This is a genomic window from Pseudomonas shahriarae (assembly GCF_014268455.2).
Lineage (GTDB): Bacteria > Pseudomonadota > Gammaproteobacteria > Pseudomonadales > Pseudomonadaceae > Aquipseudomonas > Aquipseudomonas shahriarae.
The window spans coordinates 2,392,672-2,450,342 of sequence record NZ_CP077085.1 but is presented as its reverse complement, the minus strand read 5'-3'; the positions used below and the strand labels follow the sequence as shown (position 1 = coordinate 2,450,342).

General features: G+C 60.8%; 16 protein-coding genes and 2 pseudogenes (2 of these 18 only partly in view). 9 read left to right on the top strand and 9 right to left on the bottom strand.

Annotated elements, in window-relative coordinates:
- Positions 1-407 carry the 5' end (the start) of a pyoverdine maturation tyrosinase PvdP gene (pvdP, locus tag HU773_RS10965; protein WP_186625875.1) on the bottom strand. It extends 1,222 nt beyond the left edge of the window, so only the first 407 of its 1,629 coding nucleotides appear in the window; the start codon lies at positions 405-407; its stop codon lies off the left edge, out of view.
- A 263-nt stretch (positions 408-670) separates the two neighbouring features.
- Between pvdP and pvdM the strand changes: the two genes are divergently transcribed.
- The 9 genes and pseudogenes from pvdM (at position 671) to HU773_RS10925 (ending at position 26,952) form a co-directional block, all read left to right on the top strand.
- Entirely contained in the window at positions 671-2,032 is a 1,362-nt protein-coding gene (gene pvdM / locus HU773_RS10960; protein ID WP_115127934.1) for a pyoverdine-tailoring dipeptidase-like protein PvdM, read from the top strand.
- Positions 2,029-3,300: a pyoverdine-tailoring periplasmic protein PvdN gene (pvdN, locus tag HU773_RS10955; RefSeq protein WP_057439089.1), complete on the top strand. Its 1,272-nt coding sequence runs from the start codon at positions 2,029-2,031 to the stop codon at positions 3,298-3,300. Before pvdM ends, pvdN begins: the two co-directional genes overlap by 4 nt.
- 30 nt (positions 3,301-3,330) lie before the next feature.
- On the top strand, positions 3,331-4,209 hold the full coding sequence (pvdO, locus tag HU773_RS10950) for a dihydropyoverdine dehydrogenase (RefSeq protein ID WP_169990027.1): 879 nt from the start codon (positions 3,331-3,333) through the stop codon (positions 4,207-4,209).
- A 138-nt stretch (positions 4,210-4,347) separates the two neighbouring features.
- Complete coding sequence (locus HU773_RS10945; protein WP_057959172.1) at positions 4,348-5,997, top strand: cyclic peptide export ABC transporter; 1,650 nt, start codon at positions 4,348-4,350, stop codon at positions 5,995-5,997.
- 130 nt (positions 5,998-6,127) lie between these two features.
- Positions 6,128-12,085: pseudogene (locus HU773_RS10940) on the top strand (amino acid adenylation domain-containing protein); the annotation flags it as partial.
- A pseudogene (locus tag HU773_RS27785) lies at positions 12,086-13,930 on the top strand (amino acid adenylation domain-containing protein); the annotation flags it as partial. It abuts the pseudogene before it with no gap.
- Between the two features lie 75 nt (positions 13,931-14,005).
- Positions 14,006-17,341 (top strand): non-ribosomal peptide synthetase, encoded by a 3,336-nt coding sequence (locus tag HU773_RS10935; RefSeq protein WP_217883922.1) that lies wholly within the window; start codon positions 14,006-14,008, stop codon positions 17,339-17,341.
- Positions 17,338-25,926 carry a non-ribosomal peptide synthetase gene (locus tag HU773_RS10930; protein WP_437181147.1) on the top strand — a complete coding sequence of 2,863 codons (8,589 nt, stop codon included), beginning with the start codon at positions 17,338-17,340 and terminating at the stop codon, positions 25,924-25,926. Before HU773_RS10935 ends, HU773_RS10930 begins: the two co-directional genes overlap by 4 nt.
- A 69-nt stretch (positions 25,927-25,995) precedes the next feature.
- Positions 25,996-26,952, top strand: a complete 957-nt coding sequence (locus HU773_RS10925; protein WP_120732499.1) for an alpha/beta hydrolase — start codon at positions 25,996-25,998, stop codon at positions 26,950-26,952.
- A gap of 67 nt (positions 26,953-27,019) precedes the next feature.
- On the opposite strand, the gene HU773_RS10920 is transcribed toward HU773_RS10925, so the two are convergent.
- The 8 genes from HU773_RS10920 to HU773_RS10885 all read right to left on the bottom strand — a co-directional run.
- On the bottom strand, positions 27,020-29,563 hold the full coding sequence (locus tag HU773_RS10920) for a TonB-dependent siderophore receptor (RefSeq protein WP_120732497.1): 2,544 nt from the start codon (positions 29,561-29,563) through the stop codon (positions 27,020-27,022).
- A 246-nt stretch (positions 29,564-29,809) separates the two neighbouring features.
- Positions 29,810-32,338 (bottom strand): TonB-dependent siderophore receptor, encoded by a 2,529-nt coding sequence (locus tag HU773_RS10915; protein ID WP_186626273.1) that lies wholly within the window; start codon positions 32,336-32,338, stop codon positions 29,810-29,812.
- A 198-nt stretch (positions 32,339-32,536) separates the two neighbouring features.
- On the bottom strand, positions 32,537-35,176 hold the full coding sequence (locus HU773_RS10910) for a TonB-dependent siderophore receptor (RefSeq protein WP_225923852.1): 2,640 nt from the start codon (positions 35,174-35,176) through the stop codon (positions 32,537-32,539).
- Positions 35,134-36,078: a FecR family protein gene (locus tag HU773_RS10905; RefSeq protein WP_120732493.1), complete on the bottom strand. Its 945-nt coding sequence runs from the start codon at positions 36,076-36,078 to the stop codon at positions 35,134-35,136. Before HU773_RS10905 ends, HU773_RS10910 begins: the two co-directional genes overlap by 43 nt.
- The gene (locus tag HU773_RS10900; RefSeq protein ID WP_225923851.1) at positions 36,075-36,581 is read right to left on the bottom strand and encodes an RNA polymerase sigma factor; all 507 of its coding nucleotides are present in this window, start codon (positions 36,579-36,581) and stop codon (positions 36,075-36,077) included. The genes HU773_RS10905 and HU773_RS10900 overlap by 4 nt, the downstream gene beginning before the upstream one ends.
- Positions 36,582-36,706: 125 nt before the next feature.
- The gene (locus HU773_RS10895; protein WP_186626275.1) at positions 36,707-39,877 is read right to left on the bottom strand and encodes a non-ribosomal peptide synthetase; all 3,171 of its coding nucleotides are present in this window, start codon (positions 39,875-39,877) and stop codon (positions 36,707-36,709) included.
- Positions 39,874-45,624 (bottom strand): non-ribosomal peptide synthetase, encoded by a 5,751-nt coding sequence (locus tag HU773_RS10890; RefSeq protein ID WP_225923850.1) that lies wholly within the window; start codon positions 45,622-45,624, stop codon positions 39,874-39,876. Before HU773_RS10890 ends, HU773_RS10895 begins: the two co-directional genes overlap by 4 nt.
- A protein-coding gene (locus HU773_RS10885; RefSeq protein ID WP_186626265.1) for a non-ribosomal peptide synthase/polyketide synthase crosses the window boundary here: on the bottom strand, positions 45,617-57,671 show its 3' portion. It continues 239 nt past the right edge of the window; 12,055 of the gene's 12,294 nt are visible here — the last part of the coding sequence; the start codon falls outside the window, past its right edge — the gene reads right to left on this strand; it ends in the stop codon at positions 45,617-45,619. The genes HU773_RS10890 and HU773_RS10885 overlap by 8 nt, the downstream gene beginning before the upstream one ends.

Here is a 57,671-nt window from a genome sequence, read left to right as displayed (position 1 = left end):
TCTGGCGAGTCGCGGTCAATCAGGCGCCAGTACAGCAGCGCCGCATTGCCTGGCGCCAGGTCGCCGAGCACCTGATAGCGCGGCTCACCCTCTGCGCGCAGTTGCCCGGCCGTATCCAGGTAGCCACGCAGGCCTCGGCCACGCGGCGCAATATCAAGAAACAGTTCCAGGCCGTCGAGGGGCAAGCCTTGCAGCCCGGCATCAGCCCCTTCCAGGCGCAGGCTCCAGACACCCCGCAGGCTGTCCGCCAATTGCTGGACGGCGGTGTCCGCCAGGTCCACCGTGGCCTCTTCAGGCGTGATGGGGAATTCCTCACGCGTCAACTCACGATGGGCATAAAAGGCCGCAGGTACGGCGGCGCCGGTCAGCGCCAGGCCTGCGATAAACCCTCGTCGAGAAATCGTCATGTTCCTACCTGTGTCAGCCTTGGAGCAGGCTTTATCCAAGCTAGAACGTTTAGCCGGGTGGCAAATTTACTGTAGGCGCCGGCTGCCCGGCGATGGCGGTCTTCCTGTCGATGCATCACTGCCCGACCCACCGCTATCGCCGGCAAGCCGGCTCCTGCAGGTGATCGTTGGCGCGCTTAAATTTCCCTGCCCATCACTCGTTCTTCCCAGATAGCAAAGGCCCCTTGCGCCTGCACCTCAAAGGCGAACCGACTGAGATGGCAATGACAAAACCACGTTCGAAAAAGGCTCTATACATCGGCCTGCCCTTGGCCCTGGCCATTGCTGCCGGCGCAGGCTTTGCCTGGGATCACTGGTTTCGCGGCAATGCCGGCTACCCGCTGGAAGTGATCAAGCAAGCCAATGAACTGCAAGATCGGTTGATCTCGTTCGACAGCCATATCACCGTGCCCCTGGACTTCGGCACCGCAGGCCATGAAGCGGACAAGGACGGCAGCGGCCAGTTCGACCTGGCCAAGGCCAGTCGCGGGCGCCTGTCGGGGGCGGCGCTGACGATTTTCGGCTGGCCCGAACTGTGGAACGGCGCCAACGCGCCCCACAAACCGACTGCAGGCTTTGTCGACGAGGCCCGGCATCAGCAAGAGGTGCGCTACAAGATCATCGCCGGTATGGTCCGCGACTTTCCCAACCAGGTCGGCATTGCCTATACCCCCGCCGATTTTCGCCGCCTGCATGGCGAAGGCAAGTTTGCGATTTTTATCAGCATGCTCAACGCCTACCCGCTGGGCAATGACCTGAACCTGCTGGACATGTGGACCGCACGCGGCATGCGCATGTTCGGCTTCAGCTACATCGGCAACAACAGCTGGTCGGACTCTTCGCGCCCACTGCCGTTTTTCAACGATTCACCGGACGCCCTCGGCGGCCTTTCGGATATCGGCAAGCAAGCCGTACAGCGCCTGAACGACCTGGGCGTGATCATCGACGTATCGCAAATGTCGACCACCGCCCTCGAGCAAGTCGCCCAGCTTAGCCGCACCCCCATGGTCGCTTCCCACTCTGCGCCCCGCGCATCGGTGGATATCCCACGCAACCTCAGCGACAAAGAACTGCAACTGATCAAAAACAGCGGCGGCGTGGTGCAAGTGGTGGCCTTCGGCGGTTACCTGCGACCGTTGAGCCAGCCGATCCAGGACAAGCTCAACGCACTGCGCGCGCGTTTCGACCTACCGCCACTGCCCAACCTGGCGATGGCATTGATGCCGGGGGATCCGATCATCGCCGCCTGGCCAGAACAGAAGTTCGGTGAATACGCCAGCGAGCTCTACGCCATTCTCGAAGAGGAACCCAAGGCCAGCCTCAAGGACCTGGGGGATGCCATCGACTACACCGTGCGCAAAATCGGCATCGACCACGTCGGCATTGCCTCGGACTTCAACGAAGGCGGCGGCGTCAAGGGCTGGAACGATGTCAGCGAAGTACGCAACGTGACCGCCGAACTGATCACCCGCGGTTACTCCGAAGCCGATATCGCCAAGCTGTGGGGCGGCAATTTCCTGCGGGTGTGGGAGCAGACGCAAAAATCCGCCAAACCTGGCGTCTTGCCAAGCGAGCCGACGCCATGACCGACCGCCGTACCTTTCTCAAGCAGGCCGGCATCCTCGCCGCCAGCCTGCCGTTGGGGGCCGGCCTTGAGGCCCAGGCAGCCCCCATCCAGGCACCCGCAGACAAATGGACGGGCCTGCGCCACCTGTTCGACCAGGACCCAAGCTACATCCACTTCTCCAACTTCCTGATCACCTCACACCCAAGGCCCGTGCGCGAGGCCATCGAACGGCACCGCGCCGCCATTGACCGCAACCCCGGCCTGACCATGGACTGGGACCTGCAGGAACCCTGGAAACGCGAACGCCAGGTGCGCGAATGGGCAGGTCGTTACCTGCAAGCCAAACCCGGCCAGATCGCCCTCACCGGCAGCACCACCGAGGGCTTGGCGATGATCTACGGCGGTATCCATGTGCGGCCCGACCAGGAGATCCTCACCACCGAGCACGAGCATTTTTCCACCGACAGCATCCTGGGGTTCCGCACCCGGCGCGACGGCACTCAGGTGCGCAAGATCAAGCTGTTCGCCAACGCCAATCAAGTGTCGATCGATGAAGTGCTGGCGGCCATCGAGCGCAATATCCGCCCCAACACTCGGGTGCTGGGTATGACCTGGGTGCAATCGGGCAGCGGCGTGAAGCTGCCGATCGGCGAAATCGGCCAACTGGTCAAACGCCATAACCAGGGGCGCGAAGAAAAAGACCGCATTCTCTACGTGGTCGATGGCGTGCATGGCTTTGGCGTCGAAGACCTGGCCTTCCCCGACATGCACTGCGATTTCTTTATCGCCGGCACCCATAAATGGATGTTCGGCCCACGCGGCACCGGCCTGGTATGCGCCGCGTCAGAGCAGGTGACCACCCTCACCCCCTGCGTGCCGACCTTCTCCGAAGACAGTGATTTCGCCACCTCGTTCTCCCCCGGTGGCTATCACGCCTATGAACACCGCTGGGCGCTGGACGAGGCCTTCAAGCTGCACCTGCAACTGGGCAAGGCCCAGGTTCAGCAGCGTATCCACAGCCTCAACACCTACCTCAAGGACCGCCTGCAAGCGCGACCGAACATCGAGCTGGTCACCCCGTCCAACCCGCAGCTCTCAGCCGGCTTCAGCTTCTTTCGGGTCAAGGGCCAGGACAGTGACAAGGTGGCCGCCTACCTGATGCGCAACCGTGTGGTCAGCGACGCAGTGAACCGCGACGTCGGCCCGGTGGTGCGCACCGCACCCGGCTTGCTCAATACCGAAGATGAAGTCGACCGCTTCCTGGTCCTGCTCGACAAAGCCCTCTGACACCCTTTTTTCTTGCCCACGAGACGACTCATGAACGATGAACCGCTCACCCCGACGCTCCTCAAATCCCTGGCCCTGACGGCATTGATGGCCTGCCTGTTGCCATCCGCCCAAGCCGCGACGCCGCCCAAGCCCGGCACCGTGTTCAAGGACTGCAAAAACTGCCCGGAAATGGTGGTGCTGCCTACCGGCACGTTCAAAATGGGCACCCCGGATGATGAAGTCGGTCGCCAGCCCGATGAAGGGCCGATGCATGACGTGACCTTCGCCAAACCCGTGGCCATCAGCCGCTTCCAGGTGCTGGCCGGCGAATGGGACCGTTACGTACAAGAAACCGGCTACAAGATGCCCGACGGCGACGACCGTCCAGGGCGCAAATGCACGGCCGGCAAACCCACCTACAAGACAAGCCCCAAACATCCGGCAGTGTGCATGGACTTTGCAGAAGCCAATGCCTATGTCGCCTGGCTGTCGAAGAAAACCGGCAAGCAGTACCGCATGGTCAGCGAGTCCCTGCGTGAATACGCCGCCCGTGGCGGCACCTCCGGCCCGTTCCCATTTCCATTCGATGAAGGCAAGGAATACAGCATCGCCCAGCACGCCAATACCTACGGGCCGGCGGATGGCTACAGCTATACCGCACCGGCCGGCAGTTATGCGCCCAATGCGTTCGGCGTGTATGACATGCATGGCAACGTCTACGAATGGGTCGAAGACTGTGAAAATGACAGCTATGTCGGTGCGCCCAGCGATGGCAGCGCCTGGCTGACCGGGCAGTGCGAAGTGCGGCAGATTCGCGGCAACGACTGGGGCGAAGCGCCGGTGTTTTCCCGCTCCGGCAACCGCAACAGCCTCAACTCCAACGTGCGCGGCGACTGGCTGGGCTTTCGCGTGGCACGGGATCTCTGAGCCTGCGCACCTCCGGACGCGGCTAAATCGCGCCTCGCCCGACTCGTCCTCCTACTATCGGCCTGCCAACGGTAAACCTCCGCGCGCAGGCCTTCACTTGCCCACAGCACGTAGCCACGTCGCGATCGAGGTAGTTTCATGACCGCAGCACCGCGCAGCGCCATTCGAGAACTCTTGAGCCTGCTCAAGCCCTATCGGCGGATTGTTATTTCTTCCATCACGCTGGGCATCATCGGCGGCCTTAGCGTCACGGCGTTGCTGGCCACGGTCAACCGCGGCCTGCACAGCGCCGACGGCATGGGCACCGGCGTGGTGCTGGCCTTCGCCGGGCTGTGCCTACTGGCCCTGCTCAGCAGTATCGGCGCCGACATCGGCACCAATTTCGTCGGTCAGAAGGTGATTGCCAAACTGCGCAAGGACCTCGGCGCCAAAGTGCTCGCCGCCCCCATCGAACAGATCGAGCGCTACCGCACTCACCGCCTGATCCCGGTGTTGACCCACGACGTGGACACCATCAGCGACTTCGCCTTCGCCTTCGCCCCGCTGGCGATTTCCACCACGGTGATCCTGGGCTGCCTGGGCTACCTGGCGGTGCTGTCCTGGCCGATCTTCCTGATGACCCTGCTGGCCATCGGCATTGGTTCGGCGGTGCAGTACGTGGCTCAAAGCAAAGGCATCAAAGGGTTCTACGCGGCACGCGACGCCGAAGACAACCTGCAAAAACACTATTCGGCGATTGCCGAGGGTGCCAAGGAACTGCGCATCCACCGCCCACGTCGGCATGCCATGCACACCCGTAATATCCAGGGCACCGCCGACAAAATCTGCGACACCCACATCCGCTCGATCAATATCTTCGTGATTGCCAAGAGCCTGGGCTCGATGCTGTTTTTCGTGGTTATCGGTCTGGCCCTGACCCTGCAACAATTCTGGCCCAGTTCGGACCCGGCGGTGATGAGCGGCTTTGTCCTGGTGCTGCTGTACATGAAAGGTCCGCTGGAAAACCTGATCGGCAACCTGCCGATCATCAGCCGCGCGCAAATTGCCTTCCGCCGCATTGCCGACCTGTCGGAGCGTTTCTCCTCGCCGGAACCGCACCTGCTGCTCGATGACGCCGACAAAACCGTGCCCGTGATGAAGCACTTGGAACTGCGCAACGTGCAGTACGCCTTCCCAACGGTCGAAGGCAGCGAGCCGTTCAAGCTCGGGCCGGTCAACCTGAGCATCGAGCCTGGGGAAATTCTGTTTATCGTCGGTGAAAACGGTTGCGGCAAGACCACCCTGATCAAGCTGCTACTGGGCCTGTACACCCCGCAGCAAGGTGAAATCCGTCTCAACGGCCTGCCCGTGGACGCCCTGGGGCTGGACGACTACCGACAGATGTTCACCACGATTTTTGCCGACTACTTCCTGTTCGACGACCTGGTGCAGAACGACAAGGCCTTGCCCGACGACGCCACTCAATACCTGGAGCGCCTGGAAATCGCCCACAAGGTCAGCGTGCGCGACGGCGCGTTCACCACCACCGACCTGTCCACCGGGCAACGCAAGCGTCTGGCCCTGGTCAACGCCTGGCTCGACGAGCGCCCGGTGCTGGTGTTCGACGAGTGGGCGGCGGACCAGGACCCGACCTTCCGGCGGATTTTCTACACCGAGCTGCTGCCGGACCTCAAGCGCCTGGGCAAGACCATCATCGTCATCTCCCACGACGACCGTTACTTCGACGTAGCCGACCAACTGGTACGCATGCAGGCCGGCCGAGTCATCACTGAAAAAGCCTGCGCCTGACCTCCCCTGTAGCAGCCGGCTTGCCGGCTACTACAACGCTCCCCGCCTGCTATTGCACCTAAATCTCATTGATCGAACTTCGTCTTCCTGACACAGCTTATTTCCTCTGCCGACGGCGACGAGATCGATCATGAACCAATTGAACCAACTTCCCGATGACGACCTGCTGGCCTTGTTGCTGGCCGATGAAGCCGGCGCCGGGCAGTCCATCCAGAGCCTCGCCGGGCGTGATCCGGTGCCGCTGTCGTTCGCCCAGCAGCGTCTATGGTTCCTGCAACAGTTCGATCCGCAAAGCCATGCCTATAACCTGCCACGGGCGATTGCCATCAAGGGACCGGTGGACGCGTGCGCCCTGGAAGCGGCCCTGAACCAGGTGATCAATCGCCACGATATCCTGCGTACCGCCTTTCGCAACACCGACGGCACACCCCTACAAGTCATCGACCAGGGCGCACAGTTGAACCTGCTCGAAGAGGACCTGAGCGCCCTGGACAGCGTCCAGCGCGAACAGCAAGTGCAAGATCGCATCCGCCAGCACGCCACCCAGCCCTTCGACCTGAGCCAGGCGCCGCTGATTCGTAGCACCCTGCTCAAGCGCGCCACGCAGGATTATGTGCTGCTGCTCAATATGCATCACATCGTCTCGGACGCCTGGTCCAACCCGATCCTGATGCACGACCTGGCAAGCGCCCTTGGCCAACCAGGCCGGGCCCTGCCGCGCCCGTCCATCCAGTACGCCGACTACGCCCAGTGGCAACGCCAAGACTACCCGCTGACGCCGCAACACGCCGCAGCCGCCCAGTATTGGAAGTCCATCCTTGGCAATGATATCCCGGCCCTGACATTGCCTCGCGAGCGCCTGGAAAACCACGCAGGTGCCGGCCATCATGCCCACACCCTGCCTGCACACTTGAACGAGCAGCTCCAGAGCTTTTGCCAGCAACAAGGCCTGACCCCGTTCGTAGTGCTGCTCGGCACCTGGCAATTGCTGCTGGGACGCTACAGCGGCCAGACCGACTTCACCGTCGGCGTGCCCAACGCCACACGCAACCAGGCACAGATCCAGGACCTGGTGGGTTTTTTCGTCAGCAGCCAGGTGTATCGCGCGCGACTGGCACCCGAGCAATCGTGCAGCGCGTTCCTCCAGGCCCTGCGCCAGCAATCCCTGGCCGCCCTGGAACATGCCGACTACCCCATCGAGCTGATCCTCGAAGACCTCCACCTGCAACGCAGCCCCCAGGCCAACCCGCTGTTCCAGACCCTGTTCAACTGGCGCGCCGGCGCCGCGCAGGACGCGCCCCTGCACCTGGGCCCGTTGCAACTGACGTTTATGGACAGCCACCCGTTGCAGGCCAAGTTCGACCTGTCGCTGGACGTGGAGTACAGCCAGCAGCAGATCACCGCGCATTTCGACTATGACGCCGGGTGCTTCACCCCGGCGACCATCGCCACTCTGGCCGGGCACTGGCAGAACCTGTTGCAAGCCATGGTTGAGCAACCGCAGGCACTGATCGGCGAGCTTGCGATGCTCAGTGATGAGGAGCGTGAGCGGCAGTTGGGGCAGTGGAATACCACGGCCGTCCACTACCCGAACGCAGCCCCTGTGCATGTGTTGGTCGCGGAGCAAGCCGAACGCCTGCCACATGCCGTCGCTGTGGTGCTCGGCGAGCAGCAATTGACCCTGGATCAGCTCAACCGTCGCGCCAACCAACTGGCTCACAAGCTGCTGGAGCTGGGCGTTGGCCCCAACGTCTGCGTGGGCCTGGGCCTTGAGCGCAGCCTGGAAATGGTCATCGCCCTGCTGGCCGTGCTCAAGGCAGGCGGTGCCTATGTACCGCTGGACCCGGCCTACCCCGCTGACCGCCTGGCCTACATGATCAACGACAGCGGCATCGGCCTGCTGCTGACCCAAAGCAGCCTGGCATTGCCCGCCTCGGACAGCCTGCCGTCCCTGTGCCTGGACCAGGACAGCGACTGGCTGGAAGGCTATGACAGCGCCAACCCGCAGCTAACAGTCAGCGCCGATAACCTGGCCTACATGATCTACACCTCCGGTTCCACCGGGCAGCCCAAGGGCGTGCAGGTGCGCCACGGCGCTCTGACCAATCATATGCTGTGGATGCAGGGCGAATTGGGCCTGAACGCTGCGGACCGGGTCTTGCAAAAAACCGCCTTCAGCTTCGACGCCTCGGTGTGGGAGTTCTGGTTGCCCTTGCTCCACGGTGCGCAGTTGGTCCTCGCCTCCCGCGAGTTGTCCGACGATTTGTCAGTGCTGTGGTCGGAAGTAGCCGCCCAGCGCATCAGCGTGCTGCAAATGGCCCCTTCCCTGCTGCAAGCCTTGCTCGTCGACGAACAGGGCGCGCAGATGCAATCCCTGCGCTTGCTGCTGCTGGGCGGCGAAGCCTTGGGTACTCCGCTGGTCGCACAATTGCGCGAACGCTGGAACGGCCGCCTGTGCAACCTTTATGGCCCAACCGAAGCCACTATCGACACCACCTTCTTTGATGTCGCCAGCCTGCCCGAAGGCGCCATCGCCCCTATCGGCCGCCCCCTCGCCAACGTGCGTACCTACCTGCTCGACCACGACCTGCAGCTGTGCCCGGTGGGCACCAGCGCCGAACTGCTGATCGGCGGCGACTCCCTGGCACAGGGCTACCACCAGCGCCCGGGGCTGACCGCCGAACGCTTTATTCCCGATCCGTTTGCAGGCAACGGCGCACGCCTGTATCGCAGCGGCGACCTGACGCGCTACCGTGCCGATGGGGTCATCGACTACATCGGGCGCATCGACCATCAGGTAAAAATCCGCGGCCTGCGTATCGAACTGGGAGAGATTGAAGCGCAACTGCTGCAACACAAGGCGGTGCGCGAAGCCGTGGTCATCGCCCACCCAACCCCGGGCGGCGCGCAGTTAGTGGGTTATGTGGTGCCGACGGAACCGGCAACAGACATTAACCGCCAGGACGCCTTGCGCGAGGTCTTAAAAGCCTGGCTCGGCGAACAGCTGCCGGACTATATGGTCCCAGGTCATTTGCTGATCCTGGCGCAACTGCCCCTGACCCCCAACGGCAAACTCGACCGCAAGGCCCTGCCCGCCCCCGACGCGAGCCAGGCCCTGCACGCCTACGTGGCCCCGCAAAACGATCTGCAACAACGCATCGCAGCCATCTGGCAAGACGTGCTCAAACTTGCAAAAATCGGCCTGAACGACAACTTCTTCGAACTGGGCGGCGACTCGATCATCTCCATCCAGGTGGTCAGCCGCGCCCGCCAGGCCGGCATCCACTTCACCCCCAAGGACCTGTTCCAGCACCAGACCATCCAGGGCCTGGCCAGCGTGGCGAAAACCCACGGCCAGGGCCTCGCGATCGATCAAGGTCCGGTCACCGGCACCGCACCGCTGCTGCCGATCCAACACCTGTTCTTCGATACCGAGATCCCCGAGCGCCACCACTGGAATCAATCGGTACTGCTCAAGCCCGCCACGGCCCTGGACCCGCACCTGCTGGAACAGGCCCTCAACGCCCTCATCCAACACCACGACGCCCTGCGCCTGAGCTTCACTCAGGCTGATTCTGGCTGGAACGCCGAATACCGCCCGGCCACGACGTCGGTGTTGTGGCAGACCCGGATTGACGACGCAACGCAACTGCAATCTTTGGGCGACGAAGCCCAACGCAGCCTCAACCTGCAAGACGGGCCGCTGCTGCGCGCGGTGCTGGTCAGCCTGGGTGACGGTAGCCAGCGCTTGCTGCTGGCGATTCATCACTTGGTGGTGGATGGCGTGTCGTGGCGGATTTTGTTTGATGATTTGCAAACCGTGTACCGGCAAGTGCAGGCGGGCCAGGCGATTGAATTGCCGGAGAAGACCAGTGCGTATAAGACATGGGGCGAAAGGTTGCGGGGCTATGGGCAGAGTGCCGAGTTGCAACAGGAACTGATGTACTGGGAACAGCAACTGGACGCCGCCAGCCACGACCTGCCGCAATCCAATCCTGACGGCAGCCAGCAGCATAGCCGGTCAACGACTGTCGATATCCTGTTGAGCAAAACCCTGACCCAACAACTGTTGCAAGTCGCGCCCGCGGCCTATCGCACACAAATCAATGATCTGCTGCTGACGGCCCTAACCCGTGCAGTCAGCCAATGGACCACGCGCGACAACGTGCTGATCCAACTGGAAAGCCATGGCCGCGAACCCCTGTTCGATGACATTGACCTAACCCGCACCATCGGCTGGTTCACCAGCCTGTACCCGGTCAAGTTGAGCGCCCATCCGGATTTGGGCGAAGCAATCAAACAGGTCAAGGAACAACTGCGGGCCATTCCTGACAAAGGCATTGGATTTGGCGTTCTACGCTATCTGGGTGACGCTCAGACTCGGGAACGCCTGAGCGCATTGCCCGTGCCACGTATTACCTTCAACTACCTGGGCCAGTTCGACGGTAGCTTCGACAGTGCCGAAGGCGCGCTGTTTGTGCCTACTGGCGAGGAGCGTGGTGCCGAAAAAAGCAGCGAAACGCCTTTGGGCAACTGGCTGACCATCAATAGCCAGGTCTATGGCAGCCAGTTGAGCATGAGCTGGACGTTCAGCGACGACGTCTTCCCTGTTGAAGTCATCCAGAACCTCGCCAACAACTGCCTGCATGCGCTCGAGCAACTGATCGGCTATTGCTGCGATACCGATCACCAAGGTGCAACACCCTCTGACTTCCCATTGGCTGGGTTGAGCCAGGCACAACTGGACACACTGAGCATCCCGGTCCAGCAGATCGAAGACATTTACCCGTTGTCGCCGATGCAGGAAGGCTTGCTGGTGCACACGTTACTGGAAAAAAACTCCGGCATTTACTTCATGCAAGAGTGCTACACCATCAAGGAAACGCTGGACTATCCGCGCTTCGAGGCGGCCTGGCAGCAGGTGGTAAAACGCTATGAAGCGATTCGGGCGTCATTCCTGTGGAATACCGGCGGCACGCTGCTGCAAGTCATCCACAAAAACAGCAACGTGCAGGTCGAACGGCTGGACTTGAGCCATGTGCCGATGGACCGGGTACAAGCACAGATCGAACACTTGCTCAAGGTAGAGCGGGAAGCCGGCTTCGATCTAGCCTTGCAGCCTCCGATCCGCTTCAAGCTGATCCTGCTGGCCGACCACTCCCACCGGTTTGTCATGAGCAACCACCATATCCTGCTAGATGCCTGGTGCCGCTCGTTGCTGATGTCGGACTTCTTCGAGATCTACCACGCCATGTTGGCGGGTAAACCCTGTGAGCTCGCCACGCCCTACCGCTTCCGCGACTTTATCCAGTGGTTGCAACAACAGGATCGCACCGCCGCCACGACGTTCTGGCAAGATCAACTGGAAGGCCTGGAGCACACCACGTCACTCCCGGTGGATCATCCGCAAGTGCCTGCGCACTCGGTGTCGGTGATTGGCGACAACTACACCTGGCTCAGCCAGCAAGACAGCACCGCACTGCAAGAGGCCGCGACGCGCCACCACCTCACGCTCAACACCTTCGTCCAGGCTGCCTGGGCCTTGACCCTGCATAACCACAGTCGCTCGCGGGACGTAGTGTTCGGTGTAACGGTTTCCGGTCGCCCAGCGCATATTCCCGAGATGCAAAATACCGTAGGGCTGTTTATCAACAGCGTACCGTTGCGGGTCGCTATCCCCACCCCGGACAGTCAACTCAGCACCCTCGCCTGGCTGCAAACCATCCTGCACAAGAACGTGTCACTGCGTGAATATGACTATCTGCCCCTGGTCAACATTCAGGAGTGTAGCCAGATCCTCAAAGGCCAGCCGCTGTTCAACAGCCTCTTCGTCTACGAAAACGCGCCGATGGAAGACTCCGTCGGCCAGGACGCTCAGGACATGGGCGTAATCTCCGACTCTTCGCGGACCCACACTAATTATCCGGTGACCGTGGTGGTCTACCCGAGCGACAAGGTTGGCCTGCATCTGTCATACGACACCCGCTTTTTCGAGCAGTCGACCATGGACAGCTTGCTCGAAGAGTTCAAGCAATGGCTGATCGCCCTGCGTCATCACCTGCACCAACCGTTGGCCCAGATCACTCTGGTGGCTCCGGAACGTCTAAGTGAGTGGGCCCTTGAACACAATCAATCGCAGGTGCCCCACGATCTGCAGCGCTCATTTGTCGAGCAGTTCGAACAGCACGTCGATGCCAGCCCGCAACGCGTGGCAGCGGTTTGCCAGGACCGTGCCTGGACCTACGAGCAACTCGACCATGAGGCGAACATCCTCGGCCATCGCTTGATCGAGCGCGGCGTGGGCCTGGACCAACCCGTGGCCCTGCTGGCCGACCGCGACCTGGAGCTGCTGGCAATGATTGTCGGCACCTTCAAGGCCGGCGCAGGATATCTTCCGTTGGACCCAAGCCATCCTGGCGAACGGATCAAGAGCGTCCTGCGCCTTAGCAAGACGCCACTATTGGTCTGCACGGCCAAGTACCGCGAGCAGGCCCAGATGCTGCTTGGCGAACTGGCCATCAGCGCCCCCGAACATAGCGTGGGCCTGCTGGTCTGGGAAGATCTGCCGCCTGATTTGGCCAACCGGCAACGTCCAGGACGCTACAGCGGCCCGAACAACCTGGCTTATGTGATTTTCACTTCAGGCTCCACCGGGCAGCCCAAGGGGGTCATGGTGGAACAGGCCGGCATGCTCAACAATCAGTTGAGCAAAGTGCCTTACCTGCAACTGACCGAGCAGGACATCATCGCGCAGACCGCTTCCCAGTCGTTCGATATTTCTGTCTGGCAGTTCCTCACCGCACTGCTGTGCGGCGCCAAGGTATGTATTTTTGCCGACGACATTTCGAAGAACCCTCAGGCTCTGCTCAAGCACGTTGAAGAACAACGTATTACCGTGCTGGAAATTGTCCCGGCGCTGATCCAGGCGCTGCTAATCGAACAACACAGCGACCTTCCCGACCTGCGCTGGCTACTACCAACGGGCGAAGCGCTGCCGGCAGAAACTGCCGCCGACTGGCTGGCACGCTACCCGGCCATCAAGCTGGTCAACGCCTACGGGCCGGCTGAGTGTTCTGATGATGTGGCGTTCTACAACATCGACCCGGCCTCGACTCAACGCACCTACATCCCGATCGGTTACCCAACCGATAATAATCGTCTGTATGTGCTGGACGACGACCTGTCGCCGATCCCCACCGGGGCAACGGGTGAAATCTGCATTGCCGGCGTCGGCGTAGGGCGCGGCTACTGTGGTGACCCGGCGCGCACCGCCGCCAGCTTTGTGCCCAACCCCTTTGCCCTGATACCGGGCGAGCGGTTGTACAAGAGCGGTGACCTGGCGCGCCGACGCAAGGAAGACGGCGCCCTGGAGTACCTGGGGCGTGTGGACCAGCAGGTAAAAATCCACGGATTCCGTATAGAGCTGGGCGAGATCGAGGCGCAAATCGCGCTGTTCCCCAGGGTTCGCGAAGCGGCCGTACTGGTCGGCGAGAACCCGCTGGGCAAGCAGTTGATTGCCTATCTGACCCTGGAAGAAAGTGACACTCACTCAGGCATCGATGCGCTGCGGGCCTTCCTCAAGGCCCGCCTGCCGGCCTACATGATTCCTGCCCAGGTGCATGTGCTGGAGCAGATGCCACGCAACCCCAACGGCAAGCTCGACCGCAAGGCTCTGGCCTGCGTAGACATGCAAAGCGAAGCCCAGGAACACCGTGAACCGCAAAGCGGGTTGCAGAGCGACATTGCCGATATCTGGCGAGCAGTGCTGAAAACCCAGCGTATTGGCCTGGATGACAACTTCTTCGCCCTTGGTGGCAATTCGCTGCTGGCCACGCAGGTGACGTCCCGCGTGCACCTGCACCTGGGTATTGAGGTACCACTGGCCACGATTTTCGAAAGTGCCTCGCTGCAAGACTATGCATCCCGTATCGAGCCCGCTGGCGAACAAGCCCCTGATGACTCATTGAATGATCTGTTTGATCTGCTCGATGTGCTGGAGACCCAATAAATGCAAGCCAACGCCCTGAATGACTTGATAGACCGCTTTATCAAGTTGCCAGTTACCCAGCGCAAAACCCTCTATGAGCAAATGAGCGCCAAGGGCATGAGCTTGTCGCGCTTGCCGATCCCACAAATCCGGCATTTCTTTGCGCAAATACCCTTGTCGTTTGCCCAGGAGCGCCAGTGGTTTCTGTGGTTGCTCGATCCTGCCAGCGCCGCCTATAACCTGCCAACCGCACTGCGGTTGCGGGGACCACTGGACGTCGATGCATTGCAACGCAGCTTCGATACCCTGATCGAACGCCACCAAAGCTTGCGCACCCGATTTGTCGAAGAACCTCAAGGCGTGATGCAGGTGATCGCCCCCCTGAGCGGCCTGTTCCTCGACGTCATTAGCAAGAACGGCGCCACAGATAGTTTTATCAAGGACTTCGTTGAACAGCAGAGCCGTCAACCCTTCGACCTGCGCCGTGATCAGTTACTGCGGGTGAAGTTACTACGCATTTCTGAAGAGGATCATGTCCTGCTGCTGGTCCAGCATCATATTGTCTCCGATGACTGGTCAATGCACATGATGGTCCAGGAACTGGTTCAACTGTATGGTGGCTATTCCCAGGGCCTATCCGTCGAGCTGCAAGCACTGCCGATTCAATACACCGATTATTCGATCTGGCAGCGCCGCTGGATGGAGGCAGGGGAAAGTGAACGCCAGCTGGCTTACTGGAAGGGCCAACTGGGCGGCGAACAGCCGGTCCTGGAGTTGCCCACAGATCGTTCGCGACTTGCCGTGCAGAGCTATCGTGGGGCGAACATCACGGTCACGGTTCCCCCGGCGCTGGCACAAAAACTCAAGCAGCTTGCCCAGCAGAGCAATGTGACACTGTTCATGCTGCTGCTCGCCTCGTTCCAGGCACTTTTGCACCATTACAGCCGTCAGGCCGACATTCGTGTCGGCGTGCCTGTGGCCAATCGCAACCGGGTAGAAACCGAGCGTTTGCTGGGCTTTTTTGTTAACACCCAAGTGCTCAGGGCACGCTTCGATGAACCGCTGTCCTTCAGCGAACTGTTGGCACAGGTCAAGCAAACTGCGCTGCAAGCCCAAGCCCACCAGGACCTGCCCTTCGAGCAACTGGTCGAAGCCCTGCAGCCGGAACGTAACCTGAGCCTCAACCCTTTGTTCCAGGTGATGTTCAACCACCTCAGCGAACACCAGGGCGCCTCAGCCGGCCAGCCGTCATCACCTTCCGCCTTGCACGTCGAGAGTCTGAGCAGAGAACACCATACCGCTCAATTCGACCTGACCCTCAACACCTTTGAATCAGCACAGGGTCTGTCTGCAACGCTGAACTATGCCACCGACCTGTTTGACGCCAGCACCATTGAGCGCTTTGGGAAACATTGGCTGAACTTGCTGGAACACTGCATTGCAGCGCCACAGCAGCCAATCAACAGTATGTCGCTGCTCAGTGATATGGAAAGACAGCAGATCCTACGAGGTTGGAACGCCAGCACTGCCGACTACCCTCGCGACAGCGCCATCCACCACCTGATCGAAGCCCAGGCCGCCCGCACCCCGGATGCCGTGGCGTTGGTCTTCCACACCCAGTCATTGACCTTTGCCCGACTCAACCAGCAGGCCAACCGCCTGGCCCATCGCCTGATCGCGGCCGGTGTCGGCCCGGATGTACTGGTGGGAATTGCGGTGCGACGCAGCGTTGACCTGGTGGTCGGGCTGCTGGCGATTCTCAAGGCCGGTGGCGCCTATGTGCCGCTGGACCCGGCGTACCCCGAGGAACGCCTGGCCTACATGATGCAAGACAGCGGCCTGGCACTGCTGCTGACCCAGGCACCGTTGCTGGCGCGCTTGCCGATCCCGGCCGGGGTCAGTGCCCTGGCCCTGGACCAACCGGATGCGTGGCTCGATGGCTACAGCTGCGAAAACCCGCTGCCGCGCACCACGGCCGAACACCTGGCCTACGTGATCTACACCTCCGGCTCCACCGGCAAGCCCAAAGGCGTGATGGTGCGCCATGGCGCCCTGACCAACTTTGTGTGCAGCATGGCCCGCCAGCCGGGCCTGGATGCCAATGACCGGCTGCTGTCGCTGACCACCTTTTCGTTCGATATTTTCGGCCTGGAAATCTATGGGCCACTGTTGGCTGGCGCAACCCTGGTGCTGACCGGACAGGACATCAACCTCGACCCGCAAGCCTTGCTTGCCCTGGTCAAACAGCAGCGCATCAGCGTGTTGCAGGCCACGCCCTCGACCTGGCGCATGCTGCTCGATCACCCGCAGGCCGATGAGCTCAAGGGCTGCAAACTGCTGTGCGGCGGTGAGGCGCTGCCCCTGGAACTGGCGACCCGCCTTTTGGCGCTTTCGCCCCAGGTGTGGAACCTCTACGGGCCGACCGAGACCACCATCTGGTCGGCGCAGTACCCGCTCACGCCAACCCAGCCTCAGCCGTGGCTGGGCGGGCCGATTGCCAATACCAGCCTGTATATCCTCGACGATAACCTGGCGCCGGTGCCGGTCGGGGTGACGGGTGAATTGTTGATTGGCGGCGATGGCCTGGCGCGGGGTTATTTCCAGCGCCCGGCACTCACCGCCGAACGCTTCCTGCCTGACCCATTTGGTGCGCCCGGTACGCGCCTGTACCGCACCGGCGACCTGGCGCGCTACCGCGCGGACGGGGTGATCGAGTACATCGGTCGGGTGGATCACCAGGTAAAAATCCGTGGATTGCGGATCGAACTGGGGGAAATCGAGGCGCGGCTGTTGGAGCAACCGCAAGTGCGCGAAGCCGCCGTGGTGGTGCGGGACGTCGCTGGCCATTCGCAGTTGGTGGCGTACGTGGTTGCCGTGCAAGCGGTCAGCGATGAACAGGCGCTGCGTGAGGCGTGCAAGCGTCAGCTCAAGGGCGACCTGCCGGAGTACATGGTGCCCATCCATTGGGTCTTCCTCGCCAGCCTGCCGCTGACCCCCAATGGCAAGCTCGATCGCAAGGTGTTGCCGGCGCCGGATGCCAGTCTGGCGCAAAAAACCTATGTAGCGCCCTGTAGTCCTTTGCAACAGCAGGTCGCAGCGATTTGGCAAGACGTATTGAAAGTCGAGCCTATCGGCCTGGAGGACCATTTCTTTGAACTGGGTGGGCACTCACTACTGGTCGTGAGCGTGGTCTCGCGCCTACAACTTGAGCTGGGTATGCAGTTGACGCCGCAGTTGATGTTCCAACACCCGACTCTGGGCGCGTTTACCGCCCAGCTTGAGCAGCAGGCAGGACCTGTCACCGCGCAGAAACTCGACAAACTTGAAGCCCTGCTCGATGAAATGGAGGAGTTCTGATGGATAAGACTGTCGCCGCCCGTATTGCCCGGCGTTTCATCACCCTGCCCCTGGAAAAGCGCAAGCTGTACCTGGAAAAAATGCTGGCTGAAGGGGTTTCACCCACCAACCTGCCAATCCCTGAAGTGCAGTCAGCCTTCGAATCCATCCCACTTTCTTTCGCTCAAGAACGGCAGTGGGTGCTCTGGCAACTAGACCCCGACAGCGCAGCCTACAACATTCCAACTGCCCTGCGACTCAAGGGTAAACTGGACGTCGTGGCGCTGGAGCAAAGCTTCAACGCCTTAATCGCCCGTCACCAGACGCTGCGCACCACGTTTGCACATGGCGAAGATCGACCATTGCAAATTATTCACCTCGACATGCCGATGCAGATCCAGCAAAGCAGCGTTTCGGGGCTCGACGACGCAGGAATCAAGGCATTTATCCAAGCCCAGGCTTACCAGCCATTTGATTTGCAACAAGGCCCACTGCTGCGTGTAGCATTGCTACAGCTGGGCCAGGATGACCATGTACTGGTGCTGACCCAGCACCACATCGTCTCGGATGACTGGTCGATGCAGGTGATGGTCGACGAACTGGTTGCACTGTACTCGGATTATCAGCAAGGCCAACCAAACGTCTTGCCAGAGCTGACAATCCAGTACGCCGACTATGCCATCTGGCAACGTCATTGGATGGAAGCCGGTGAAAGCGAACGCCAACTGGCTTATTGGCAAGCCCAATTGGGTGGTGAACAACCCGTATTGGAGTTACCCACCGATCACCCACGGCCAGCTGTCCAGAGCTATCGAGGGGCGAACATTGCAGTCACGGTTCCAGCCTCCCTGGAACACAACCTCAAGCAGCTTGCCCAGCAACACAATGTGACTCTGTTTATGTTGCTGCTCGCCTCGTTCCAGGCGCTGTTGCACCATTACAGCCGCCAGTCCGACATTCGGGTGGGCGTACCCGTGGCCAACCGTAACCGGGTTGAAACCGAGCGCTTGCTGGGTTTTTTCGTCAATACTCAAGTACTCAGGGCGCGCTTCGATGAATCGCTGTCTTTCAGCGAACTACTGGCCCAGGTCAAGCAAACGGCACTGGATGCCCAGGCGCATCAGGACCTGCCTTTCGAACAACTGGTCGAGGCCTTGCAGCCGGAACGGAACCTGAGCATCAGCCCATTATTCCAGGTGATGTATAACCATCTTAAAGAGCATCAGGACTCCACAACAGTACAACTTGCGCCTGCATCCTCGCTGGACGTCGAGGGCATCAGATGGGGCAGTCGCACCGCACAGTTTGACCTGACTTTCAGCACCTTCGAATCAACGCAGGGTTTGTCAGCAACTCTGAACTACGCCACCGACCTGTTTGAAGCCAGCACCATTGAACGCCTCGGACAACACTGGCTAAACCTGCTCGATCGCTGCATCGCAGCACCACAGCAAGCAATTGCCAGTTTGTCGTTACTCAGCAACGCACAACAACAGCAGATCCTGTACGACTGGAACGACACCACTATCACGTATCCGCTTGAGCGTTGCACCCACCAGTGGATCGAGCAGCAAGTAGAAAGCACCCCTGACGCCGTAGCGCTCATTTTTGGTGAGAGCCAGTTGACCTATAACCAACTCAATCAGAAAGCCAACTCATTGGCCCATCGCCTGATTGAACGCGGCGTCGGCCACGATGTACTGGTGGGTATTGCCATCGAACGCAGCCTGGATATGGTGATCGGCCTGCTGGCCATCCTCAAGGCTGGCGGCGCCTATGTTCCGCTAGACCCTGAATACCCGAGTGATCGGCTTGCGTACATGATGCAGGACAGTGGCATCACCTTGTTGCTTAGCCAACAGACGTTACTCGACAAGCTGCCGGTTCCCGCCGGTGTGGAAACGCTGTGTCTGGACGAGCCAGTTATCAGCGCCTGGCCCAGCAGCAACCCCGGTATTACTTTGGATCCGGAAAACCTGGCCTACGTGATTTACACCTCCGGCTCTACCGGCAAGCCAAAAGGTGCAGCCAACCGGCATTGCGCACTGGTCAACCGTTTGTGCTGGATGCAGCAGGCCTACAACCTCACGACAGCCGACACGGTGCTGCAAAAAACCCCGTTCAGCTTTGACGTCTCAGTCTGGGAGTTTTTCTGGCCGTTGATGACCGGTGCACGCCTGGCGATTGCCGGTCCTGGAGACCATCGCGATCCAGCCCGCTTGGTCGAACTGATCAACCAGCACGATATAACTACCCTGCACTTCGTACCGTCGATGCTCCAGGTGTTCCTCGCCGATGAGCAAGTATCCCGCTGCAATGGCTTAAAGCGCATCGTGTGCAGCGGTGAAGCACTGTCGGCCGATGCCCAGCAACAAGTATTTGCCAAGTTGCCAAACGCAGCGCTCTACAACCTCTACGGCCCAACTGAAGCCGCCATTGATGTGACCCACTGGACCTGTCGCGAGGAAAGCCGCAGCAGCGTGCCAATCGGCCAGCCTATCGCTAACCTGACCACCTGGGTCCTCAATTCAGACCTGGCACCTGTACCAACCGGGGTGATCGGCGAGCTGTACCTAGGCGGCGAAGGCCTGGCCCGCGGTTATCACCAGCGCCCAGCCCTGACCGCAGAGCGCTTCGTTGCCAGCCCCTACGCTCAAGGTGAACGCCTGTACCGCACCGGCGACCTGGCGCGCCAACGTCCTGACGGGGTCATCGAATACGTCGGGCGCATTGACCATCAAGTGAAAATTCGCGGTTTGCGCATCGAACTGGGTGAGATCGAAGCGCGGTTGCTGGAGCAAGACGAAGTACACGAGGTGGCCGTACTGGCAGTCGATACTGCCACTGGCTTGCAGTTGGTCGGGTACGTCGTACCGCGTAAAGACATCGACACTACACACTTGCGCGACAGACTCAAGATCCGTCTCAAGGAACACCTGCCGGACTATATGGTCCCGGTGTACTGGTTGTTTCTCGACCAATTACCCTTGAGCCCGAACGGAAAGCTTGAACGTAAGGCACTGCCAAAACCCGATGCCAGCCAAGTGCAAAAAACCTATGTTGCCCCCAAGGGAGCACTGGAGACCACCATTGTAGGTATCTGGCAAACAGTGCTCAAACTGGAAAAAGTCGGTGTCACCGACAACTTCTTCGAACTGGGCGGCGACTCGATCATCTCGATCCAGGTAGTGAGTCGCGCCCGTCAGGCCGGCATCCACTTCACCCCCAAGGACCTGTTCCAGCACCAGACCATCCAGGGCTTGGCCAATGTGGCGAAAACCCACGGCCAGGGCCTCGTGATCGATCAAGGCCCAGTCATCGGCAGCGCCCCGCTGTTGCCGATCCAGCAACTGTTCTTAGACACTAACATCCCCGAGCGCAATCACTGGAACCGATCAGTGCTGCTCAAGCCTGCCATGGCCCTGGAGCCGCAACTGCTGGAGCAGGCCCTCAACGCCCTGATCCAACACCACGATGCACTGCGTCTGAGTTTCACTCAAACTGACTCTGGCTGGAGCGCTGAATACCGTCCGGCGACTACGTCGGTGCTGTGGCAAACGTACATTGATGGCGTCACGCAATTGCAATCCTTGGGCGACGAAGCCCAGCGCAGCCTCAACTTACAACACGGACCGCTGTTGCGGGCAGTGCTGGTCAGTCTGAACGATGGCAGCCAGCGCCTGTTGCTGGCGATCCATCACTTGGTGGCGGATGACGTGTCTTGGGGCATCCTGTTTGATGATTTGCAAACGGCCTACCACCAACTGCAAATGGGTCAGGCGCTGGCCTTGCCGGAGAAAACCAGCGCCTACAAAACCTGGGGCGAGAAGTTGCAAGACTACGGTCGCAGCGACGCCCTGCAACAAGAACTGGCGTACTGGGTCCAGCAACTGGACGCTTCAAGCCACGACCTGCCCCAGGCCAACCCTGAGGGCTGCCAACGGCACGGCCAAGCGACGACTGTCGATATCAAGCTCAGCAAAACCCTGACCCAGCAACTGATGCAAGTCGCGCCCGCGGCCTATCGCACGCAAATTATCGATCTGCTCCTGACTGCCCTGACCCGTACAGTCAGCCAATGGACCTCGTGCGAAAACGTTTTGGTCCAACTGGAAAGCCATGGCCGCGAAGCCCTGTTCGATGATATCGACCTGACCCGCACCGTGGGCCGGTTCACCAGCCTGTACCCGGTCAAGTTGACCGCCCATAAGGACTGGGGCGAAGCGATCAAGCAGGTCAAGGAACAACTGCGGGCCATTCCCGATAAAGGCATTGGGTTTGGTGTCTTGCGCTACCTGGGTGACACACAGGTCCAGGCAAGCCTGGACGCGCTACCAATGCCGCGCATCGCCTTCAACTACCGAGATCAAACCGACAGCGCCGCAGGTGCCCTGTTTGTCCCGGTGAGAGAAAAATATGGCGTAGAGAAAAACAGCAATCCAGCGCTGTGCAACCGACTAACCATTCATAGCCAGATCGATGACGGCCAGCTGAGCATGGCCTGGATCTTCAGCCAGGAAGTAATCCCTGCCGAGGTCATCCAGAAGCTCTCCAATAACTACCTACAAGCACTTGAGCAGTTGGTCGCCTACTGCTGCGATACCAACCATCAAGGTGCAACACCCTCTGACTTTCCGTTGGCTGGCTTGAGCCAGGCGCAACTGGACACACTGAGCCTCCCTATTCAGCAGATTGAAGACCTCTATCCCTTGTCCCCCATGCAACAAGGGATGATGTTCCACACCCTTGAGGCGTCCGAGGCCGCAGCTTACATCAACCAAACCGCAGTACCCGTCAGCGGCCTGGACATCGCGCGGTTTACCGACGCCTGGAATACTGCCGTCGAACGCCATGAAATCCTGCGTACGGGTTTCTGGACCGCCAGCCACCTGGCTGAACCGCTGCAAATGGTGTTCAAAAAAACTGACCTCCCCCTGCGTATTCTTGATTGGCAGAACCGTGAGTCCTGCGCAAACGACCTGCAAGATCTGATCGAAGCAGATAACCGCGAAGGCTTCGACCTACTGGCGGCACCATTGATGCGCCTGACCCTGATCAAACTGCCGGCCGAACAGCTCTACCTGATCTGGACCCACCATCATATTTTACTAGATGGCTGGAGCAGCTCACGGCTGCTCGCCGAAGTGTTCGAGGTGTACAACGGCAAGACTCCCGAGCCAAAACGTGGTAAGTACCGAGACTACATCGCCTGGTTGAAAACCCAGTCACAGTCCTCCCTGGAAACTTTCTGGAAACAGAAGCTGCAAGGGCTGAACGGGCCAACCGTTCTCGCCAATAGCCTATCGCCACGACCTGATCCTGGTTGCGACGGGCATGAGGCGCTTTACCTCAACTGGGACGCGCAACAAACCCAACACCTAATAGATCAGGCGCAACGGTTGCGCGTCACACCCAACACATTTATCCAAGCAACCTGGCTACTGCTGTTGCAGCGCTATACGGGACAGGACAGCGTGTGCTTTGGCAGTACCGTCGCAGGACGGCCACTGAGCCTTGAGGCATCCGATGAAATGCTGGGATTGTTTATCAACACCTTGCCGATCATTCAGACCCCACAGCCACAGCAGACCGTGACCGATTGGTTGCGAAAACTGCAAACCTACAACCTGGAAGTACGCGATCACGAACATGCATCGCTGGCCGACGTACAACGCTGGTCGGGACAAGGCGGCCAAGCGCTGTTCGACAGCATCATCGTGTTCGAGAACTACCCGGTGGATGAGCGCCTGCAAGAAGCCGAGCAGGATCACCTCAAATTCGGTGAAACCAGGACTCAGGGTGTTACCAACTTCGCCATGGACCTTGCGGTTAACCTGGGCGATCGCCTCACCGTTGAGTTCATGTACCTGCGCAACTGTTTCACCGCCGAGGCCACCGCGCAACTGCGCCGTAGCTTCGAAACTCTGCTGCTGGCCATGCTCGAAAATCCGAAAGCCACCCTCGGTAGCCTATCCACGCTCAATGCCGGTGAGCAACGGGCCTTGCAGCAGGATAACGAACTGGTAGCCGAGGTTTATGACCTGCCCTTGCTCGTGACACAGATCCGCAACCATGCCGTGACCAACGCGGATGCCGTGGCAGTGATCTGTGACCAGGAGCAACTGACCTATGGCCAACTGGAGCAGCGCGCCAACCGCCTGGCCCACTACCTGATCGCACAGGGCGTTGGGCCAGAGATCTTCGTTGGTGTCGCCCTGGAACGCTCAGTGGATGTGGTCGTCGCCTTCTACGCCGTGATGAAGACGGGCGGCGCTTACGTCCCGCTGGATATTGACTACCCGCAAGACCGAGTGAAGTGGATCGTCGAAGACTCGGCGATGGCAGTACTGCTCACCCAGGGCTCGTTGCGCGAGCGTTTCAGCCAGCCATGGGCGCCTGCACTGATCGAACTGGACACTCTGCCCCTGACTGCTCTGTCCGATCGCCACCCGCAATCGCTGATGGATGCGGACAACCTCGCCTACCTGATTTACACCTCCGGCTCCACGGGCAAACCCAAGGGCGTGGCGGTCAGCCACGGGCAGATCCGCATGCACTGCCAGGCGATCGGCCAGCGCTATGAAATGGACAACAGCACCCGCGAACTGTTGTTCATGTCGTTTGCTTTCGATGGGGCCCAAGAGCGCTGGCTGAGTACCTTGGCCCACGGAGGCCAGTTGGTGGTGCGCGAGAACCGCCTGTGGACCCCCGAGGAAACCTGGCACGCCTTGCATGCCCACCGGATCAGCATCGCCTGCTTCCCACCGGCTTATCTGCAACAGTTGGCAGAGTACGCCCGAGACTGCGGCAAGGCACCGCCTGCTGTGCGCATTTACTGCTTTGGTGGGGATGCGGTGGCCGAGGCCAACTTTGAGCTGGTCAAGCACACACTCAAACCTGTTTATTTGACCAATGGCTACGGCCCGACCGAAACCGTGGTCACGCCACTGCTGTGGAAAGTCCCCGTCAGTGAAACCTGCGGCGCAGTATACGCACCGATTGGTACGCGGGTTGGCGAGCGCACGCTGTATGTTCTCGACGAACACCTCAACCCGTTACCCGAGGGTGTGGCCGGCGAGTTGTACATTGGCGGTGAAGGTGTGGCTCGGGGTTATCATCAGCGTCCGGGGCTGACGGCCGAACGGTTTGTGCTCGACCCATTTGCCGCCAACGGCTCGCGCCTGTACCGCACGGGCGATCTGGTACGCCAACGTCCCAATGGCGTAATCGATTACCTGGGACGCCTGGATAACCAGGTAAAGATTCGCGGATTCCGCATAGAGCTTGGTGAAATCGAATCCAGGTTGCGAGATATTCCGGGGGTACAGGATGCAGTGGTGGTCGCTCGTGAGGCGGGCGTCAGCAAACAGCTGATCGGCTATGTCGTCACCCCAACTGATGATGCGCCAGGAGAACGCTTGCGCGCCTTGCTCCAGGCTGACTTGCCTGACTATATGGTGCCCACGCAGATCATTCGCCTGGCCGCATTGCCGCTTAATCCCAACGGTAAGATCGACCGCAAGGCACTACCTGATCCCGACTTCAAGGGCCGTGAATTCGTAGCCCCTCGCAATGCTGTGGAACAAGCCCTGGCAATCATTTGGCAACAGGTTTTGGAGCTGGAAAGCGTGGGTGTGACCGACAATTTCTTCGAGTTGGGCGGCGATTCGCTGCGCATCCTCAAAGTGCTGTCCAAGGTCCGTAACCAGCCTGAGCTGGGGTTGGAACTGAAACTGCGGGACATGATCGGCAAACCGACCATTGCCGAACTGTCGGGCTTCGCCCCTGCCACCGACCTGGACCCTTTGCTGTTGCTCAATAGCCGCGTGCCCCATGTGCCGCCGCTGTTCTGCCTGCATGCCGGCTTTGGCACGGTGTTCGACTACGACACCCTCGCACGTCGCCTGGAAGGCCAGCGCAGCGTCTATGGCCTGCAATGTCGCATGCTGCTCGACCGCGACTGGCAGGACGAATCTCTGGCGTCCATGGCTATCGACTATGCCCAGTACATTCGCCAGAAACAGGCCCAGGGACCTTATCAACTAGTTGGTTGGTCGTTGGGGGGCACCCTCGCAGTACTGGTCGCTCAGGAACTGGAAAAGCAGGGCCAGGAAGTAGAGTTCCTGGGATTGGTAGACAGCTTTATCCCGTCCACCGTACCCGCTGCTCGCGATCTGGATTGGGGCGATGACTTGCGCGGTTTCCTTGCCGTGATCTTCGCTCAAGCCTGCGAGCACCTACCGGTAGTGGAACTCCCAGCCGACAGCCCCCAAGCGATGCTGGAACGGTCGATCACGGATATCCGCCAACAAGTCGCCGGCACTTCAGCGTTCAGCAACATCAGTGTCGAAGAGCTAGCCCATACGTTCATGGTCGCGATGAAACTCAAGGGCCTGTCCCTGGATCTGAAAACACTGCCGCAGACACGAGCGTCTGCCTGCTGCTGGTGGGCCTGCGACGCCAATTCACCGGACTTCACCAATCCGGTGGCGGGCAGCATTCTGGACGAGCGAATCGTCGCCGGGCATTACCAGATGCTTAACAACAGCCAGCTTCTGCACAGCCTGCTCCAGCAATTACCGCAGCGCGAAGCGGTCACCCGTTAATCCTGCCATCACCCCAGGCCTGTGGCCTGGGGCATTTTTGTTGGGCAACCACCTGATAAGGAACACGCAATGCCTCTGGACCCTGACCTCGAAGGTTTTCTGGAACTGGCCGAGATGGGCCGCCTAAGCGGCAAAAGCCAGCCGATGCACCAACTCACACCACAAGCCGCACGAGCCGAGTTCGACCTGACGTCGCAGATTCTCGACCCGAGCCCACCCGGCGCGATCAATGTCAGCGCATTACAGGTCCCCACTCGCGACGGTCAGCTACTGGCTGCCCGTCTCTACCGCAAGATCGGTACAGAGCAAAGCGTGCTGCCGGTGATCCTGTATTTCCATGGCGGCGGTTATGTCCTCGGCAGTCTCGACTCCCACGACTCGATCTGCCGGCGCCTGGCCGCCAGCGGGCGCCATGCGGTGCTGGCACCGGCGTATCGCCTGGCGCCCGAGCATCCATTTCCCGCGGCTGTGAATGATGCCGTGGACAGTGCGAATTGGCTCGCCCGTGAGGGTGCCGTGCTTCAACTGGACCCGCTCAAAGTGACGCTCGCCGGTGACAGCGCAGGCGCAACCCTGGCGACTGTTCTGGCTATCAGTGCCGTGCAACACCCTGAGGAGATGGTGCTTAAACCTCAGGCTCAGTTGCTGTTCTACCCGATCGCTGATACCCAGCGTACTCGCCCTTCCCACCAGCGGTATGCCGAAGGTTTCCTACTGGAGAGCAAGACACTGCAATGGTTTTATCGACACTACACGCCTGACGCTGAGCAACGTGGCGACTGGCGTACCTCGCCATTGCTGACCCAGGGACTGACCGCCTTGGCACCGGCCTATATAAGCCTGGCCGAATATGACCCGCTTTATGACGAGGGCCTGGAATACGCCGATCTGCTAAAGAACACCGGAACCAGCGTGACCTTGCTCACCCAGAACGGCCTGACCCATGATTTCCTGCGCATGTCAGGAATTACTGGGGATATCGTAAATATTTACAGCGCCGTGGACAGTTGGTTAGCCCTGCATTGATCCAGATATAAGCGGTGCAAAAAAAAACCACCTCATATCGAGGTGGTTTTTTGTGCATCACGAAGCTCTAGAACGTGCCACGCACCGTCAGCATGTAGTTACGCGGTTCACCGTAGTAGTTGCCGTACTCAGAAGTTCTCAGCGTTTCGAAGTACTTGCGATCAAACAAGTTTTTGCCGCTAAGGGCAACAGTCCAGTTTTCATCGACCTTGTATTCAACCATGGCATCCCATACGGCGTAGCCGCCCTGAACCATATCAAAAGGCCGTTCATCGTAGACATCGTAGTAATTTTCCGTCGGGTTCTTTCTAACCCGATAGGCCGTCCCACTGGCATAGCTGGCACTCTGCACATTGACACCCCCGCCAATTTTCCAGTCAGATAGTCGATCTGGCAGCGTGTAGACAGTCCATAGCTTTGCCAGGTGCTTGGGCGTAACCGTGGTGAGGAAAGTGTCTTTAGTGCCATTGTCTATGATGTTTAGGGTGTACCCCCCCATCACCATCCATCCTGGCGTAATCTCACCACTGGCTTCAAGTTCGATACCTTTGCTGATGATCTCGCCTTGGGCAAGGAAGCAGCAACTGCCGCCATACAGGACTGACTCACGTGTATATCGGGGATCTTGGATCGCCTCTTTCTCCCGCTTGGTGTAGAACACTGCGGCCGACACATTCAGCGTCCCGTCATACAGTTCCCCTTTGATACCGGTCTCATAAGTCTTGCCAACCATGGGTTCCAGCCCCTTGCCGGAACTGCTTGGACCTTCCAGTTGCTGCGCCTGGGGCTTGAAGATTTCCGAATAACTGGCGTATACAGACCATTCGTCATCAAGGGCGTACACCAGGCCACCAAAGGGCACCACCTTGGTCGGCTCACGACGATCAGTGTCGGATTCAACTTTCCACACACCCTTCGCGTCATCATCAGTTGTGTAGACCTGTTCAAACTTATAACGCTGGGCCCTGGCACCAATGATCAGCTTGAGCGGATCAGTCAGTTGTAAACGCAAGGTGGAGTACAAACCATACTGCTTGCGGGTATTGGGGCTGTAATCACGTACAAGCCTATTGCCAATACTGTCAGCAGGCAGAGGCGTTGCGTCCGGGTTGTAGATATCAATGGGGTAGAACGCGGTCATGCCCTTCGTCGAGCGCCAACGGCTGGTCACTTTTTGGGCGTCGGCACCAATCAGTAGTTCATGCTCGCGATCAAATGCGGTGAATTTTCCAGACACGTTGGCATCGAACAGTGTCTGCTCACTGCGACTTTTAATGTAGCTGCCGCCCCAGGTAGCGCCCTCAAGGGTTACCGGGTCAGGAGAGCCATAAAGAAACGCACCCTTCGTTTCGGATTTATCGAAGGTGCTGGTCAAGGAGACGTTGAGCTTCCAGTCGTCAGCTAACTCCTGATCGTACTTGGCGAAGACTTCCTGGGAGCTGTTATCGCTGTAGGCCCAGTTCGGCGAGTACCAAGTGCTGCGCTTGAGCTTCAAGTCCTGCCCCGTGCTATAACGCGGCAAACCGTCACCAGTCCCATTTTCATGAATTTTTTCGTAGCGCCCCCCGACGGTAATCCGGGCCGTGTCACTCACGTCGGCCTCCAGCACGCCATAGATAAAGGGCGTCTGGGTGCTGCGGTTATCCATGAAGTACTGACGGTCGGTATTGGCTACTACTACGCGCCCGCGCAGCTTGCCGTCAAAGGCCATCGGCCCCGTCACGTCGACTTCAGTACGGTAGTTATCCCAGGACCCTGCCGAAGTGTTGAACTTGAGTTGGAAGTAATCCAGCGGACGTTTACGCACGGCGTTGATGATACCGCCCGGGTCACCGGTGCCTCCGAACAAGCCGGACGCCCCTTTCAACACTTCGATATGGTCGAACTCGGCCAAGTCATAAGTTTTGTTGGCATAGAAGGTACCGATACCAGAACCGATGTCCATCGGCGAGGCGCCATCAATCTGGATGTTGTCGATACGAAAACCACGAGAGATGAACTGTGGCAGACGGTAGTTGGCGCTTTTAACGGTAATGCCCGGCGTGCGTCTCATCGCATCGGACAGGTCAACCATGCGCTGATCTTCAATAAGTTGTTGGGTGATAACAGAAACGGACTGTGGCGTGTCCTTCAGGCTGGTAGGGGTTTTTGAACCCGCACTGACCAGGCCGGTGGTATAGGAGCCGGAGTTTTCCGTCATCTGTCCCATACCCTGGCCCTGGATGGTGGTGGCGCCCAACTCCAGGGCTGAGCTCGCGCCACTTTCAGGGCTGAGGATAACCGTATTGTTTTCAATCCGAAAACTCAGGCCTGCACCTTTGAGCAGCGCCTCAAGCGCAATTGCAGGTTCGAGGCTGCCATTGACGGCGGTGGACTTCTTGCCCGCGACCATATCCGGCCCGAAAAGCACTTGCAGGCCGGTCTGCTTGCCCAGTTCGGTCAGCGCCTTGTCCAGCGACTGGGCTGGTACATTCACCTGTATGGGTTGGGCAAACGCCCCGCCGCAGACACTGAGAGTCAACCCCAGGACCGCCATCGACACGCAACTGCGGCAGGAAGAGAGGGGAGCATTGAAGAGTTTTTGCCTGAACCTTTTACTCTCGCGTTTCATTGTTTGGTTTAGCCCCAGATATGTCATTAATGTCGAAGGCCTTCCACTCTTGGGGCGGAATGGCCTGAATATAGTTAAACCGTCCGGACTCCACTCCCTGTTGCAGAGGGACGGTTTTGACTTGAATCGGTATCGAGCCATTAATGAACGTTCGGGATAAAAATAATTTAGACGGATTCTCAATCACTTTGTAACAGAAACAAAAAAAGGACATCTCACGATGTCCCTTTTCATTTAAAGCCGTGCTTACCAGAAGGTACCGCGCAGGGTCAACATGTGGTTGCGAGGGTCGCCGTACCAGTTACCGGAGTAGGAAGACCCCACAGCCGTGTAATAGGTTTTGTCGAATACGTTATTGAGGTTGTAGGCCAGCGTCCAGTTCTCGTCCAGGCGATACTCGGCCATCGCGTTCCAGACTGCATAGCCTGACTGCTTGTAATCAAAGGGAATGGATAGGTCTTTATCATCGGCATCCTTGACCGGATTCCCCATTTTATCCAGGACACCAGCAGATCCGCTGACGTAAGTGGCGCTTTGCAGATTGACCCCGCCTCCCAGCTTCACATCATTGAAAGCACCTGGCAGGCGGTAAGTGGACCAAAACTTGACCATATGCTTGGGGGTGATAGCGCTGAATGCAGCATTTTTCGTTCGGTCTTGATTGTTGTTATAGGTATAGCCGGCAATCAGCATCCAGTCAGGCATCACTTCACCCGACACCTCAATGTCGAGGCCTTTACTGACTACTTTGCCTTCTGCTAGATAACAGCAGTTGCCGCCGAACTGGACATCGGTCGATGGGTAACGGGAGTCACGTACCGCTTCGTTTTCCCGCTCGGTGTAGTAAATGGAGAAATTGGTGTTCACCGCCCCGCCAAGCAGTTCGCTCTTCAACCCAGCTTCATAGGCGCGGCCTTTCATTGCCTCAAGTGGCGAACCTGGTGCGGGGCCCTGTAATTTCAACTGCTGAGGCCTGTACTGCTCGGAATAGCTTGCGTAAGTCGACCACTCATCATTCAGGTCGTAGACCAGACCGCCATAGGGTGTGAGCTTGGTAGGCTCACGGGACGACACGTCGGATTCCGGCTTAAACCCGCTCCCATCCCAATCAGCCATATAGGTCTGGTTGTACTTAACACGTTGGACACGGGCACCAACAATCAGATGCAGAGGTTCGGCGAGTTGCAAACGCAAGGTTGAATACAACCCGTACTGAACTTGGTCATTGGGGTTGTAATCACGGAAAAAGTCCTTACGGGTTGCCGGCTGAGGCCAAGGTGTGGAGTCTGGATCAAACACATTCAGGTCACCACCTGCCCCTTCGCTTTGTCCCGTTCCGCGCCACCGACTGGTGATTCTCTGATGATCCATACCGAGCAAAAATTCATGCCGTAAACCGAACGCATCAAACTTCCCGGCAAGGTTGATATCTGCCGATCCCTGTTCGCTGCGATACGCAGTGGTATTACCGCCCCAATGAGTACCTTTGAACGTGATCGGATTGAGTCCATTGCTGGCAAAAGCGCTTTTCGAAAGCCCGGACTCCAGAGTCCTGGTGTAGGTCGCGTTTACTTTCCAATCGTTGTTGAACTCATGGTCGATCTTGGCAAACAGCTCTTGTGACCGGCCGTCCTGATAGGCCCAACCCTGTGTAAGACTCGTACGCCTGGATAAACCCAGGTCATCGCCGGTGATGTACCGCGGTAAACCAATGCCGGAGCCATTCACATGGATTCGCTCGGAGCGGCCGCCAAAAGTCACCCGGGTATCTGGCTGAATGTCAGCTTCCAGCACCCCATACACCGTTGGTTTCTCGTCGCTTATATGATCCTGGAAAGATCCATTGTTGCTGTAGGCCGCCACCAACCTGCCACGCAACTTACCGTCAAAGCCCATAGGCCCGGTTACGTCGAACTGGGTACGATAGTTGTCCCAGGAGCCTGCCGAAGTGTCGATCTTCAACTGGTAGGCATCCAATGGACGCTTGCGCACCAGGTTGATCATACCCCCCGGATCCCCCGTGCCGCCGAACAACCCTGACGCTCCGCGCAGCACCTCTACGTGGTCGAACTCCACCAGGTCGTAATTTTTGTTGGAGTAAAAACTTCCCGCCGAATTACCCAAGGCCATGGGCGCGGCGCCGTCAATCTGGATGTTCTGGATCATGAAGCCGCGAGAGTAAAAATCAGTGGTGCGAACACTGGTTTTTTTCAAGGTAATCCCAGGCGTCAGCTTCAACGCGTCGGTCAGGTCCACCCCCCTGCTATCCTGAATCGCCTGCGCTGTCACCACCGACACCGACTGCGGCGTCTGCCGTAACCGGGTCGGAGTCTTCGAACCGATACTGGTCAACCCCGTGGTATAGGACCCCGAATTCTCCGTCATCTCCCCCATCCCCTGCCCCTGAATGGTGGTAGCCCCCAACTCCAACGCCCCACCCTGTACCGGTGCCTTCTCAATCAAAATCACATCATCACTCAATCGGGCGACCAAGCCGCTGTTCAGCAACAACCGATCAAGCCCCTGCTGCACCGGGTAGTTCCCCCTCAACCCGTCCGACTGCTGACCGGCCACCAATTCGCTGACAACCATCAACCGCAACCCGGACTGCTCGGCAAAGCGCGTCAATACCTGGTCAAGTTGACCGGCCTCGATAGCGTAGGTCCGGCTGTCGCTCTTCTGCTGCTGCGACGCCTTTGCCGGCAGGCTCATACCCACGGCACTGGCCGTGGCAAGTGCCAGGCTCAAGGCAGTGTGCCTGATCAGATGCTGCATAACGCTCCCCTTGCTGAAATCAGCCAAATAAAAATCAATCTCAACAGGAAAGACGCCAGCCCTCTGAACACCGACAGTGGCTATATGCATTTATTTTTGCCATAAATCGCTTTCACGGCGAATCGTCACATTCAGCCAAGACAACATCCGCACATATAAAAAGCCCGCAATCACGCGGGCTTATTTTTTATCTGCGACTTACCAGAAAGTACCGCGTAGGGTCAGCATGTGGTTGCGCTCATCGCCGTACCAGTTGCCCGAGGAAGGCGTCCCAAGTTTGCTGTAGTAGTGCTTGTCGAACAGGTTATTGACGTTGTAGAGCACACTCCAGTTCTCATCCAATTGATACTCGGCCATGGCGTCCCAAACCGCGTATCCGGACTGGCTGTATTTAAAATCGTAATACCGCTGATGAGGGTCAAACCAGGTCGTCCCACTGACATCAGTAGCACTTTGTAGATTCACGCCGCCGCCCACCTTCAGGTCATTGAACAGACCTGGCAGACGGTAGGTAGACCAGAGTTTGACCTGATGCTTGGGTGTCACACTGCTGAACACTTTGGCTTGAGTGCGATTGCGGTTGTGGTTATAGGTGTAACCGGCCAGTACGTTCCAGTCCGGCAATACTTCGCCGGTGAACTCCATATCAACACCTTTGCTGGTCACTTCCCCTTGAGGCAGATAGCAGCAACTGCCACCGTGCAACACACTCATCTGTTCATAGCGTGGATCCAGGACCGCCTCGTTTTTGCGGGCGGTGTAGTAAAGCGCAAGCGATGTATTGACGGCCCCTCCCCACAACTCGCCCTTGAGCCCGGTCTCGTAGGTCTTGCCGGTCATGGGTTCGATTGAGCTGCCGGGATACGGACCCTGCAGTTTGGTTTGCTGCGGTTTGAAAATCTCGGAGTAACTGACGTAGCTCGACCATTCATCCGTGAGGTCATAGACGATACCGCCGTAAGGAACAACCTTGGTGGCTTCACGAACCGATATATCCGAGTCGGTTCCCCAGACGCCCTGCTTATCGCGGGACCGATAGAGCTGATCAAATTTATAACGTTGTGCCCGAGCGCCAACGATCAAGTGCAGCGGCTCGGCCAGTTGCAGACGCAGCGTCGAATACAGGCCGTACTGCACCTGGGTATTGGGACTGAATCGGTGGAAAAAATCTTTGTTGGTGTCGGGCTGTAGCCAGGGCGCAGGGTTAAATACATCGATTGGTACACCCGATCCAGTGGCCTGGGCAGTCCCCGCCCATGAACTGGTGATTTTCTGGTGATCCATCCCCATAAGGAGCTCATGCTGCAACCCGATTGCCTCGAATTTACCCGCAAGATTCACATCAAACAGCTTTTGATCGCTGCGGTATTTGTTGTTGGAGCCCCCGGTATTGGGCCCTGTCCTGGACTCAGGATCGACTGCACCAAAGGAAAAGGCGCTTTTCGAGAAGCCAGAATCCAGGGTCTGGGTGTAAGAAACGTTACCCTTCCAGTTATCGTTGAACTCATGGTCGATCTTGCCAAAGATTTCCTGGGATCGACCATCCAGGTAGGCCCAATTCTGCGTCAGGCTGGCGCTTCGCGAGAGCCCCAAGTCCCGGCCATCGAGGTAACGCGGCAAGCCCGTGCCTGAACCCGTCTCGTGGATACGCTCAGAGCGCCCGCCCAGGGTCAGGCGCGTGTCATCCGTGATATCCGCTTCCAACACCCCGTAGAAAATCGGCTTTTCCAGGCCTCGGTCATCCGCCATGTATTGACGATCCGTGTAGGCCGCCACCATTCGCCCACGCAACTTGCCGTCGAACCCCAAAGGCCCCGTGACATCCATCTGGGTACGGTAGTTGTCCCAACTCCCCGCCGAGACATCGACCTTTAACTGGTAAACGTCCAACGGGCGCTTGCGCACCAGGTTGATCATGCCGCCAGGGTCACCTGTGCCGCCAAATAACCCGGACGCACCCCGCAAGACTTCGACGTGGTCGTACTCCACCAGGTCGTAGCTCTTGTTGGAATAGAAACTGCCCGACGTGGTGCCCAGGGCCATAGGAGCAGCACCGTCGATTTGAATGTTCTCGATGTTAAAGCCGCGAGAGGAGAAGTCTGACAACCGGAAGTTGTTGTTCGTAACCGTAATGCCTGGCGTCATTTTCATGGCTTCGGCCAGGTCGGTCATGCGCTTTTCTTCAATAACCTGCGCTGTCACCACCGACACCGACTGCGGCGTCTGCCGTAACCGGGTCGGAGTCTTCGAGCCGATACTGGTCAACCCCGTGGTATAGGACCCCGAATTCTCCGTCATCTCCCCCATCCCCTGCCCCTGAATGGTGGTAGCCCCCAACTCCAACGCCCCACCCTGTACCGGTGCCTTCTCAATCAAAATCACATCATCACTCAATCGGGCGACCAAGCCGCTGTTCAGCAACAACCGATCAAGCCCCTGCTGCACCGGGTAGTTCCCCCTCAACCCGTCCGACTGCTGACCGGCCACCAATTCGCTGACAACCATCAACCGCAACCCGGACTGCTCGGCAAAGCGCGTCAATACCTGGTCAAGTTGACCGGCCTCGATAGCGTAGGTCCGGCTGTCGCTCTTCTGCTGCTGCGCCGCCTGTGCCGGCAGGCTCATACCCACGGCACTGGCCGTGGCAAGTGCCAGGCTCAAGGCGGTGTGCCTGATCAGATGCTGCATAACGCTCCCCTTGCTGAAATCAGCCAAATAAAAATCAATCTCAACAGGAAAGACGTCAACCCTCTGAAACCCGACAGCGGCGGCAAGTGTATTTTTTGCAAGCTGAGTTACTGTCGCGGCGAGTCGTCGCGCTCGATCACGGTCAGCCACGGCAGCAAGCGCACTCGCAGCGGCAAGGTGCGTTGCAGCAGTTTCAATTGGGCGTCGGTGTCGTCGGTGGCGATGATGCCGGTCACGGGCAGGTCGCGCAGGCCGCTGTCACGGACCCAGATTACGCCGCGATGGTAGCGGCCAAGTTGCTCCAGCACATCACCCAGGGGCTGGCGGTTGAACACCAGTTTGTCGCGGCGCCAGGCCGTGGCGGTGCCGACGTCGACTGGCTGGGTGCGCGAGAGACCTTCCGGGCCGTATTGCACGGCCTGACCGGCCTCGACATCGGTGGTCTGTGGATCGTCGTCCAATGTCACGCGCACCATGTGTTCGGTGACGACCATCCGCACCTGCTCGCCTTCGCGCCGCACGTCGAAGCCGGTGCCCAGCGCTCGCAGGCTGCCACGGCCGGCGCGTACTTCGAATGGGCGCTGGGCATCGGGGGCGACCTGGACAAAGAGCTCCCCGGTATAGAGATGCAGCACACGACGATTACCGTGCATTGCGATATCCACACGCGTGCGTGGCGCCAGTTCCAGGTGTGAGCCGTCGGCCAGTGTCACACGGCGGTGCTCACCCAGGCCGGTCACCTGGTCCGCCATCCAGCCTTGTTGCTCCGCCTGCCAGGACAAACCGCCTGCCAGGCTCAACGCGACGACAAGTCCCAGTTGCAGCAAGCGGCGTGACGACGCGGGCGGACGCTCCAGTGCGCTGCCCAGGCTCTCCCACAACCGCTCCGCCGCCTGGGCGGCGCGTTGGTGCTCCGCGGAGGTTTCGCACCACTGCAGGTAGGCGTCCCAAGACGGTGCCTCGGCACTGCCCGAATGCAGGTCGACCAGCCACTGCAACGCTTGCTCGGTCAGCAGCGGCGAAGGTTTACTCGGGGCAGGGTCGCGTGTCACTCGGTCATCCCGAGGCGACGGGCACAGTGCAGCACGGCACTCATGATGTATTTGCTGACCATGCTGGGGGAAACCCCAAGCTGCTGGGCGATGGCGGCATGGCCCAATCCATCGAGGCGATTGAGTAACAAGGCCTGGCGGCTGTTCTCGGACAATTCACTCAACGCCTGATGCAACAATTGCAACTGCTGGCGCATTTCCACCAGTGCCGCCGGCCCCGGGCACGGATCCAGCAGTTCGTGCTGCACATCCTCCAGCGAGTCCATCGGCCCGCGCCGCGTACGGCTGCGCCCAAGGTCAATGATCAGGTTGCGCAGCACGCGAATCAGGAAAAACCGTGGGTTGATAATCGTATGGGTGCGCTGCTGTCGATCCAGGCCAACGTAACGCACGAATGCGTCCTGAGCGAGGTCGGCAGCCATCTCCCTGTCGCCCAGGCGACGGTAGGCAATCTGCTGCAGTTCGCGATGATAGAGGCGAAACAACCGGTCCAGATTATCCAACGCACACTCCATGAGCATCCGTGTGCAGGGCACACATAGGGGGCGCTAGACTACAATTTATGAGAATCGTTCGCAACAGCATAAAACTTGCGAGCGCTGACTGACTGGCAGCGCCCGCAACCGTTTTAGCTCTGCACCGCCGCCTGTTGGCGCGCCTTCTCCAGCAGCGCGGCCTTCTCCTCTGGACTCATTGCGTCCAGCCGCAAACGTGCCTGGGCCAGTTTCTCCAACTGGCCAGGGCTATCTTCCTGGGCACGCAAGGCCTGGGCCAGTGCGCCGGGACTTGGGTGATCGAACACGATGCCGGGGTGGACTTCGCAGTGCAGCAGTTTGCGAATCCCGGCGACCAGCTTGATCACCAGCAGCGAATGGCCACCGGCGGCGAAGAAGTCGCGGTCGCGGCTCAAGCGTTCGCGCCCCAGCAACTGGGCCATGCGACTGGCCAGCAAGGTTTCAAGGGCGTCCAGGGGCTCGATGAAGGTGTCGTCTTCTTCGACCAACTCCAGATTCTGCAAGGCCTGGCGGTCGACTTTGCCGTTGCCCAGGCGCGGCATGTGCTGCACCACCTGGTACTGGTGCGGCACCATCACCGCCGGCAAGCGCTCAGCCATTTGCTGCTTGAGGTTTTGCAGCCAATCCGCAGGCGCGTCCTGGCTCGGCAGTACAAAGGCGACCGGCTCATCGTGCGCCAGCAGCACCACGGCTTCGCTCACGCCTGGCACGCGCAGCAGTTGTTGTTCGATTTCTGCCAGTTCGATACGGAACCCGCGCACCTTAACCTGATGGTCACGCCGGCCATACAGCGCGATACCGCCTTGTGGCAGGTAGCGGGCCAGGTCGCCGCTGCGGTACAACCGTTCGCCAGGGTTAAACGGACTGTTGATAAACGCTGCATCGGTCTGCGCCGGGTCATTCAGGTAGCCACGGCACAATTGCTGGCCGCCGATATACAGCTCACCCAGTTCGCCGCAGGCCACCAGTTGCAGGCCCTCGTTGAGGACGAACAACTGGTTGTTGGGCAATACCCGAGTCAGGGGAATGGCCAGGTGTTGCAAGTCGTCCGGGCTGATTGTATGCACGGCGACGCCAACGGTGGTTTCGGTGGGCCCGTAGTGATTGAACAGACGGCAATCGGCGCGCAGGTTGAAGATGCGCGCAACCGTCCCCTGGCCGATGGCTTCGCCGCCGAGGATCAGGGTGGCCGGCACCTTCGGCTGCGGTGCTTCGAGCAAGGCGGCAAGATGGGACGGCACGATTTTCAGGCAATCAATGCCCTGGGTGTCGATGAAGGCTGCGAAGGCTTCGGGATCCTGCATCGTCGCCTCGTCAACGATATGCAAGGTGGCGCCGTTGTACAGCGCACCAAACAGGCTGGTGTTACCCAGGTCCGCCGCGACAGTGGAGCCTTGGGCGAAGTGCCGGCAAGCAGCCAGCTCCAGCTCACTGCTGACGCCCGCGACGTAATTGAGCAATTGCCGATGCTCGACCACCACGCCCTTGGGCACCCCGGTGGTGCCGGAGGTAAACAGTACATAAGCGGCGTCCTGGCCTTGCAGGGTTGCACTAGGTCCTTGCGCCAGCGGTTGCTGCACCTTTTGATCGAGGTCCAGTACTGCGCAACCGACTCCATCCAAAGCCATACCCTGGGTGACCAGTAGTTGCGCGCCGGCCTGTTCCACCAGTTGGGCCTGGCGCGCCACTGGCCAGTTCGGGTCCAGCGGCAGATAGGCAGCGCCTGTGCGCCAGGTCGCAAGAATAGTCAGCACCTGGGCCACGCCACGCGGCAAGGCCAGGGCGACAATGCTGCCCGGGGCTACACCCTTTTGACGCAGACGGCTGGATAATTGACGCACGCCGGCATCCAACTCGGCGTAGGTCAGCGACTGCTGCCCCGCGACCAATGCCAACGCGTCCGGGGTGATTTCGGCCCAATTGAGAATATGCTCAGGCAACAGCACCCGCTCTTCCAGCACTTGCGGCGCGGGATTGAACGCCAGCAGGCGTTGGCGTTCCGCCTCACCCAACAGGCTCAGGGTTGCGATGGCCGCGTCCGGCTGCTCCAGCAGACTGCCCAATAGCACTTGATACTGCGCCAGCAGCGTCTGCATCGCGGCCTGGCTATAAACGGCAGCGGCATAGTCCAGCGACAGGCCGGAGACAGCGCCGCCCTCCTCCATATCGACATTCAGCGCCAGTTCAAACAGCGGCCGAAGATCAGCACTGTAGGCGCCGCTCCAGGTGCATGTCCCCACTGTGCGCGCTGCCGGTTGCTGGCGCACACCAAAGCCATGGGTCAGCGGCAGGCCGGCGTCGAGCGGCGCATATTCTTGCCAGGTGCCATGGGTCTCCAGCACACCGGTCAGCTCAGCCAACACACGCGTGAACGATGCTGTCGGCGCCAGGTTCAGGTTCAACGGCAGGGTTCTTTCCAGCAGGCCCACGGTGGGTGCGAAGAACTCATAGTCCTGGCGCGCGTCATGCCGCAGGCCCGCGACAAAACCTTCGCGCCCACTGACGCGCGCCAGCAGCACCCACCAGGCTGCTTGCAATAGCGTGGTCACCGGCGTGTTGTGCTGGGCTGCCAGTTGGCTCAGGCGCTCCAGCACACGTGGGTCGAGGGCGGCAGTCAGTGTCTGCCCACCGGCCTTGCCCGGCGCAGTGTCCGCGTAGCGCACCGGCAACTCCGGTGCCAGCACCCCAGTGCTCGGCAGGCAGGCTTGCCAATAGGCCTTGGCAGTATCGGCATCTTCGTCGAGCACTACTTCGGCATGCCACTCCAGGTACTGGGCAAACTGCCCCAGCTCCTCATCCACGGCGCAACTGCCCTGCTCATACGCCGTACACAGGTCTTGATAAAGAATCCCCAGGCTCGCCTGATCCCCCACAAAACCCGCCAAGCCCAGGGTCAATTGCCAGTGTTGCGCGTCGATACGCTGCAACAGACCCTCGAAAAACACCCCGGACGCCAGGCTCACCGGGCGTTGGCACCACTGCACCAAGACCTGCGTGGTGTCGCTGGACTCATCCACCGCCAATGCCACATTCGCCGCACCGGCCTCAAAGAACTGCCGCAAGCCACGATAACCGGGCGCCGTCGCCAATCGGGCGAGCAGCGCGGTGTGACGCTGGCTCAAACCGTTTAAAGCCGCTTGCAGGCGTGAAACGTCGAGCGCGCCCTTGATCTGGATATGCAACAGGTGCGCGATATCACCCCAGCTCGCACCGTCCTGTGCGTCCAGCACCCGCTGTTGTTGTTCCGGGAGCAGCGCCAGGCCTGCATCGTTAAGCGTACTCATGCCTCAGTCCCTTCAGTTTGCATACGTGTAGAGGGCGTTATCGTTTCCAGGTCGCGCCGCTCGATCATTTCACCCATGGCCACGACGATTTTGCGTGGGCCTTCAAAGGGGTCGCGGGCGTGGGCGGCAAGCATGTTGTCCAGCAGGATCACATCGCCCTTGCGCCAGTCAAAACGCACCGCACAGGCCTCGTAGAGTTCGCCCAGGAGTTGCATCACCGCGTCTTCAATCGGGCTGCCATCACCGTAGTACACGTGGCGCGGCATCCGCTCGGGACCGAACAGGCCCAGCAGGTCGTCGCGCACGTCAGGGTCCAGGCAGTAGATGTGGTGCAGTTGCACCTGGTTGAAGAAGGTTTTCTCGCCCGTGGTCGGGTGGGTGATGATCGCCGGGCATGGGGTGCGGATTTGCAGTTCGTCGTTGTCCAGCCAGGTCCATTGAATGCCAGCCAGCGCGCAGCGCTGCTCGACCTGGGCGCGGTCTTCGGTCTTGAAAAAATGCTGCCAGGACACGTCGAGCTTATCGGCGAAGGTGCGCACATACAGCAGGCCCTTGCTTTCGAATGTATCGCGCAACGCTTGCGGCAAACGCAGGTACATCTGCCGGCAATCGACCACCGGCGTGGCACCGCCCACGGGCGACGGTTGCTCGCAGAAGAACAGTTGCTTGCGCGGCCAGCGATCCTGATGCGAGCTCTCGTTGTGGAACAGGATCATTTTCTTTTCCGGGTACGGCGTAGAGCGGTAGGTGTTCTTGCCGCCCTCTTTCTTCGGCAAGTCGCCGTACTGGCCGTACAGGCCCGGCTGGACCGCTTCGGCAAAGGCCTCGAAGTCGTGGATATCACGCATGGCAAAGCCTCGGAACAGGATCCCCGCATGCCGCGCCAACTTCTCCTCGACCAAGGCGCGATTGGCCTGGACCCACGTCACCAGGTCGAGCCCCGGATCATTGGGCTCCATCAGCAACGGGAACACCTGGTCGGCGTTCAACAGCGATTCACGCATCGCCGGCAGCGGGGCCCTGGCCACCGGGCTCGACGGTTTCTTGAGGAACTTGCCCAGTTTGTCGGCCTTCGGGCTAACAGGTGCGGCAGGAGCAACAGCGGTATTCGACGGCATGATGATGTCCCCTAATCGGATGTCTGGATCCATGACAATCTGTTGAAGAATTCCCATCCAGGCGCTCACAAGCTCGGTAATGCGCTCTTGTTTGAATAAGTCATTGGCGTACTGCCAGGTGCCTTGCCACTGCCCGGCTTCTTCGTCGATGAACAACGCCATGTCGAACTTGGAATAGCCGCCCAGGCTGGGCACCACCTCCACGGCAATGTCCGCCAGGCCAGCGCTGTGCACCGGCAGGTTGTTCATCACAAACAGCACTTGCACCAAGGGGTTGAAGCCCCGGTGCCGGGGCACGTTGCTGGCTTCGGCGATCATGTCCAGGGGCAGGTCCTGATGCTCGAATGCCGTGAGGGAGGTTTCCCGCGCAGCAGCGAGGAAATCACTGAACCGGGCCTTTGCGTCGAAGCGCGAACGCAGGGGCAGGATATTCACGAAGAAACCAATCAAGCCTTCCAGCTCGGCATGCTGGCGCCCCGCGACATCAGCGCCCACCAGCAAGTCGTCGCTGGTGCCCAGGCGATGCAGCAACACCTGGAATGCCGCCAGCAAGGTGGTGTAAGGCGTGACGCCGTGGCGGCCGGACAAGCCTTTGAGTGCCTCGCCCAATGCCGGCGGCACGCTGAACGACTCGCTGGAGCCTTCAAAAGACGGTACTGGCGGCCGTGGAAAATCAGTGGGTAACAGGAGTTGGCCGGGATGACCGGCCAGGGCGTCCTTCCAGTAGCGGGCCTGTTGCTGCAAGACCCCGGCCTGCTCCAGCGTCAGTTGCCATTGGGCATAGTCGCTGTATTGCACCGGCAGCGGCGGCAAGTCGATGCCACGGCCGTGCTTGAGCGCGGCGTAGTGTTGCACCAGTTCACCCACCAGCACCGCCATCGACCAACCATCGGAAATGATGTGGTGCATCGAATACAGCAGCACATGCTCATGGGCACCCAGGCGCAGGATCTGCCCACGCAACAGCGGCGCTTGTGCCAGGTTGATCGGGTGTCGGGTGTTGTCCAGCGTGGCCTGGGCGACCTGGGCTTCCTGTTCGATACGGTCCAGGTGCGACAGGTCGACCAGGGCGAAGTCCAGTGCCACCTCAGGCGAAATCACTGCCAATGGATCGCCGTCATCGTCTGCGACATAGGCGGTGCGCAGCACTTCATGACGCTGCACCACGCACTTGAGGCTTTCGATCAGCAACGGCACCGAGACTTCGCCACGCAAGCGCAACGCCAGCGGCATACCGTACGCGCCGTTGCCGGCCGAGAACTGTTCGGCCACCCACAAGCGGCGCTGGGCCAGGGACAAGGGCGCAGTGCTGCGCGGGCCATGGGCCCGCAAGGCGATCTGCGCCGGTTGCGCGGCCGAACGGCCCGCCAACACGGCGGCAAAGTCTTCCAACACCGGAGCATTGAACAGGTCCCGCAAGCCAGGGTCGCTGGCCAGGGTTTGCTTGAGCCGCGCAATCACCTGGGTGGCCAGCAGCGAGTGCCCGCCCAGTTCGAAGAAGTTGTCGCTCACCCCCACCTGCGCCAGACCCAGCACCTGTTGCCAGACCTCGGCAATCTGCTGCTCCAAGACATTGCGCGGCGCGATGTAGTGCTGCTGCAAGGCACTGGCATCCGGCGCCGGCAACGCCTTGCGATCGAGCTTGCCGTTGGGAGTCAGCGGCAGGCTGTCGAGGAAGACCCAATGGCTGGGCACCATGTACTCCGGCAGGTCGCCCTTGAGCTGACGCTTGCACGCCTCACGCAGCGCCTGTTCATCGCTGACCGCTTGCACGGCAACCACGTACGCCACCAACTGCGGATGGCCAGCGACGTCCCGCACCACCACGGCGGCTTCGCGCACTTGCGGTTGCTCCAACAGCCGCGCCTCGATTTCCCCCAGTTCGATCCGCAATCCACGGATTTTTACCTGGTGATCCACGCGACCGATGTACTCGATCACCCCGTCCGCGCGGTAGCGCGCCAGGTCGCCGGTGCGGTACAGGCGCGTACCGGGCGCACCAAATGGGTCAGGCAGGAAGCGTTCGGCGGTGAGTGCCGGGCGCTGGAAATAACCCCGCGCCAGGCCATCGCCGCCAATCAACAATTCACCCGCCACCCCGACCGGCACCGGCGCCAGGTTATCGTCGAGGATATACAGGCTGGTATTGGCAATCGGCCCGCCCAGCCACGGCTGAGGCTGGGTTGGCGTGAGCGGGTACTGCGCCGACCAGATGGTGGTCTCGGTCGGCCCGTAGAGGTTCCACACCTGGGGCGAAAGCGCCAAAAGGCGGGTCGCCAGTTCCAGGGGCAGCGCCTCACCGCCGCACAGCAGTTTGCAACCCTTGAGCTCATCGGCCTGCGGGTGATCGAGCAGCATGCGCCAGGTCGAGGGCGTGGCCTGCAACACGCTGATGCGCTGCTGTTTGACCAGGGCAAGCAAGGCTTGCGGGTCGAGGTTGATGTCCTGCCCGGTCAGCACCAGGGTTGCGCCAGCCAACAGTGGCCCATAGATTTCCAGGCCGAAAATATCGAACGAAAAGGTGGTCAGCGACAGCAGCCGGTCATTGGCATCCAGGCCCGGCTGGCGGGCCATGCTGCACACAAAGTTGGTCAGGGCGCCATGGCGCACCATCACGCCTTTGGGCTTGCCGGTGGAGCCGGAGGTGTAGATCACGTAGGCCAGGTGTTCGGCCGTGGTGCGCGGCAGCGGGTTTTCGCAGCTGTAGCCATCGAGCCACGCATCCGGTTGGTCCAGGACCAGGGCACTGACCCCGGCCGGGATCGGCAAGCGCGCCAGCAACGGTGCCTGGGTCAGCAGCAGGGCCAGGCCGCTGTCTTGCATCATGTAGGCTAGGCGATCCTCGGGGTACGCCGGGTCCAGCGGCACATAGGCGCCACCGGCCTTGAGAATCGCCAGCAGCCCGACCACCAGGTCAACGCTGCGTTGCACCGCAATTCCCACCAGTACATCAGGGCCGACACCGGCCGCGATCAGGCGATGGGCCAGGCGGTTGGCCTGCTGGTTGAGTCGGGCAAAGGTCAATGACTGGGTGTCGAAGACCAATGCTACGGCATCCGGGGTGCGGGCGGCCTGGGCTTCGATCAGGTGGTGGATGGCGCTGTCGCGAGGGTAGTCGGCAGTGCTGGCGTTCCAGGTTTGCAACGCCAGGTGCTGTTCAGCGGCGTTGAGCATCGGCAGTTGACCGATGCGCTGCCGTGGATCATCGACCATGCCCTGCAACAATCTCTGCCAATGCCGCGCCATGCGTTCGACGGTCGAGGCGTCAAAGATATCGGTGGCATAGGTGAGGACCGCCGACAGGCCATCAGGGCCGTCGAAGGTGTTGAGGGTCAGGTCAAACGGCGCACTGAGGTTTTCCGAGTCGACTGGCGTGCACAGCAATCCGCCCAGGGGTTGGCCATCGGCAAACCGGCCAGTTTCCATCTGATGGTTGAACATCACCTGGAACAGCGGTGTGTGCAGGCTGTTGCGCTCGGGCTGCAGCGCCTCCACCAACTGCTCGAACGGCAGGTCTTGCCAGGTCTGGGCCTCGTGGGCCGCCGCCTTGACCGTCTGCACAAAGTCCGCAAAGGGCTGCTGGCTGTCGAGCGTGGCCTGCATCACCTGGGTATTGACGAAAAAGCCGATGACCCGCTCGGTCTCGGCCCGGTTGCGGTTGGCGGTGGGTACGCCGACGCGAATGTCAGACTGGCCGCTGTAGCGGTGCAACAGCACCTGGAACGACGCCAGCAACAACATGAACGGGCTCACCCCTTGCTGCTGCGCCAGGCCCTTGAGGCCGTCGCTCAAGGCACGATCCAACGCCAGCGGCAGCGTCGCCCCACGCTGGTCCGGTGGCCCCAGGCGTGGGCGATCCACCGGTAGTTCAAGCAAGACGTGCTCGCTGCCCAATTTACCGCGCCAGTAATCCAGTTGCCGGCGCCCTTCCCCGGCCTCCAGCCATTGCCGTTGCCAGGCGGCATAGTCAGCGTATTGAATGATCGGTGCCGGCAACGCGCAAGGCGTGCCCGTGACCTGGGCAATGTACAGCGCCAGCAGCTCATCGATCATGATCTGCATCGACCAGCCATCGGTGATGATGTGGTGCAACGTCAGTACCAACACGTGCTCATCGTCCGCCAGACGCAACACTGCGGCGCGCAGCAGCAGATCGTGTTCCAGATCGAACGGCTGGCTGCTCTGCACCTGGACAAACGCCTTGATTACGGACTCGGGATCGCCTGCCGGGGCAGCCTGCACCGCCAGCTCCACGGCTTCGATGGGCCGCATGATGCATCGCACCTGCTCGCCTTGCTGCACAAATCCGGCGCGCAGCCCTTCATGGCGCGCCAGCACCTGCGACAGGCTGCGTTGCAGCGCCTCGACATCCAGCTCCCCCTTCAAATGCAGCGCCGTACAGATGTTGTAGGCACTGCCCGTTGGGTCGAACTGCCAGAGAAACCATTGCCGCTGCTGGGCATACGACAGTTGCTGGGGCCCGGTTTCGCTAGCCGGCACAATCGGGAAACGCGCGACGTTGACGCCCTGCTGCTCCAGCTTGCGGAACAGTTGCGCACGCTTGGGTGCGCTCAAGTCCTTGATGCGCGCCACCAGTTCTGCGGTTTTGGCCCCGCCTTGCTTAAGCATTGGTTTCCTCCAGGTTTTCCTGCTCCAGTTCATCAAGGGCATCGAAGATCAGGTCAAAGTCATCATCCAGGCCATCGTCCCGGGTCGCATCGACCAGCGATTGGGCCAAGGCCCCGAGGCTGTCCTGCGCGTAAAAGTCCTTCACGGCCACGTCTACCCCAAGCACTGCCCGCACACGGGACAGCATCACCACCACTTGCAGGGAGTGCCCGCCCAGGTCGAAGAAGTTGTCGCCAAGCCCCACGCGCTCGACCTTGAGCACCTCTTGCCAGATCCCGGCCAGTTGCTGCTCAAGTTCCGAAACCGGCGCCACATAGGCTTTTTGCGTCTGGCTGACATCCGGTGCCGGCAAGGCCTTGCGGTCCAGTTTGCCGTTGGGGGTCAAGGGCATCTGCGCAACGAACACCAGGTGCGCAGGGAGCATGTAGTCGGCCAGATGCTGCTTGAGCCCGGCCTTGATCGACTCGCGCAACGCCGTATGTTGCTCGGTGCTGTCCGTCGATTCGGCGAGCACTACGTAACCCACCAATTGCGGGCCGCTGGGTCCATCGAGGGCCACCACGGCCGCTTCGCGCACAGCATCCTGGGCCTGGATGCGCGCTTCGATTTCCCCCAGTTCGATCCGGAAGCCGCGAATTTTCACCTGGTGGTCCAAGCGCCCGAGGTATTCGATCACCCCTTCGGCGCGATAGCGCGCCAGGTCGCCGGTGCGGTACAAGCGCTGGCCGGGCGCACCGAACGGGTCGGGCAGGAAACGTTCGGCAGTCAGGCCTGGGCGCTGGAAGTAGCCGCGCGCCAGGCCGTCACCGCCGATCAACAGCTCGCCGGGCACGCCGACCGGGGCCAAGGCACCGTCCTGGCTGACGATGTACAGGCCGGTGTTGTCGATCGGCCGCCCCAGCCATGGCTGGCCGTCGAGACGATGGGCGGCTGACCAAATGGTGGTTTCGGTTGGCCCATAGAGGTTCCATACCGCTCCACCGAGGGCGAGCATGCGTGCCGCCAGTTCATCGGCCAGGGCTTCGCCACCGCAGAGCAAGGTGCAGCCCTGCAACGCCGCCACCTGCGGGCTGTCGAGCAACATGCGCCAGGTCGAGGGCGTGGCTTGCAGGGTGTTGACACGCTGGGTAGCCACGGTGGCGAGGATCGCGTCCGGGTCGAGGGTGGTGTCTTTGTCCACCAACACCGCACAGGCGCCAACGGTCAGCGGCAGGTAGATCTCCAGGCCGAAGATATCGAACGAGAAGGTGGTCAGAGACAGGATCCGCTCTCCCACCGCAAGCCCCGGCTGGCGGGCCATGCTCGCAATGAAGTTGCCCAGGGCGCCATGGGGCACCATTACCCCTTTGGGCTTGCCGGTTGAACCTGAGGTGTAGATTGCATAGGCAAGGTTGCCCGGCCCGGCCGATGGCTGCGGGTTGTGGCTCGGATAGCCCGCGAACCAGCCCGCCTCACCGTCCAGTACCAGCGCCTGGACACCGCCTGGAATTGGCAGCGCCCCCAGCAGCGGCGCCTGGGTAATCAGCAACCTCAGGCCGCTGTCTTGCATCATGTACGCCAGGCGATCAGCCGGGTATGCCGGGTCCAGCGGCACATAGGCGCCACCGGCCTTGAGGATCGCCAGCAGGCTGATGATCATCGGCAAGCCGCGCTCCACCGCGATCCCCACCAGACGATCCGGCCCGACACCTTCGGCCAGCAACCGATGCGCCAGTTGGTTGGCCTGTTCGTTGAGCTCGCGATAGGTCAGCGACTGCTGGCCGAACACCAGGGCGACGGCATCGGGAGCGCGCTCAGCCTGGGCCTCGAACAGTTGGTGGATGCATTGCCCGCGCGGGTAATCGACCGCCGCCGGGTTCCATTGCGCGACCATCTGTTGTTGCCGCGCAGCGCCTTGCATCGACAAATCACCCAGCGCCAGCTCGGGCTGATCGAGCATACCCAGCAGCACGTGGCTGAAATGCCCGCTGAGCTCGCTGATGGTGTCGGCGCTAAAGTGCCCATGGCTATAGCGGTAATGCACACTCAGGGTCTGCCCCAGACTGACCGACAGGCTCAACGGATAATGGGTCTGCTCATGACTCTGCACTTCGCCGAACACCAAGCCTTGCGGCGCGCCGCGCTTGAGGGTTTCGGCCACCGGGTAGTTTTCAAATACCAGCAGGCTGTCGAACAGTGCGTCACCGCTCTGCCCGGCCCAACGCTGGATATCGAACAACGGCGTGTGCTCATGCTCGCGCAAGGCCAGGTTTTGCCCCTGCACGACCTGTAACCATTGGCTGACGGTTTGCTCGGCGCGCGGGCTGGCAACCACCGGCAAGGTATTGATGAACAGCCCAACCTGCTGCTCGATACCCGGCAAGTCAGCCGGGCGACCGGCGACCGTGGCACCAAACGCCACGCAGTCCTGCCCAGTGTAGCGCTGCAACAGCAACAGCCACGCGGCCTGCACCAAGGTGTTGGAGGTGACTTTTTGCTGGCGGGCAAACTCGCTCAGGCGGCGGGTTTGCTCCCCATCCAACATCAAGTGATGGTCGCCGTGACCGGCGGCGGCCTGCCCCTGGCCACTGACCGTCTGTGCCAGCAGGGTCGGCTCCTCCAGTGCCGTCAGGTTGGCGCTCCAGAATTGTTCACTGGCCTGTTGATCCTGGCGTTGCAGCCAGGCGATGTAATCGCGATAGCGCCCAACGGACGGCCCCGGCGCCTGGCCGTCATAACGCTGCAGCACCTCACCCAGGAGTTGGGAATTGCTCCAGCCGTCCATCAGGATGTGATGGTTGGTGTAAAGCAGTTCGCAACGACGGTCATCCAGGCGCACCAGTACCAGGCGTAATAGCCCAGGCCGGTTCAAGTCAAAACCCTGGGCCAGTTCGGCAGCAGCCAGCGCTTGCAGCGCAACTGATTGATCGTCGCGCGCGCGCCAGTCGAGCACGGTAAAGGGCACATCAAGCTGCTTGTGCACCACCTGCATCGGCTGCGGCAAACCGCCCTGCCAGGCAAAGGCCGTGCGCAGAATGGCGTGCCCATCGACCACCGCCTGCCACGCTGCGCGAAAGCGTTCTGGGTCCAGGCCGTCCACCGATACTTGCATCTGATTGACGTAATCGCCGCCGCTTTGCTCCAGCAAGCTGTGGAACAACATGCCTTGCTGCATGGCCGAGAGCGGGTAGATGTCTTCGATGGCTTCAGGCGCGCCGGCAAGCACATCCACGTGGGCCTGTGTCAACGCCGCCAGCGGGAAGTCCGACGGTGTCACGCCGTGATGACCGGTTGTGGTGCAGTGCTCAATCACAGCCTTGAGCTCTACAGCCAGGGCGTCGGCCAGTAGCTGGATGGTCGCTGCGTCGAACATCTGCTGGCTGAACGTCCAGCCCAGGCACAATTGGCCTTCAAATACCTGGCCGTTGAGGGTCAACCAGTTACCCAGTGGTGCGTCCGGATGCTGCTCAACCCCGGCATGCTCGCCACTGGGCAAAAACAACGCCGTTTGCTCGCCTTCAACGGTGCTGTCGAATTGGCCCAGATAGTTGAAGGTGATACGCGGCGCCGGCAGTGCCGCCAGGGTTTGCTGCACGGCAGCGTCACCCAGGTAACGCAAGACGCCAAAGCCTGCGCCCCGGTTGGGAATGGCGCGCAGTTGTTCCTTGACCTGCTTGATTGAATCTCCCAGCGCCTCGGCAGGCGCCAGACGCACCGGGAACAGGCTGGTGAACCAACCCACGGTGCGGGTCAGGTCCTGGTTGTCGAACAGCTCTTCACGGCCATGGCCTTCGAGCTGGATCAGCACCTCGCTGCGTCCCGTCCAGCGCGTGATGACTCGCGCCAGCGCGGTCAGCAGCAGATCGTTGACCTGGGTGCGGTAGGCCGCTGGCGCATCCTGCAACAGGCGCCGGGTCAGCTCGGCATTCAGGCGTGTATCAAGCGTGACGCCGTCGCGACTGCGCAAGCTGGCATCCGGCTTGGCGCCCGGCAGATGGTTGTCGGTTGCGCCCAGTGATTGCCAAAACGAAATCTCGGCTTGCAGCGCGGGACTGCGGGCAAGACCTTGCAGTTGCTCGGCCCAGGTTTTGAACGCGGTGGTCTTGGCCGGTAAGCCCAGGGCGGGCTGACGGTAAGCGTCCTGCAGATCTTGCAAGAGGATGCGCCATGACACGCCGTCGACTACCAGGTGGTGAATCGCCACCAGTAAGCGCTGGCTGCCATCGGCACGCTCAAACAACACCGCGCGCAGCAGCGGGCCTTGTTGCAGGTCCAGGCTGGCCTGGGCCTGATCGGCCACCGCCTGGAGCTGGGCTTCATCGTTGACCCGATGCTGCCACAGCAGCTCAGGGTTCGACGCCTCGCCATGGCTGGCGACCCACTGCTCGCCGTCGCGGTAGAAATTCAGGCGCAAGGCATCGTGATGGGCGACCAGCGCCTGCAAGGCCTGGGCGAGTCGTGCGCCGTCCAGGGGTTGCTGGGGCGCAAGCAGCACGGATTGGTTCCAGTGATGGCGCTGGGGAACATCCTCCTCGAAGAACGCCTGCTGCACCGCCAGCAACGGCATGACGCCGGCCACCGGCCCTTGGTCGATGGTCGGCACGCCTTCACCGCTGCGCGTTACGCTGGCCAAACCTTGAATCGTTTGCTGCTCGAACAACGCTTTGGCAGTGAAATGCAGCCCCGCCTGACGGGCGCGGCTGACCACCTGCATCGACAGGATCGAATCGCCTCCCAGCTCGAAGAAGTTGTCGTTCAAACCCACGCGCGGCAGGTTCAACACTGTTTGCCAGATATCGGCCAGTTGCTGTTGCAGTGCCGTGACCGGTGCCACGTAGTCCTGTTGCAACAGGCTGGCGTCCGGTGCCGGCAGGGCCTTGCGGTCGAGTTTGCCGTTGGAGGTCAGTGGCAAGTGGTCGAGCACCATCCAATAGGTCGGCACCATGTAGTCCGGCATGCTCGCCTTGAGACTGGCCTTGAGGCGCTCGCACAACGAGCGCTCGGCCTGCGCCGGCACGATATAGGCCACCAGTTGCTGGGTACTTGCGCCTTGATGGGCCAGGACCACCGCGTCACGCACACCGGATTGTTGCAACAGGCGCGATTCGATTTCGCCCAGTTCGATGCGAAAACCACGGATCTTCACCTGATGGTCGATCCGCCCGCAGTAATGCACCATGCCCGCCGCGTCGCGGCGCGCAAGATCGCCAGTGCGATACACGCGGCTGCCGGCCACGGCGGCTAAAGGATCGGGAATAAAACGCTCGGCGGTCAGTGCCGGACGCTGGTGATAACCCTGGGCCAAACCTTCACAGGCGGCGAGACACAACTCACCCACCACGTCATCGGGCACCGGGTTGGCGTCGCGGTCGAGCACATACAGCGCTCGCCCCGGTAAGGCACGACCAATCGGTACGCCATTGGCTTCATCGACATCCTCGAGCTGGCACAAGTGGGTGCTGGACACTACCGTGGCTTCGGTCGGGCCGTAGGTATTGAGCAAGCGCACGCCGCCAAGGCCTGCGGCGTGCCAGAGCTTGAGCCCCTCCACCGACATCGCCTCACCCCCCACGTGCACCTGGCGCAGTCGCCCGCGACTGCGCTGCGGGTCCGCCGCCCAGTCCTGGGCCAGCAGGAACCAATAGGCTGCCGGCAAGTCGGCCAAGGTCACGCCGTGTTCGATGATCTGCTCGTACAAGGTCGCCGTGTCCCAGGTTTCATCGCCGCGCAGCACCAGGCAGGCGCCTTCGCACAGCGGCGGGAAGCACTGTTCGACAAAACCGTCGAAGCTGAATGTTGCAAATTGCAGTACCCGATCCTGGGACGTGAGTTGTGAGTATTCGGCGGCTATCGTGCAGAATTCGCGCAGCGCGCCATGGGCGATGGACACGCCCTTGGGCTGCCCGGTGGAACCGGAGGTGTAGATCACATAGGCCAGATGCTCGGCCTGCGCCAGGTTGGCCAGGTTGGTGCGTGGGTAGTCGCGCTCCGAACCGTCGAGCAGCAGGCACGGCACGCGTGCATCGGCCAGGACGTCGTCGAGTACGCCGGGTTGGCGCAGCAGCAGGTCCATTGCGCTGTCATCAATCATGTAGGCCAGGCGCTGGGCTGGGTAATCGGGGTCCAGTGGCACGTAGGCGGCGCCTGCCTTGAGGATCGCCAACAGGCTGGCAATCATCGCCCCACCGCGACGCACCGCCAGCCCGACGCGCTGGCCGGGCATCACGCCCTGCTCGCGCAAGCGATGGGCCAGACGGTTGGCGCGCTGGTTGAGCTCGGCATAGGTCCAGCGCTCGTCACCGCTGATCAAGGCCAGGGCATCCGGGGTCGCTGCCGCGCGGCGTTCGATACGCTGGTGCGCCAGCAGCGGGTCGAGTGCCGGCTGTACTGCGGTTTGCTCCAGGGTTGGCTCGCGCAGGCTCAGGTTGCCCAGTGCTTGCTGGTTATCCTCAACAAACTGCGCAAGCAGTTGCAGCAGGCTTGTGCCGATAACGCGTATCTGCTGCGGGCTGAAATCGGCCCGGGCGTAGCTGAAGTCCAGGCTCAGGGTTTCACCCAACTCGATGCCCAGGGTCAGCGGATAGCTGGTCTGTTCATGGTTGTGCAGCCCGCTGAAGCTCAAGCCGGCCGGCGCACCGGCTTGCAGCGCCTGGGACACCGGATAGTTTTCAAACACCAGTAAGGTGTCGAACAGCGCACTACCAGGCTGCCCGGCCCAGCGTTGAATGTCGTACAGCGGTGTGTGCTCATGCTCACGCAGGAGCACACTGTGCGCCTGCACGTGCTGCAGCCAGTTGGCGACGCTATGGGTAGCATCCGGGCTGCAAATGATCGGCAAGGTATTGATAAACAACCCGACCTGCTGCTCGATCCCGGCTAAATGAGCCGGACGCCCGGCCACTGTGGCGCCAAAAGCCACGCTCGACTGGCCGCAATAACGTTGCAGCAAAACCGCCCATGCCGCTTGCAACAGGGTATTGAAGGTGACCTTGTTGTGCCGGGCAAACTCACCCAGGCGCGCGGTGGTGGTGGCGTCCAGCAGTACGTGGTGACTGGCATGGCCACTGCCCTCGCGCGGCGCCGGCAAGGCGTTGCCAAGCAAGGTCGGCGCGGGCAGCGCTTGCAGTTGCACGCGCCAGAATTGCTCGCTGGCGCCGGCGTCCTGCGCCAGCAGCCAGCCCACATAGTCGGCATAACGCCCGGTGGCCGGTGGCGGCACTTGTCCGGCGTACCGCTGCAAGACCTCCCCCAGCAGTTGGGCATTGCTCCAGCCATCCATCAGGATGTGGTGGCTGGTGTAGATCAGCTCATAACGCCGGGCCGCCAGCGGTACTAGCACCAGGCGCAACAACGGCGCCTGATGCAGGTCGAAGCCTTGTTCGCGCTGTTCAAGGGCCAAACGATCGAGGTCGTCAGGAGCGCTCTCCAGCACTGTCAGCGGCAATTGCACCGAGCGCTGGATCGCTTGCATCGCCTGCGCCTGGCCTTCCCAGATACATCGTGCGCGCAGCACTTCATGGCGCTCCAGCACCGCCTCCCAGCACTGGGCAAACCGCGCCACGTCCAGGCCTTCAATGGTCAGGCGCAGTTGATTGATGTAGGCGCCGGGCTCGGCATCGTAGGCGCTGTGGAACAGCATGCCCTGCTGCATCGGCGACAGCGGATAGAGGTCCTCGATCTGCGCCAATGGCAGGCCCAGGCCTTCCAGTTGTGCCTGGTCGAGGCTGACCAGCGGGAAGTCCGAAGGCGTCGCGCCGCCCTGTTGTGGATCGAGGCAGTGTTCAATCAGTTCGTGCAAGGTGCGCGCGCAGCTGTCCACCAGGGCCTGGATGGTGTCCCGACGAAAGACTTCGCCACTGAAGCTCCAGTCCAGTTCCAGTTCACCGGCGTAGACCCGCCCTTCCACACTCAGCCAGTTGGCCAAGGGCGCGTCCAGGCTCTGGGCCTGGCCGCCGCCTTCGCTGGCCGGTACGAACAACGCATCCTCACCAAATTGCTGGTCGAACTGCCCCAGGTAATTGAAGGTAATCCTTGGCTGGGCCAGGACCGCCAGTTCATTGGCCGCCGCGCCGTAGCGCAACACACCATAGCCAATGCCCTTGTTGGGCACCTGGCGCAACTGTTCCTTGATCGCCTTGAGGGTGGCACCCAGCTCGACGCTTGGCGTCAGGCGCAACGGGTAGAGGCTGGTGAACCAGCCCACGGTGCGAGTCAGGTCGATGTCATCGAACAGCTCTTCACGACCGTGGCCTTCCAGCTGGATCAGCACCGAAGGGTGTCCGGTCCATTGACAAATCGTGCGCGCCAGGGCCGCCAGCAACAGGTCGTTGACCTGAGTACGGTACGCCGCTGGCGCCTGTTGCAGCAGTTGACGGGTTTGCTCGCGGTCCAGGCGCCAGCGGATATGTTCAGCCACTGCCTGGGTTTGCCGGCCCTGCGGGTTATCCCGGGGCAAGTCGTTTGCCACGCCCTGCAATTGTTCGCGCCAGTACGCCAACTCAGCCAGCAGCGCCGGGCTGCGGCTGTAGTCGTCCAAGCGTACTGCCCACTGCTGGTAGGCGCTGGTCTTGTGCGCCGTGGTCAGCGGTTGGCCGGCCACGCCTTGGCCGTAGCCGCGCTGCAAGTCTTCCAGCAACACACGCCAGGACACCCCATCCACCACGAGGTGATGCAGCACCAGCAACAGGCGCTGGCTGCCGTCGGCCATGTCCACGAGCAAGGCCCGCATCAACGGGCCGTGCTCCAGGTCCAGGCTGGCCTGGGCGAGATCACAGTGCTCACGCAATTCCTCGACGCTGGCGGCCTGGCGCTGCCACAACTCCACAGTTGCCGACGGGGCATGAGTCTGTTCCCAGCCCTCCCCGCGCTCGACAAAGCGCAGACGCAAGGCATCGTGTTGCGCCACCAGCGCCTGCAACGCGCCAGCCAGTGCTGTGACGTCTACCGGCTGACGCGGAGTCAGCAGCAGCGACTGGTTCCAGTGCTGGCGTGTGGGAATATCCTCGGCAAAGAACCATTGCTGCACCGGGGTCAACAGCACCGGCCCCTGGACCGGGCCTTGCTCGATGGCCAGCGCCGACACTTCACGCGCGGCAGCGGCCAGGCTGCGTAGGGTCTGGTGACGGAACAGGTCGCTGGGCGCCAGTTGCAAACCGGCCTGGCGGGCACGGCTGACCACCTGGATCGACACGATGGAGTCGCCGCCCAGTTCGAAAAAGTTGTCATCCAGGCCAATCTGCGACTGCCCAAGAATGTCTTGCCAGATCCCGGCAAGCAGCAGTTGCCGTGGATCCTGCGGCGCACTGAACGCCTGCACCTTGGCCTCACCGGCCCGCGGCAGCGCCTTGCGGTCCAACTTGCCATTGGGGGTCGAGGGAAACTGTGCCAAGGCCATGGTCACCGTTGGCAGCATGTATTCAGGCAAAGTTTCGGCCAGGTACGCATGCAACGTTTGCGTGAATACCTCGTGATCCTGGGGCATTGCTGTCGGCACCACGTAGGCCACCAGCAAGCGTCCATCCTGGGCGATCACCAGTGCTTCCTTGATTTGCGGGTGACTGAGCAGGCGCGCTTCGATCTCCCCCAGCTCAATCCGCAGGCCACGGATCTTCACTTGATGGTCGATCCGCCCGACGTACTCGATCACACCATCGGCGCGATAGCGGGTCAGGTCGCCAGTGCGGTACAGCCGTTCGCCAGTACTGGAGAACGGGTTGGGTACGTATTTTTCGGCAGTCATCGCGGCCCGGCCCAGATAGCCCCGGGTGAGCCCGGCGCCGGCCAGGTGCAGCTCGGCAGCGACCCCGGTAGGCACCGGTTGCAGGTCGGCATCGAGGATATAACCCTGGGTGTTACTCAACGGCCGGCCAATGGACGGCTGGCCCAAGGCTTCGCGAGGGGTCCAGGTGGAATAGGTGGTGTCTTCGGACGGGCCGTACAGATCAAAGACCTGTTTGATCGACGGTTGCTGATAGAGGCGGTCCACCAGGGATTGCTTGAGCGGCTCGCCGGCCAGGTTGATGATGCGCACACTCTCAGGGATCTGCCCGGCACGCTGCAAGGCATTGATGGCCGAGGGTACGGTGTTGATCAGACGCACCTGGTCACGGGCCGGCAGCTCGGGCAGTTCCAGGGCATTGCGGGCAAGAATCAGCGAGCCGCCGTTGGCCAGGGTGACGAAAATCTCCCACACCGAGAGGTCGAAACACACCGAAGTGGAAGCCAGCACACCCTGGATATCTTCGCGACTGTAGACCTGCTGCGACCAGTGGATCAGTGCCAGTACGTTGCCATGGGCAATGGCTACGCCCTTGGGCTTGCCAGTGGAGCCGGAGGTGTAGATCACGTAGGCCAGGTTGTCGGGGGCAACCTGGGTGACCGGTGCGCTCAACGGGTAGCCAGCCAGTTGATCCATCTGCAACACCTGGGCCTGGGTCTGGGGCAAGTCGGCGAGCAGCTCGGCCTCGGTCAGCAGCACCTGAGCGCGACTGTCTTGCAGCATGTAGGCGACGCGGTCAGCCGGGTAATCCGGGTCCAGCGGCACATAGGCGCCGCCGGCCTTGAGCACGCCAAGCAAGGCAACGATCAAGGCGTCGGTGCGCTGCATGGCCACGCCAACGCGCACTTCGGGGCCAACGCCCAGCTCGATCAGCTTGTGCGCCAGTTGATTGGCCTGGCCGTCCAATTGGCGATAACTCAGAGTCTTGCTGCCAAAGGTCAGGGCCAGAGCGTCGGGCTGGCGCTCCACCTGCTCGGCGATCAGTCGATGGATGCTGCGCGCTTGCGGGTACTCAGAGGCGGTGGCGTTCCAGCCATGAATTTGCTGCTGATAGTCGCTGGCGTCGAGCATCGGCAACTCAGCCACGCGCTGCTGTACGTTGTCGATCATGCCGCCGAGCAGGTGGCTCCAGTGGCGGGCCATACGCTCGATGGTGGCGGGCGTGAACAGGTCGGTGGCGAAGGTCAATGCAGCGCGCAGGGTGCCGCCCTTTTCCCAGGTGTCGAGGCTGAGGTCGAACTGAGTGGTGCGGCTCTGCCACTCGACCAGGCTCAGGGAGAGTCCGGATTCCAGCACCAGCGCTTCTAGGTCTGCCACTTGTGGCTGGTGGTTGTAGAGCACCTGGAACAGTGGCGTGTGGCTCAGGCTGCGCTCCGGCTTGAGCGCCTCGACCAGGCGCTCGAACGGCAGGTCCTGGTGGGCCTGGGCGCCATTGACCACATCCTTGAGCCCCTGCAACAGGTCGCTGACCCGCGCCTGCCCATCAACGTGGGCAGCCATGACTTGAGTGTTGACGAACAGCCCGATCAGGCCCTCGGTTTCACCGCGATGCCGGTTGGCAATCGGCACGCCTACCCGCAGGTCAGTCTGGCCGGTGTAGCGAAACAGCAGGATCTTGAACGCTGCCAGCAGCACGGTGAACAACGATACGTTCTGCTGGCGAGCCAACAACCGCGCACCGTCGGCCAAGGCTGCCGGCAAGGCGAACTCATAGCGCTGGCCCTGATGGCTGGCCACGACTGGGCGTGCAAAGTCCGTTGGCAACTCCAGCACCGGGTGTTCATCGCCCAACTGTTCGCGCCAGTAATCCAGCTGCCGCGCCTGCTCCCCCGCCTCCAGCCAGCGGCGCTGCCACAAGGCGTAGTCGCTGTACTGGATCGGCAGGTCTGGCAGTTGTGGCGACTGGTTGCGTTCAAAGGCGTCATAGCATCGGATGAACTCGTCGATCAGCACGTTCATCGACCAGCCGTCCGAGACGATGTGATGCAGGGTCAGCAGCAACACATGCTCTTGCTCGGCGAGTTTGAGCAATTGCACGCGCAGCAAGGGGCCATTGGCCAGGTCGAAGGGTTGCAGCGATTGCGCGGTGGCGGCAGCCATCACCGCCTGTTCGCGCTCAGCCGGCGGCAAGTTGCCAAGATCCAGTGGTTCAATCGCTAACGCAGGCTGGCAGGGCACTTGCACCAGGCGCTCATCGGCCTGGCGCTGGAACACTGTGCGCAGGGTTTCATGCCGCGCGATCAGGCTGGCAAACGCCTGCTCGATGGCCGGCAGGCTCAAGGTGCCCTTT

Coding starts and splice junctions, on each gene's coding strand:
- HU773_RS10935 (WP_217883922.1), top strand. CDS start 14,006: ATGCAAGCCAACGCCCTGAATGACTTGATAGACCGCTTTATCAAGTTG.
- pvdM (WP_115127934.1), top strand. CDS start 671: ATGACAAAACCACGTTCGAAAAAGGCTCTATACATCGGCCTGCCCTTG.
- HU773_RS10920 (WP_120732497.1), bottom strand. CDS start 29,563: ATGAAACGCGAGAGTAAAAGGTTCAGGCAAAAACTCTTCAATGCTCCC.
- HU773_RS10945 (WP_057959172.1), top strand. CDS start 4,348: ATGACCGCAGCACCGCGCAGCGCCATTCGAGAACTCTTGAGCCTGCTC.
- HU773_RS10925 (WP_120732499.1), top strand. CDS start 25,996: ATGCCTCTGGACCCTGACCTCGAAGGTTTTCTGGAACTGGCCGAGATG.
- HU773_RS10895 (WP_186626275.1), bottom strand. CDS start 39,877: ATGAGTACGCTTAACGATGCAGGCCTGGCGCTGCTCCCGGAACAACAA.
- pvdO (WP_169990027.1), top strand. CDS start 3,331: ATGAACGATGAACCGCTCACCCCGACGCTCCTCAAATCCCTGGCCCTG.
- HU773_RS10890 (WP_225923850.1), bottom strand. CDS start 45,624: ATGCTTAAGCAAGGCGGGGCCAAAACCGCAGAACTGGTGGCGCGCATC.
- HU773_RS10915 (WP_186626273.1), bottom strand. CDS start 32,338: ATGCAGCATCTGATCAGGCACACTGCCTTGAGCCTGGCACTTGCCACG.
- pvdN (WP_057439089.1), top strand. CDS start 2,029: ATGACCGACCGCCGTACCTTTCTCAAGCAGGCCGGCATCCTCGCCGCC.